At 65.4% G+C, this 57,671-nt stretch carries 39 protein-coding genes (2 of these 39 cut by a window edge); 19 read left to right on the top strand and 20 right to left on the bottom strand.

What is annotated here, in order from left to right; all coding sequences use genetic code 11:
• The 3 genes from ACCQ10_RS20190 to ACCQ10_RS20180 form a co-directional block, all read right to left on the bottom strand.
• Positions 1-1,639, bottom strand: partial view of a TonB-dependent receptor gene (locus ACCQ10_RS20190; RefSeq protein ID WP_372361721.1) — the 5' portion only. Its footprint begins 1,397 nt before the window's first position; only the first 1,639 of its 3,036 coding nucleotides appear in the window; its start codon is at positions 1,637-1,639; its stop codon lies beyond the left edge, outside the window.
• A 322-nt stretch (positions 1,640-1,961) separates the two neighbouring features.
• Positions 1,962-5,000 carry a TonB-dependent receptor gene (locus ACCQ10_RS20185; protein ID WP_372361720.1) on the bottom strand — a complete coding sequence of 1,013 codons (3,039 nt, stop codon included), beginning with the start codon at positions 4,998-5,000 and terminating at the stop codon, positions 1,962-1,964.
• 164 nt (positions 5,001-5,164) lie between these two features.
• Complete coding sequence (locus ACCQ10_RS20180; RefSeq protein WP_047694035.1) at positions 5,165-6,217, bottom strand: LacI family DNA-binding transcriptional regulator; 1,053 nt, start codon at positions 6,215-6,217, stop codon at positions 5,165-5,167.
• Positions 6,218-6,623: 406 nt separating this feature from the next.
• Here ACCQ10_RS20180 and ACCQ10_RS20175 point away from each other — a divergent pair, with 406 nt between their 5' ends.
• From ACCQ10_RS20175 to ACCQ10_RS20165, 3 genes are all read left to right on the top strand, one after another.
• Positions 6,624-7,616 carry a hypothetical protein gene (locus tag ACCQ10_RS20175; protein WP_372361719.1) on the top strand — a complete coding sequence of 331 codons (993 nt, stop codon included), beginning with the start codon at positions 6,624-6,626 and terminating at the stop codon, positions 7,614-7,616.
• On the top strand, positions 7,616-10,282 hold the full coding sequence (plsB, locus tag ACCQ10_RS20170; protein ID WP_372361718.1) for a glycerol-3-phosphate 1-O-acyltransferase PlsB: 2,667 nt from the start codon (positions 7,616-7,618) through the stop codon (positions 10,280-10,282). The genes ACCQ10_RS20175 and plsB overlap by 1 nt, the downstream gene beginning before the upstream one ends.
• Before the next feature lie 264 nt (positions 10,283-10,546).
• Entirely contained in the window at positions 10,547-11,527 is a 981-nt protein-coding gene (locus ACCQ10_RS20165) for a zinc-binding dehydrogenase (protein WP_372361717.1), read from the top strand.
• Positions 11,528-12,487: 960 nt separating this feature from the next.
• Here the strand turns inward: ACCQ10_RS20165 and ACCQ10_RS20160 are convergent.
• Positions 12,488-12,691 (bottom strand): YdcH family protein, encoded by a 204-nt coding sequence (locus ACCQ10_RS20160; protein ID WP_039408929.1) that lies wholly within the window; start codon positions 12,689-12,691, stop codon positions 12,488-12,490.
• 154 nt (positions 12,692-12,845) lie between these two features.
• Between ACCQ10_RS20160 and ACCQ10_RS20155 the strand changes: the two genes are divergently transcribed.
• The 3 genes from ACCQ10_RS20155 (at position 12,846) to ACCQ10_RS20145 (ending at position 15,935) form a co-directional block, all read left to right on the top strand.
• Complete coding sequence (locus tag ACCQ10_RS20155; RefSeq protein ID WP_372361716.1) at positions 12,846-13,418, top strand: hypothetical protein; 573 nt, start codon at positions 12,846-12,848, stop codon at positions 13,416-13,418.
• A 94-nt stretch (positions 13,419-13,512) separates the two neighbouring features.
• Complete coding sequence (locus ACCQ10_RS20150; protein WP_372361715.1) at positions 13,513-14,901, top strand: RNA/DNA-binding domain-containing protein; 1,389 nt, start codon at positions 13,513-13,515, stop codon at positions 14,899-14,901.
• A 680-nt stretch (positions 14,902-15,581) separates the two neighbouring features.
• Positions 15,582-15,935 carry a ribonuclease E inhibitor RraB gene (locus ACCQ10_RS20145; RefSeq protein ID WP_372361714.1) on the top strand — a complete coding sequence of 118 codons (354 nt, stop codon included), beginning with the start codon at positions 15,582-15,584 and terminating at the stop codon, positions 15,933-15,935.
• Between the two features lie 87 nt (positions 15,936-16,022).
• Here the strand turns inward: ACCQ10_RS20145 and ACCQ10_RS20140 are convergent, their stop codons facing one another.
• From ACCQ10_RS20140 to ACCQ10_RS20125, 4 genes are all read right to left on the bottom strand, one after another.
• Positions 16,023-16,556, bottom strand: coding sequence for a lipocalin family protein (locus ACCQ10_RS20140; protein ID WP_372361713.1), 534 nt, complete (start codon positions 16,554-16,556; stop codon positions 16,023-16,025).
• 342 nt (positions 16,557-16,898) lie between these two features.
• Positions 16,899-17,933, bottom strand: a complete 1,035-nt coding sequence (locus tag ACCQ10_RS20135) for a glycoside hydrolase family 43 protein (RefSeq protein ID WP_372361712.1) — start codon at positions 17,931-17,933, stop codon at positions 16,899-16,901.
• Positions 17,934-17,966: 33 nt separating this feature from the next.
• Positions 17,967-19,454 (bottom strand): MFS transporter, encoded by a 1,488-nt coding sequence (locus ACCQ10_RS20130; protein WP_372361711.1) that lies wholly within the window; start codon positions 19,452-19,454, stop codon positions 17,967-17,969.
• Positions 19,455-19,695: 241 nt separating this feature from the next.
• On the bottom strand, positions 19,696-22,626 hold the full coding sequence (locus ACCQ10_RS20125; RefSeq protein WP_372361710.1) for a TonB-dependent receptor: 2,931 nt from the start codon (positions 22,624-22,626) through the stop codon (positions 19,696-19,698).
• A gap of 462 nt (positions 22,627-23,088) precedes the next feature.
• Here ACCQ10_RS20125 and ACCQ10_RS20120 point away from each other — a divergent pair, with 462 nt between their 5' ends.
• From ACCQ10_RS20120 to ACCQ10_RS20095, 6 genes are all read left to right on the top strand, one after another.
• Positions 23,089-24,405, top strand: coding sequence for an MFS transporter (locus ACCQ10_RS20120; protein ID WP_372361709.1), 1,317 nt, complete (start codon positions 23,089-23,091; stop codon positions 24,403-24,405).
• Positions 24,406-24,414: 9 nt separating this feature from the next.
• A complete protein-coding gene (locus tag ACCQ10_RS20115) occupies positions 24,415-25,407 on the top strand; it encodes an endo-1,4-beta-xylanase (protein ID WP_372361708.1) in 993 nt (330 codons plus the stop codon).
• A gap of 53 nt (positions 25,408-25,460) precedes the next feature.
• Entirely contained in the window at positions 25,461-26,882 is a 1,422-nt protein-coding gene (uxaC, locus tag ACCQ10_RS20110; protein ID WP_372361707.1) for a glucuronate isomerase, read from the top strand.
• Positions 26,883-27,045: 163 nt separating this feature from the next.
• Positions 27,046-29,757 (top strand): beta-galactosidase GalB, encoded by a 2,712-nt coding sequence (galB, locus tag ACCQ10_RS20105; protein ID WP_372361706.1) that lies wholly within the window; start codon positions 27,046-27,048, stop codon positions 29,755-29,757.
• A 61-nt stretch (positions 29,758-29,818) separates the two neighbouring features.
• Positions 29,819-30,988 carry an endo-1,4-beta-xylanase gene (locus tag ACCQ10_RS20100; RefSeq protein ID WP_372361705.1) on the top strand — a complete coding sequence of 390 codons (1,170 nt, stop codon included), beginning with the start codon at positions 29,819-29,821 and terminating at the stop codon, positions 30,986-30,988.
• Between the two features lie 78 nt (positions 30,989-31,066).
• A complete protein-coding gene (locus ACCQ10_RS20095) occupies positions 31,067-32,113 on the top strand; it encodes an SMP-30/gluconolactonase/LRE family protein (protein ID WP_372361704.1) in 1,047 nt (348 codons plus the stop codon).
• A gap of 123 nt (positions 32,114-32,236) precedes the next feature.
• Here ACCQ10_RS20095 and ACCQ10_RS20090 read toward each other — a convergent pair whose 3' ends face one another.
• Complete coding sequence (locus ACCQ10_RS20090) at positions 32,237-32,587, bottom strand: hypothetical protein (RefSeq protein ID WP_372361703.1); 351 nt, start codon at positions 32,585-32,587, stop codon at positions 32,237-32,239.
• 94 nt (positions 32,588-32,681) lie between these two features.
• Positions 32,682-33,719, bottom strand: coding sequence for a Kelch repeat-containing protein (locus ACCQ10_RS20085; protein ID WP_372361702.1), 1,038 nt, complete (start codon positions 33,717-33,719; stop codon positions 32,682-32,684).
• Positions 33,720-34,047: 328 nt separating this feature from the next.
• Here ACCQ10_RS20085 and ACCQ10_RS20080 point away from each other — a divergent pair, with 328 nt between their 5' ends.
• Positions 34,048-35,016, top strand: coding sequence for a DNA-binding protein (locus ACCQ10_RS20080; RefSeq protein ID WP_372361701.1), 969 nt, complete (start codon positions 34,048-34,050; stop codon positions 35,014-35,016).
• A gap of 218 nt (positions 35,017-35,234) precedes the next feature.
• Here the strand turns inward: ACCQ10_RS20080 and ACCQ10_RS20075 are convergent, their stop codons facing one another.
• Positions 35,235-35,393 (bottom strand): DUF2256 domain-containing protein, encoded by a 159-nt coding sequence (locus tag ACCQ10_RS20075; protein ID WP_372361700.1) that lies wholly within the window; start codon positions 35,391-35,393, stop codon positions 35,235-35,237.
• Between the two features lie 230 nt (positions 35,394-35,623).
• Between ACCQ10_RS20075 and ACCQ10_RS20070 the strand changes: the two genes are divergently transcribed.
• Together ACCQ10_RS20070 and ACCQ10_RS20065 are read left to right on the top strand one after the other, a co-directional pair.
• On the top strand, positions 35,624-36,046 hold the full coding sequence (locus tag ACCQ10_RS20070) for a hypothetical protein (protein WP_372361699.1): 423 nt from the start codon (positions 35,624-35,626) through the stop codon (positions 36,044-36,046).
• Positions 36,047-36,166: 120 nt separating this feature from the next.
• Positions 36,167-36,556 (top strand): bleomycin resistance protein, encoded by a 390-nt coding sequence (locus tag ACCQ10_RS20065; RefSeq protein WP_372363183.1) that lies wholly within the window; start codon positions 36,167-36,169, stop codon positions 36,554-36,556.
• Positions 36,557-36,756: 200 nt separating this feature from the next.
• Here the strand turns inward: ACCQ10_RS20065 and ACCQ10_RS20060 are convergent, their stop codons facing one another.
• The 6 genes from ACCQ10_RS20060 to ACCQ10_RS20035 all read right to left on the bottom strand — a co-directional run bounded on the left by ACCQ10_RS20060 (position 36,757) and on the right by ACCQ10_RS20035 (position 48,146).
• Positions 36,757-38,229 carry a mannitol dehydrogenase family protein gene (locus ACCQ10_RS20060; protein WP_372361698.1) on the bottom strand — a complete coding sequence of 491 codons (1,473 nt, stop codon included), beginning with the start codon at positions 38,227-38,229 and terminating at the stop codon, positions 36,757-36,759.
• Positions 38,230-38,340: 111 nt separating this feature from the next.
• A complete protein-coding gene (locus ACCQ10_RS20055) occupies positions 38,341-41,016 on the bottom strand; it encodes a glycoside hydrolase family 3 protein (protein WP_372361697.1) in 2,676 nt (891 codons plus the stop codon).
• Positions 41,017-41,018: 2 nt separating this feature from the next.
• Positions 41,019-42,707 (bottom strand): glycoside hydrolase family 43 protein, encoded by a 1,689-nt coding sequence (locus tag ACCQ10_RS20050; protein WP_372363182.1) that lies wholly within the window; start codon positions 42,705-42,707, stop codon positions 41,019-41,021.
• 20 nt (positions 42,708-42,727) lie between these two features.
• Positions 42,728-43,987 (bottom strand): D-mannonate dehydratase ManD, encoded by a 1,260-nt coding sequence (manD, locus tag ACCQ10_RS20045; protein WP_047694189.1) that lies wholly within the window; start codon positions 43,985-43,987, stop codon positions 42,728-42,730.
• An 11-nt stretch (positions 43,988-43,998) separates the two neighbouring features.
• Positions 43,999-45,942 (bottom strand): sialate O-acetylesterase, encoded by a 1,944-nt coding sequence (locus ACCQ10_RS20040; protein ID WP_372363181.1) that lies wholly within the window; start codon positions 45,940-45,942, stop codon positions 43,999-44,001.
• A gap of 17 nt (positions 45,943-45,959) precedes the next feature.
• Positions 45,960-48,146, bottom strand: a complete 2,187-nt coding sequence (locus ACCQ10_RS20035; protein ID WP_372363180.1) for an alpha-glucuronidase family glycosyl hydrolase — start codon at positions 48,144-48,146, stop codon at positions 45,960-45,962.
• A 176-nt stretch (positions 48,147-48,322) separates the two neighbouring features.
• On the opposite strand from ACCQ10_RS20035, the gene ACCQ10_RS20030 reads away from it, so the two are divergent.
• Positions 48,323-49,390: a LacI family DNA-binding transcriptional regulator gene (locus tag ACCQ10_RS20030; RefSeq protein ID WP_372361696.1), complete on the top strand. Its 1,068-nt coding sequence runs from the start codon at positions 48,323-48,325 to the stop codon at positions 49,388-49,390.
• A 215-nt stretch (positions 49,391-49,605) separates the two neighbouring features.
• Here ACCQ10_RS20030 and xylA read toward each other — a convergent pair whose 3' ends face one another.
• Positions 49,606-50,943, bottom strand: a complete 1,338-nt coding sequence (gene xylA, locus ACCQ10_RS20025) for a xylose isomerase (RefSeq protein ID WP_372361695.1) — start codon at positions 50,941-50,943, stop codon at positions 49,606-49,608.
• Between the two features lie 817 nt (positions 50,944-51,760).
• On the opposite strand from xylA, the gene ttcA reads away from it, so the two are divergent.
• From ttcA to ACCQ10_RS20010, 3 genes are all read left to right on the top strand, one after another.
• On the top strand, positions 51,761-52,678 hold the full coding sequence (gene ttcA / locus ACCQ10_RS20020; RefSeq protein WP_372361694.1) for a tRNA 2-thiocytidine(32) synthetase TtcA: 918 nt from the start codon (positions 51,761-51,763) through the stop codon (positions 52,676-52,678).
• 60 nt (positions 52,679-52,738) lie between these two features.
• Entirely contained in the window at positions 52,739-53,644 is a 906-nt protein-coding gene (locus ACCQ10_RS20015; protein WP_039408990.1) for a recombination-associated protein RdgC, read from the top strand.
• A 1,383-nt stretch (positions 53,645-55,027) separates the two neighbouring features.
• Positions 55,028-55,813: a YgjP family zinc-dependent metalloprotease gene (locus tag ACCQ10_RS20010; protein ID WP_166744519.1), complete on the top strand. Its 786-nt coding sequence runs from the start codon at positions 55,028-55,030 to the stop codon at positions 55,811-55,813.
• 431 nt (positions 55,814-56,244) lie between these two features.
• On the opposite strand, the gene ACCQ10_RS20005 is transcribed toward ACCQ10_RS20010, so the two are convergent.
• A complete protein-coding gene (locus ACCQ10_RS20005) occupies positions 56,245-57,117 on the bottom strand; it encodes an alpha/beta fold hydrolase (RefSeq protein WP_372361693.1) in 873 nt (290 codons plus the stop codon).
• On the bottom strand, positions 57,114-57,671 hold the 3' portion of the coding sequence (hemH, locus tag ACCQ10_RS20000; RefSeq protein WP_372363179.1) for a ferrochelatase. It continues 408 nt past the right edge of the window; 558 of the gene's 966 nt are visible here — the last part of the coding sequence; its start codon lies off the right edge, out of view; its stop codon occupies positions 57,114-57,116. The genes ACCQ10_RS20005 and hemH overlap by 4 nt, the downstream gene beginning before the upstream one ends.

Genomic DNA, 57,671 nt, shown 5'->3' with positions numbered 1-57,671 from the left:
CCGTGGCGCGCTGGCCGGGCGTGTTGTACGGCGCAACGAAATCCACGCGGTACGGCGTCGCTTCCACGCTGCCACCGTTGACCCGATAGCTGAATTGCGGATTCACCGCCGCCGCATCCTGCGAGGTCAGCTCGACGTCCTTGTAGTTCACACCCATCTTGATGGTGTGTTCGCCATGCCACTGGAAGCTGGTGAAGGTCAGATCGTTCTGGATGAACCAGCCCTTCTGACTCTTGCGCTGCGCATTGAGACCGCCCGCCGAGCCGGTGGTCAGGAAGGTGCGCTCATCGATATCGGCCGAGCCGGCGCGTGGCTGGAAGTACGTGTAGACGATGCCGTTGCCCAGCGTGCGCGGGGTCGGGTTGTTCTCCGAGTTCTCGGTGCCGACGATGACCTCGTTGAACCAGTTGTCGGCGCTGTGCTGCCAACGCAGGTTGGTGCGCTTGTCCTTGTTGATCTTGTCGGTGGCCTGCGCCAGCGTGTTGGTGCCGCCGACATTCGCGGTCTGGGTTTCGTCGCGATAAATCGTGCTCAGCTCGATGCGATCGCGGTCGGTGGGCTCGAAATCGATCTTGCCGAAGAACAGGTCTTCTTCGAACGGCATGTTGGCCGGGCCGTACTGGCTGGCCAGGTTGGACGGCAGCTGGTTGACGAAGGCGGCTGCCTCGGCGCTCGGCTGCACGCTCTTGGGCGCCACGTTTTCCTTGCCTTCGTAGGCGACGAAGAAATGCATGCGGTCCTGGATGATCGGCCCGCCCAACGCGAAGCCGTATTCCTTGGTCTGCGAATCGATCTTGCCGTTTTCTTCCTCGTCGGGCCGCTTGTCGCGCAGGTCCTGATCGGTGTAGCGGTAGAACACCTCGCCGTGCAGCTCGTTGGTGCCGGACTTGGTGGCCGCGGTGATCGCCGCGCCACTGATCTGGCCGTACTCGGCCTTGTAATTGGAGGTGATCACCTTGTACTCGCCGATGGCGAGCTGCGGGAACGGGTTGCCCTGGGTGTCGCTCTGGCCGGCAACGCCGCCGCTGCGCACGTAGCTCTTCTGGCCGACGCCATCGATGTACAGATTGCCGGCGCTGGCGTTGGATGCACCGCCGCGCAGCTTGGTGTTGCCGTTGCCGTCGACCTGAAACACCATGCCCGGCACAGTGTCGGCAAACTCCAGGAAGTTGCGCGTGGCCTGCGGCAGCTGCTGGATCTGCCGCGCGGAAATGGTGTTACCTACCTCGGATGTTTTGACATCGCGAATCATCGGCGCGCTGACCGTGACCGTGTCCAGCGTGGTCGCATTGCCTGCCGGCGCGGCGGGCGCGTCATTGCCAAGATCCACCGTGGCACTGGAGGCCACCGACAAGGTCACCGTGCGGCTGATGCCGTTGGATTCGACTTTGTAGGTGCCCGGCTGCAGCCCGACGATGGTGTAGTTGCCGTTCGCATTGACCGGTGCGCGTCGCACCGAGCCGGTGGCGACATTGGTGACGACCACTTCGCTGCCGCTCTGCGCGGAGGCGACCTGGCCGCGCAAGGTGGCGTTGCTGGACTGGGCCATGGCCGGGGTGGTGGCGAACAACGAAGCGGCCAGGGCGCAGCACAACAGGCTGCGCGCCGGCAGGGTGGAGACGGTACGGTGGGTCTTCATGACTTTCCCCCTCCCAGGGGTAAAGTGCGACGCAGTGGAGTGACTGGCGCGTTGGGTTGGTGCTTTTGGGGTGAAACACGGAACGGCAGGCAACAACAGCCGCAAGGGCTGCAAGAACGACAAAAGTCTGCGGTGACGGGCGGCTGCTCCTTCAGGCACGGGTCGAGACGGGTAAAACAATGGCGGCGCGTGGCCGATGCAGCGCATCGGCGTTCAACGGGCAATGCACACGCTGGCGATGCGCCGGCGTGCGTCCATTCGGGTTGCCAGCACGGGCGCTCGCCGGTTGCTGGCGCGGCGGGCCGAGCTGGCGTTTATCGAATTACCAGATGATGCGCGCGCTCAGGAACAGCGTGCGCGGCGGCGTGGACAGCGCGCCGTACTGGTTGATGCTGGCGCGCGGATTGAACACCCCGCCGTTGCCCCAGTCGATGGCGTACTGATCGTAGTTGCGGAAGTTCAGCGCATTGATCAGATCGCCGCGCACCTGCACGGTGAGCGCATCGGTGACGTGCATGTCCTTGGACAGCGACAGATCCAGCTGCCGCGTGCCGAAGATGTCGCCACCGGCCAGGAACTTGCCGCCCGGCGCATCCACCGAGACGATGCGGATATTGTCCGACGGCGGGCCACCGTATTGATCGAAGGAGACCGCTTCGTTACGCGGCGGCACCGTGGCCAGGGTCAGCTTGGCCGAGGCGCTGATGCCCCAGAACAGGTCGTAGATGCCGGTGACCACCAGGCGATGGCGCGGCACCGAGTTCAGGTCCAGGAACGGATAGCTGGCGATGGTGGCCGCATCGAATCCGTACTGCTCGTCGTTGCCGCGATTGCCGCGTGCGCGCGAGAACGTGTACGCCGCAGTCAGGCCCCAGCCGCTTTCCTTGGTGTAGGCCTTGTCGGTGGACAACAGCAACTGCGCGGTCTTGGTCTCCACACCATTGTTGCCGATGATCAGGTTGCCGAACCCCGCCGGTGACTGGGTCCACGGCTGTCCGCCATTCTGGAAGAAATCGCCATTGGGATAGCGGTTGCCCAGGGTCAGGATCAAACCGTCCTTGCTGTGGATATACGACACCGTGCCCGAGTTGCTCCACTCGCCCACGCGCGTGCGCAGGCCGATGGAATACTGGTCCGAATACGGCGTCTTCAGATCGTTGTTGAGCAGGTCGATCTCGCCATTGCGCACGCGCGCATTGACCAGGCCGCCCAGGCTGTCCGGGTTGCTGACAAAGGCCGGATTGAAGTTGGTGCAGGTGCCCGGCGCCGGCGTGCAGCCGGAGGATTCGACAAAGCGGATGGTGTACTGCGACAGCGCCGACTTGACCTGTTCCAGGCCCATGATGTCGAACAGATTGCGGTCGTAGCTGCGCCCGGCACCGCCGAACAGCACCAGCGATTCGTCGCCGCGGAAGTCATAGGAGAACCCCAGCCGCGGTGCAAAGTTGTTGTTGTCCTGTTTGCGATTGCGGCCGTTGCTGATGTAGTCGTTGATATCGACGCCGCCCTTGGCCAGCTGCTCGGCATAGGTGGCGCTGACCGCCGGGTCGGTGCCGGGGCCGTTCAAGGCGGCGATCACTTCCGGCGGGGTCACGTTGTCCAGGTAAGACGGAATCTTTTCGCCATCCCAGCGCACGCCCAGATTCAACTGCAGCTTGTCGTTGACGTCCCAATCGTCCTGGATGTACAGGCCCAGCTGCTTGCTGGTGGTGGTCACCGACGGCGCGGCGCCGGCAAACGGCAGATTGAAGCGGACTTGGTACGGAATGGGCGCGGTCCCCGCGCCATCGTTCACCGCGTAGTAGAACGACGGATTGGCCGCAGAGTTCTCGCTCTGGGTCAGCTCCACTTCCTTGTACTTCACGCCCATCTTGATGACGTGGTTGCCATGCCACTCGATGTTGTTGAAGGTCAGGTCGTTCTGGAAGCTGGGGCCCTTCTGCCCCTTGCGCTGGATCGCCAGGCCACTGGTGGCGTCGTCGTTGAGCAGTACGTCGTCTTCGGCGATGCCGCGGGTGTACACGGTCTGGCTGCCGATGGTGTAGGCGGTGGGGTTGAACAGCACGTCTTCGTACGACAGCCGTGCCTCGTTGATGTAGCGCTCGCCGAAGTGCTGCCAACGCAGGTCGTAGCGCTCTTCGGAATTGAGGTTGATCTTGGCGGCGATGGCGGTGTTCTGGTCGCCCACGCTATCGCGGCTTTCTTCGTCGCGGACCTTGGCGGTGAGCTCCAGGCGGTCGTTGTCGCCGATGTCCCAATCGATCTTGCCGAAGTACAGGTCTTCCTTGAACGGACGGGTGACCGAGCCCAGGCGGCTCTGCACGCCGGCCGGCAGATCGTCGCTCAGTGCGCTGAAACGGTCCGGCACCGCGACCGGGTTGGCCGACACCTCAAAGCCCTTGCCTTCGTAGCTGACGAAGAAGTGCGCCTTGTCCTTGACGATCGGCCCGCTGAACGCCGCGCCGTATTCGTCCTGGTGCGTCTGGCGCTTGTTGCCGTCGGCATTGGGCGCGCCGGCGCGTTCGTCGGCCTGGCGCGCGCGGAAATCGGTATTGGTGGTGCGCCCGAAGATCTCGCCATGGAATTCGTTGCCACCGGACCTGGTGGACGCCACGATCGCCGCCGACCCCACCTGGTCGAACTCGGCCTTGTAGTTGGAGGTGATGACCTTGTACTCGCCGATCGCAAGCTGCGGGAACGGGTTGCCCGCGCTCTGCTGCTGGCCGGAGACGCCGCCGAACAGATAGCTCTTCTGGCCCACGCCGTCGATGTACACATTGACCGCCGAACTGGCCTGCGCGCCGCCGCGCACCCGGCTGTTGCCGTTGGAGTCGGTCTCGAACTGCATGCCCGGGACGGTGTCGGCAAACTCCAGGAAGTTGCGCGTCAGCTGCGGCACCGTGTTGATCTGCTTGAGCGAGATGGTGGTGCCGACTTCGGAGGTCTTGACCTCCTGCAGCGTGGTGGCGGTGACCTTGACCGTGTCCAGGGTGGTGGCCGTGCCATCGGCGGCCGGTGCGGCCGCCTCACCGCCGCTACCCAGGTTCAGGCTGACCGACGAGGCCACCGACAGGGTCACCGTCTGCTCGGTGCCGGGACCGGCATCGACCTTGTAGGTGCCCGGCGGCAGGCCGACCAACGCATAGCTGCCGTCCGCACCCGTGGTCACCCGTCGCACCGCGCCGCTGGTGACATTGGTGGCGGTCACGGTGGTGCCGGCCTGCGACGCGGCCACCTGCCCGCGCAACGTGGCATTGCTGGACTGGGCCATGGCCGGAGCGGCGGCCAGCAACGAAGCGGCCAGGGCGCAGCACAGCAGGCTGCGCGCCGGCAGGGTGGAAACGGTACGGTAGGTCTTCATGACGTCCCCCTCCCAGGGGTCAGGCGCGTACCGGCGGAGATGGTCGGCGTGGCGCGGATGATGCGTTGTTTCAACGACGGCAGAACAGCGGCAGGCAACGGGCAGGCGTTATAAAAAGCATAAGAAAGCGCAAAGATTTCGTGAAGGTGCGATGGAGTGCCGGATCAGCCGCCGGGCGAGCCGCGCGCGGCGCTGGACGCGCGCACGATCAGCTCCGGCACCATTTCCGAAAACGCCGGCGGTGCGGCGTCGGCAGGCGGCGCGGGCGCATCCACCAACTGCTGGCCCAGCAGCAGGCGCAAGGCACGCGCACCCAGGCCGGCGATGTCCACCCGCATGGTGGTCAGCGCCGGCAACACGTAGCGCGCCATCGGCACATCGTCGAACCCGGCCAGCGCGATGTCCTGCGGCACCTTCAGCCCGGCATGGCCCAGCGCGAACAGGCAGCCCAGCGCCATCATGTCGTTGGCGGCGAACACCGCATCCGGGCGCGCGTCCTGCGCCAGCGCCTGGCCGGCGCGGTAGCCGGACTCCTCATCGAAGTTGCCCGGCAACACCCACGGCTGCGCGTCCGCATCCAGCGCCAGCTCGTCGCGGTAGCCGCGCAGACGCTCGTGCGCATCGAAGTTGTCGGCCGGCCCGGCGATGAAGGCGATGCGGCGGTGGCCGCTGTCGCGCAGATGCCGCGTCATCACCCGCGCGCCGCCGTAGTTGTCCACATTGAGCACCGGCCGCTGGCTGGCGCTGCCGGCGCAGTTGAGCAGCACCGCCGGCAGCCCGCCGGGCAGCGCGTCCTCGTGCACGCCGGTGTCGCCCAGCGAGGGCGACATCACCACCACCCCGTCCACGCGCCCGGGCAGGCGCTCCAGCGCCCGCCGCTGCGCCTGCGGGTCGCCGTGCGAGCTGGACACCAACAGGTGATACCCCTGGTCGCGCGCCACCTGGTCGATGCCACGGATCAATTCGGAAAAGAATTCGCCGTGCAGGTCCGGCAGCACCACCCCGATGGTGTGGGTGCGCCGGCTGCTGAGGCTGCGCGCAGCGTGGTGCGGGATGTAATTGAGCGCACGCGCCACCTGCAGCACGCGCTCGCGCACCGACTCGGCCACGTGCTGGTGCCCATTCATGGTGCGCGACACCGTGGCCACCGACACCTGCGCCTGGCGCGCGACATCCTTGATGGTGACGCTGCCGCCTTCCGAACGTGGCCGACTCATGGCGCTTTCTCCAAAACAAGGCAGTGGCGACCACGCGCCCGGGCAGGGCGCACGGCCTGCGGGCGCAGAACGTTCGTGTCGCACAGGCACATGAAGGTCATCGGCCCCATCCGATGGCGACCTCGAAGCGAGATGGCGCGCACGCTAGCAGGATCTGCAAGCGCTTACATGATGCGATGCAGCATCGGGCCAAACATCGCTGGGACAAGGGCTGCGACCTGGTGAGTGGACAAATTTGTCCGGCGAGACAACGCGCGTCAACGGCAGACACCGACTGACAACGCCGGGGTAGCGACGAAAACGTAACATCTTTGGCCCATACCGTGGCGCACGGTGTGAAGCGCGCCTTGCCGCCGGTGCATTCAGACAGCAAGATGCGCCGATCGATCAGGGGAACAGCGTGCGCATGTCGCCATCTACCGTCCGCGCCGGCCGGTTCCAGTTCATCGCGTGGGGGCTGTTTGCGGCGCTGTGCGTGGCCGGCTGCCAGCGCACCGACACTGCCGCGCCGTTGCCCGGCGCCAAGGCCGAGCCGGCCGCTGCAATGCAGTCGATGACCGTGCCGCTGCGGCGTAACGACCTGGTTGCCTATGCGCGCATCCGGGTTACCCCCACGCAGTACACGCAACTCGAAGCGGCCTGGCGCAGCGGTGCCAGCCGGTGGCCGTTGACCGAGCTGCCGCTGCCCAACGAGGTGGGCGCCTTGCTGGGGTCGCTGTCGGCCCCGGATGCCGAGCGCCGCCTGCAGCAGGCCTTCGATGCGCAGCTGGCCGGGCAGTCGCGGGGCATTGCCCAGGCCGCGCAATCGCTGGGCCAGTTCGGCGTTCAGTACCTGCGCAGTCGCAACGACTACCAGCCCGAGCAGCGTGCCCACTATGTGCAGCTGGTCGATGCGCTCAGCGCCTGGGCCGCCACCGCGCCGCTGGCCGACCGCCCGCGTGCCAAGGCCAGCATCGCCGATCTGGTGACCGCCGCGCGTGCCACCGGCATTACCTCCGACGCCGACCTGCAGCAGCTGGGCATGGAAGAAAGCCTGCGCCGGCTCGGGCCGTTTTGGGAAACCTGCAAGAAGGTGCTGGAGCGTTACGGCCTGTCGATCGACAGCAGCCTGGACGCACTGCGCACCGGCTTGATCAAGCAGGACGCCGACACCGCCCAGGTCCGGCTGCGCTATCCGCTGGCCGCCCACGACATCGATCTGAGCGTTGCGCTGATCAAGCGCGATGGCCATTGGTACCAGCAGCAGACCCAGGACGAGGTGCAGGCCGTACTCAGTGCCGCGCCGGCACCGGCACCGGCACCGGCACCGGCCTTGCCGGGCGCCGCGCCGGCGTCCGATACTCCGGCGGTCCCGCCCGCCACGCCCGCCGACACCGGGCAACGCCCGGCTGGGCGATAATGCCCGTGATGCCAGAACAGAATCCCCTGCCGTTTCCTGACGGCCAGCCCGCTCCCTCCAACGCTGCCGCCGACCCCGCTGCCCAGGCGGCGGCGTTGCCGGTTGCCGCGCCGCTGCCTGCGGAGGTCGCGCCGGCGATCGCGCCCGGCGTTGCCGCTGCCCGTAGCGCCAAGCGCCCGTGGTGGGCGCGCCTGCTCGGCCGGCTGGCCGACCCCTGGCTGAGCCTGACCATCGAGCCGGATCAACCCGGCCGCTACGACGATGGCCGCCCGGTGGTGTACGTGCTGGAAGACTACGGCCTGTCCAACGCGCTGATCCTGGACAAGGCCTGCCGCGAAGTCGGCCTGCCGTCGCCACTGGTGCCGCTGCCGGGCGACCCGCTGGAGCGCAAGCGCGCGTATCTGGCCCTGTCGCGCCGCAGCAGCAGCAATTCGCTGATTCCCGAGCAGCGCGGCGGCAAGACCCATTCCGATTCGCTGGCCAAGTTGCTGCAGGCGCACCGCGTGCGCGCCGACCTGGACGTGCACCTGGTGCCGGTGTCGATCTTCGTCGGCCGCGCGCCGGACAAGCAGAGCGGCTGGTTCGCGGTGCTGTTTTCGGAAAACTGGGCGCTGGTCGGCCGCTTCCGCCGCCTGCTGTCGGTGCTGCTCAACGGCCGTACCACCATCGTGCGCTTCGCCCCGCCGATCTCGCTGCGCCAGACCATGGCCGAAGGGCTGCCGCCCGAGCGCACCTTGCGCAAGTTGCAGCGCGTATTGCGCACGCACTTCCGGCGCATCCGCGAGGCGGTGATCGGGCCGGACCTGTCCACCCGCCGCCTGCTGGTGGACCAGGTGCTGGCCGCCGATTCGGTGCGCGAGGCCATCGCCACCCAGGCCAAGCGCGACAACTCCAAGCCGGTCGATGCCTGGCGCAAGGCGCATGCCTATGCCTGGGAAATCGCCGCCGACTATTCCAGCCCGGTGGTGCGTTCGGCCAGCTTCCTGCTCACCCATGTGTGGAACCGCATCTACGCCGGCGTGCTGGTGCATCACCTGGACAAGCTCAAGCAGGCCGCGCCCGGGCATGAAGTGGTCTACGTGCCCAGCCACCGCAGCCACATGGATTACCTGCTGCTGAGCTACCTGCTGTACGAACGCGGCATCGTGCCGCCGCACATCGTGGCCGGCATCAACCTCAACCTGCCGGTGGTCGGCACGCTGCTGCGCAAGGGCGGCGCGTTCTTCATCCGCCGCTCGATCAAGGGCAACGCGCTGTATTCGGCAGTGCTCAGCGAATACGTCGCGCAGCTGGTGGCTGGCGGCTATTCGATCGAATACTTCGTCGAAGGCGGGCGCTCGCGCACCGGGCGGTTGCTGCAGCCCAAGGGCGGCATGATCGCCATGACCCTGCGCGCCTATCTGCGCCAGCCGCGCAAGCCGGTGCTGTTCCAGCCGGTGTATATCGGCTACGAGAAGCTGATGGAAGGCAACAGCTACCTCGACGAGCTCACCGGCCGGCCCAAGGAGAAGGAATCCATCTGGGGCCTGCTGTGGTCCATCCCCAAGGTGCTCAAGCAGAACTACGGCCAGGTGGTGGTGAACTTCGGCGAGCCGATCGCGCTCAATGACGTGCTGGCCAAGCACGCGCCCGATTGGGACGGCCAGCCGCTGCCGGAAGACGAAAAACCCACCTGGCTGGCACCGGCGGTGGACACGCTGTCCACCCAGATCCAGACCCGCATCAACTGCGCCGCCGACGTCAACCCGATCAACCTGCTGGCGCTGGCGCTGCTGTCCACGCCCAAGCATGCGATGGGCGAGGCCGACCTGATCGCGCAGATCGAGTTGTGCAAGAAGCTGCTGGCCGAAATGCCGTACTCGGACCGCGTCACCGTCACCCCGCATACGCCGGCGCGCATCATCACCCACGCCGAAGAGATCAACGTGCTCACGCGTGTGTCGCACCCACTGGGCGACGTGCTCAGCGTCAGCGGCGATACCGCGGTGTTGCTGAGCTACTTCCGCAACAACGTGCTGCACCTGTTCACCGCGTCCTCGTGGGTGGCATGCTGCTTCCAGAACAACCGCCGCATGAGCCGCGCCGGTCTGTTGCGCCTGGGCCGCACGGTGTACCCGTTCCTGCAGGCCGAGTTGTTCCTGCCGTGGAGCGAAGACCGCTTTGCCGAGCGCATCGAACAGACCATCGACATGTTCGTGCGCGAAGGCCTGCTGCTCAACGTCACCGACGACGACGGCGGCATCCTGGCGCGCAACACCGGGCAGACCGACGAAGTGTTCCGTCTGCGTGCGATCGGTCATTCGCTGCAACAGGCCTTCGAGCGCTATTACATCGCCATCTCGGTGCTGGTGAAGAACGGCCCCGGCGTGCTCGGTGCCGGTGAACTGGAAAGTCTGTGCCAACAGGCCGCGCAGCGCCTGAGCCTGTTGTACGCACCGGCCGCGCCGGAATTCTTCGACAAGACCCTGTTCCGCAGCTTCATCCAGAAACTGCGCGAGCTGCGCCTGGTGTGGCCGGACGAGAACAGCAAGCTGGTGTTCGACGAGCGCCTGGATGCCTGGGCCAAGGACGCCAAGTTCATCCTGGGCCGCGAGCTGCGCCACACCATCGAGCGGGTCAGCCCCGAAGCGGTCAAGCCGGATGTGGCGCTGCCACCGGCTGAGTAACGCGGCGCTGCCCGACGCCGACGACGCTCCCTTCTCCCTCCGGGAGAAGGTGCCCGAAGGGCGGATGAGGGCCGGTCAGCAAGCAAATGGCCCAGCTCCGCCCTCAACCAGATCCACCGCCGGCGCGCTGCGCAAGTCTCACCAACTTCACGCAACAGTTCTGCCCGCTTCATCCCCCTCTTGCAGCCGTGCCGCTAGCATCGCGCTACCTTTCATAGCGATCGGGCGCGTTGCACTGATGGGCGTGCCCGGCAGGAGACTTTCATGCGCGCAGCCATCCACACCCAGTTCGGCGACCCGGCCGAGGTGCTTGAACTCGCAGAACGCCCCACACCGCAGCCTGGCAAGGGCCAGGTCCGCATCGCCATGCGGCGTTCGCCGATCCACAATCACGACCTGTGGACGGTGCGCGGCAACTACGGCTACAAGCCCGAACTCCCGGCGATCGGCGGCAGCGAAGCGGCCGGCGTGATCGACGCACTCGGTGAAGGCGTCGACGGCCTGCAGGTTGGCCAGCGCGTGGTCGCGGCCGGCGTGCACGAAAGCTGGGCGGAGTTCTTTCTGGCCGATGCAAGCGGCGTTGTCCCGCTGCCCGACGCACTTGACGACGACCGTGGTAGCCAGCTGATCGCCATGCCGCTGAGCGCGTTGATGTTGATCGAGTTTTTGCAGGTCGAAAAAGGCGACTGGATCGTGCAGAACACCGCCAACGGCGCGGTCGGCAAGACGGTCGCCATGCTTGCTGCGGCGCGCGGCATCAACGTGATCAATCTGGTGCGTCGCGACGCCGGCGTGGACGAGCTGAAGGCGCTGGGCATCGGGAACGCGGTGTCGACTGCGCAGGACGGTTGGCAAGACACCGTTCGCGCGCTGGCCGGCGGCGCGCCCATCGTGCGCGCCATCGACTCGGTCGCCGGCAAGGCGGCAGGCGAGCTGATGGGCCTGCTGGCCGAAGGCGGCGAGCTGATTTCCTTCGGCTCGATGACCGGCGAACCGCTGCAGATTTCCAGCGGCGATGTCATCTTCAAGCAGGCCACGGTCCGCGGCTTCTGGGGCAGCAAGGTCATGCAGGCCACCAAACCCGAAGACAAGCGCCGCATGATCGGCGAACTGCTCAAGGCCGCTGTCGACGGTACGCTGGCACTGCCGGTGGAGGCCGTGTTCGACCTGGCCGATGCGGCCAAGGCAGCCGCCGCCAGCGCCGAGCCGGGACGCGGCGGCAAGATCCTGATGCGCGCCGGCTGAGCAGCCGCACACGGTAGTCCACTGGTTCTCCCTTCTCCCGCTTGCGGGGGAAGGTGCCCGAAGGGCGGATGGGGGAAAGCGGCGTCGCCCAAACAGACGCGCGCCGTGCATCGCCAGGCACCAACCAAGGCGCCGCAGCAAGATCCGGTTGCGCGCCGGCTGAGCAGCCGCACACGGTAGTCCAATAGTCCTCCCTTCTCCCGCCTGCGGGGGAAGGTGCCCGAAGGGCGGATGGGGGAACGCGGCGTTGCCCACACAGACGCAAGTCGTGCATCGCCAGGCGCCAACCAAGGCGCGGCGGCAAGATCCGGTTGCGCGCCGGCCGAGCATCCGCACACGGTAGTCCAGTGGTCCTCCCTTCTCCCGCCTGCGGGGGAAGGTGCCCGAAGGGCGGATGGGGGAACGCGGCGTCGCCCACACAGACGCACGCCGTGCATCGCCAGGCGCCAACCAAGGCGGCGGCGGCAAGATCCTGTTGCGCGCCGGCTGAGCTGCCGCACACGATAGTCCAATGGTCCTCCCTTCTCCCACCTGCCGGGGAAGGTGCCCGAAGGGCGGATGGGGGAAAGCGGCGTCGCCCAAACGCACGTCGTGCATCGCCAGGCGCCAACCAAGGCGGCGGCGGCAAGATTCGGTTGCGCGCCGGCTGAGCAGCCGCACACGGTAGTCCACTGGTTCTCCCTTCTCCCGCTTGCGGGGGAAGGTGCCCGAAGGGCGGATGGGGGAAAGCGGCGTCGCCCAAACAAACGCAGGTCGTGCATCGCCAGGCGCCAACCAACCTGCCAGGCGCCAATCAGCGCGCCACAGCCGCAAGGCAGCGCCCCCATTGGGTCCATGCCGTTACCCTGCCGACGACGCACGCCTGCATACCGCAGTTCAGTCGGGTGTCCCACACGGGGTCAGGCGGTCACCCCGCCAAGCGCACGCATGCAAGCAACCAGACCCAAGCGCAAGGCGGCCTTATGCCGGCTCGTCGGGCACCAGCTCCATTTCCAGCCGGATGATGCAGTCCTTGATCTGCAGCTTGCGCTTCTTCAACCGCTTCATCTGCAGCTCGTCTTCCAGATTTGCAGGCATGCGCTGGATCTCCTCGTCCAACGCGCGGTGGGCGCGTCGCAACTCGGCGATCTGCTCGACGATCTCGGCGGGTAAGAGGGTGTCCACGCCCCGAGCATACACAACCTGCGGCGACGCGCGTCACCCGCGCTTGCCAAGCGGCTGCAGGCTGCGACAATGCCCGCGCGCCCTCGGGGAAACGGCGGCGCACCTCATTCCATCATTGCCGCGCGGCTACGGCCGTCGAGAAAGGAGTCTTACGATGCGTCTGTATTCGTCCCTGCTGGCCCTGGGCCTGCTCACCGCCGCCAACCTGGCCAGCGCCGCCGATGTCGCCAAGTACGACGGCTTTTTGTGCTGCAACCTGCGCACCGACGGCAGCTGGATCAGCGACAGCAACTACGCCGAAGACGGCAAACGCATGCTCCCGGTCGGCACCCCGGTCAGCGTCACCGGCTTCGGCCGTAACCGCGTCAACCTCAAGATCGCCGGCGAAAAGCAGTCCATCGGCAACGATTACAGCCGCGACCTGGACAACACCACCTTCGCCGCCCGCTACGTCGTCACCGCCGACCCCAAGCTCAAGCTCGCCAGCTTCCCGCCCAAGATCCGCCAGGCCATCGTGGACGGCAAGCTCACCGGCGGCATGACCCGCGAGCAGGTGCTGATGGCGGTCGGCTACCCGATCAGTAGCGAAAACCCCAACCTGGAAGCCTCGCTGTGGCGCTACTGGCGCGACAGCTTCTCCGAGTACCAGGTGCAGTTCGGCCCCAGCGGCAAGCTGGTCAAGGTGACCGCAGATCCACAGTTGATGAACCTGATCTGGGTGCCATGAGTTACTAACATTGAATTAAACATTTAAATTTTCACACAACATTCCATGCGCGTGCAATGCAGGCTAAAGCCAAATATATCTGGGAGAATTTAAGATGCAGGTAATTACAGTCTCAGAATCAGATGTATTGCGCATCTCTTCAAAAGCAGAAGATCACTTCTATGACAGAAAGGCTGCGGCAATTAGCGGAGCAAAATTGCAAAAAATAGCTGTCGCATTTGCAAACACAGATGGAGGTGACATTCATGTTGGAATTGGCGATGATTCTGATCAGCCTGATGTTTCAAAAAGATGGCAGGGCGCTAAAAATTTAGAGGAATATAATCAATTAATACAGGCGCTTGTTGATATTCAACCCTCTTTGCCCATGGAAATTTCATTCTTAAAGTGGACGGAATCTAGAGGGTACGTTTTACAGATACAAGTTGAGAAGAGCCAAGCTGTTCATAGAGCGTCAGATAGTACTGTATATGAACGAAAAGGAGCCCAGTCGCTTCCAGTTAAAGATCCGTCACGTATCACAGCTCTTTCCTTTGCGAAAGGGGCCTCGTCATACGAAGATTACATTGTCGAAAGTGCAATAGCCGAGGATGTAGTTGACTCCCTAGCTATTTCCAGATTCTTGGAAGATTACTCTTTAGGAACAGACCCTTTAGACTTGGCTATCAATCGAAACTTGCTTGATAGAAAAAATTTCAAACCAAAGGTCGCGGGCTTATTGCTCTTTTCCTCCGAGCCTGCAGCGGTAATGCCGAAAAAATGCTCTGTTCGTATAATTCGATACGAAACAAAAGAGGATGACCCAGAAAGAGATAATTTGGGGCCGATTGAAAGTATAGAGGGCCCCCTTTATGATCTGATACATAAAGCTGTTGAAAGAACAACTGCAATTATGTCTTCGATCAATGTGTGGACGACTGATGGGCCAAAGTCAATGGCTTATCCGCCAGAAACCCTTTGGGAAATCGTTGTCAATGCAATAATCCATCGAGATTACTCGGTGTCTGATGATGTCCAGATTCTAATTTTTGACAACAGGATTGAAGTGCTCAGCCCCGGAAGACTTCCTGGTTTTGTAACTCGAGAAAATATTCTTGATGTGCGTTATGCGAGAAATCCACGCATAGTCGGAATATTATCTAAATACAAAAATCCACCAAACAAGGACATTGGCGAGGGATTAAATACCGCATTTCAACGCATGAAAGATTGGCGACTGAGAAGTCCTGAAATTGTGGATGAAGGAAATTATGTTCGAGTGATAATTCCTCATGCGCCATTAGCTACGCCTCAGGAAGCCATTATGGAGTTCCTTGGGAAGCATGATTTAATAACCAATAAGCAGGCTAGAGATATTACCGGTATAAAAAGCGAAAACGCAGTAAAATCAGAATTCTACAAGCTCAGAGATGCTGGCGTGATCGAAATGATTCCTGAGCTTAAAGGAAATAAAGCGGCGTGGCGAAAGAAAAGTCCAGCCTAGATTTTAAGGTGGGCTGCGCTCGCAATTCTATTCAATAAGTCATCGCTGGGATGGTGAATAAACAGAGGTGGGATAGTTGTTTCGCCCGTCTACTATTAAGTTGGGCGGTCATTAGCCACTCAGTTCACATGGGTGGCAATAATATCTTGCCTCATGTCCATGAAAATGAGATCGCCGATAGAAATATTTTGTAGCGTCGCTGAGATCATTCGGACTTTACGCTTTACCCGTCCTCAGACAATTTGCTGAGCTGAGGCTAAGTGTTTTTTTACGTTATGAGTTGCAGAAATTCCTGATGCAGTTGCTGCCTTCATCTCCACGTGGGAGCGGAGATAGCGATAAGTGCCAAAGTAAAGGGGGCAAATAGCCGCCGTTTGGTAATACTGCTTGTGGAGTTTAAACGCTAGTGGCGCGCCGGGCTACTGATGCCTTGAAAGGTCAATGTGCAGGCTTAAATTACTGGCAATTGGTGAGCAATAATTTGCCTCGCGAATATTTACCACCTCATTGGTCAGTAATTTACTTGGGAAGAATGACTTGGCTAGCGAGTGGTAGTTATAATCAGAAGACAAATTTATAAGTTGTTAGCTTTTTGATTTAGGCTTACAGTTATTGGCGCTTGACACATCAGCTGGTGCTAAGATTTTACTCGACCAACCACCCGCAAAGAACAAAGCCCCATGCAACGAAATCCAGAACTTTATCCCAAAGATGATAACGGCGAGACCCTTTGGCACATTGCCCAGCAGGGCGTGGATCTTTCCAAGCCACGCGAGATTGCGTTTTCCGTGGTGTTCCCGAGCAAGGAATCTGCGCTGGAATTTTCGGTGACGTTGCTGCGCTTCGAGCAGAAGGTGCGTTGTTGCCATTACCCGGAAAACACGGCGTTTCCGATGGATGTGACCGTGTATCCGACCATGGTGCCGACGTACAAGGCGATTTGTGCATTTGAGGAAGAGTTGGCAACGGAGGCCAAGCCGTTGGGTGGTTTGAATGACGGCTGGGAGATTTCCGTAAGTGACAAGGACGTTTGACGCAGTCAGTGTGCGAGAGCCGGCGATGCAGCCAGTGCATCGCTGAACTCGCGTCGCAGCCGTTTACCGTATTGGTGTCTTACCGGATCATCGCTGCGACTGCGGCACACGGCGCAGCTGCGAGACGTCGTAGCCCATTGCGGCAATACGTTGAACGGCCTGCTGATAGTGGGCCTCTGAAACCTGCGGGGTACGCGCCATGTACCAGACGTAGTCGCGCTTGCTGCGCGCCACGATGGTCTGCGTGTACTCGGCATCGCGCCAAGCGATCACGTACTCGGCCTTGAACGGCCAGAGGAACTGCATGCTCCACAGCGCGCCATTGCCGTCCTTTGCCACCTGGCCGACCGGATGCATGGACTTGAGCGGCGCCTGGAAGCTGCCCTTGCGGAAGGTAAAGGTGGTCTGGATGCGTCCATCCGGCCGCAGCGCATAGCGCTCCACCGCGTCATAGGCCTTGCGCTCCGGCCGGGTGGGGATGTGTGCGATCACATACCAGTCGCCCATGAAGCGTGGCACGTCGACGCTGTCCGCGCGGGGCAGGGCGGGACGCGGCTCGCGCCCGCTTGCACTCCCCCAGATCGCGAGCGTCAGCAACAACAGCATCGAACGACCTCGCATGGCAATCTCCAACTCAAGGGCAGATGCATGCACCTACGTAGTTGCGATGCGTCCGGATGCAGCCTCATGCGCTGCAGTACCGGCTTCGGCGCAATATGCAGTCGTTGGCAGCAACATGGCGGTCGCGCTCGCTACATCACGGCAGCGTTGAAGCGCCAGAGGCACGCGTTGCGCATGCCACGCAATGCTCGCTCAACGAGCCGTTTGCGCTAGGTCTAGTGAGTCGCAGTGAGATCACGAGGTGCCTTGAAACGGCAGCGGTGACAGGACGTGTCGTTCAATGCCAGCGGTCGAGCGATGACGGGCTTGATGCAACCCGGCAGGCGGTTGCCCAAGGGCGCCTCACCAAGGCGACACCGCATCGGCGCCATACGGATAAATCGTGGCGATCTTGCCATCGGCGTCGTGCTGCAGCGGGGTCATCTTGATGCTGCGCAGATGCGTCTGGCCCTGCGACAGGCTGGCGTCGTGATAGAACAGATACCACTGGCCGTCAAAGGCACAGATGGAGTGATGCGTGGTCCAGCCGACCACCGGTGCGAGCAGCACGCCTCGATAGATAAACGGGCCGTAGGGTGAGTCGCTGGTGGCGTAGCAAATCTGGTGGGTGTCGCCGGTGGAATACGACAGGTAGTACCGGCCGGCGTGTTGGTGGACCCAGGGGCCTTCGAAGAAACGGCGGGCGTGGTCGTCTGCGCGCAGTGGGGTGCCGTGTTCGTCGAGGATGACGACTTCGCGGCTGGGTTCGGCCAGTTCGGTCATGTGCTCGTGCAGGCGCGCCACGCGTGGGCCGAGTGCGGGCGCGTCGCCCACCGGTTCCTGATGCGTATCTGCGTAAGCGTTGTTGCGGTAGTGCTGCAGTTGGCCGCCCCAGATGCCGCCGAAGTAGAGGTAATGCGCGCCGTCGTCGGCGGCAAGCACGGCCGGGTCGATCGAGTACGTCCCGGCGATGGGCTGCGGCTCGGCGACGAACGGGCCTTCGGGGCGATCGCCCACCGCCACGCCGATCTGGAACATGCCATCGGCGCGTTTTGCGGGAAAGTACAGATAGGTCTTGCCGTTGCGTTGTGCCGCATCCGGTGCCCACATCTGCCGCTGCGCCCAGGGCACATCGCGCACGTGCAGCACTTGCCCGAGGTCTTCCACCGCTGCACCCGGGTGCGCCATGCGCAGCACGTGGTAGTCCGCCATGTCGAAATGCGAGCCGTCGTCGCTGAAGGCCACGCCGGCATCGATGTCGTGCGAGGGATAGATATACAACGCGCCGTCGAACACATGCGCGGACGGGTCGGCAGTGTAGAGGTGGGTGACCAGCGGTGCGGAAATGGCGGTGCGCGTCAGCGCCTGCAGTGCAGCGGCTTCCAGTTCATCGGACATGCGCGTACCTGTGCATGAGGTGGGAGAGAGAAATCATGGCGAAGCGGATGGAGCGGCCTGGCGGCGCACGCCCAGCTCGTGTTCGATGCGGGTTTCCAGCGGTTTGTCGATTTCGTACAGCGCCAGCAGCGCAGTGCCGAGCAGGAACGGGAGGGAGGCATACACGCTGATGGCCAGACGGATGCCGTCGGCGACCGCCGCGCTTTGCTGGGGCAGTGCTGCGTCATAGCCGTAAAACGCCAGGATGCCGGCGACCAATGCGCCGCCCACGCTCAGGCCGATCTTCAGGCCGCACAACATTGCCGAAAAGATGATCGCGGTGGCGCGGCGGTGGTTCTTCCACTCCGAGTAGTCGGCCACGTCGGCGATCATCGCCCACAGCAGCGGGATGGTGATGCCGTAGAAAAATCCGTGCAGCACGTAGGAGGCGAATACCCAGCCAATCGCATCCGGCGGATACACGTAGAACGCCAGCAAAAACAGCGTGGAAATCAGCAGCGCGCCGCCGAAGACGTTGCGCTTGCCGCAGCGATCCGCCAGGCGCTTGGAAAAGCCGATGCCCACGATCATCGCCAGGATGCCGCCCGCACTGAACACGCTGAAGGCCGAGGTCGGTGCGTCCTGCGGCCATTGCAATGCGCTCATGCCGGCACCGGTCAGCACACTGTTGATGGCAGCGATGAAGCGGTTGAAGCCGGCGGCGTCGAGAAAGTGGGTCAGCGCACCGGCGTCGAGGTAGTACTTGAAGTAGTAGATGTACATCCCGCCCTTCATGGCGAGATTGATGAACACCAGGATGGTGAGTGCCAGCATCACCAGCCAGGGTTTGTTGCGGACCAGGTCGGTCAGGTCCTGGCGCACGCTGCTGCGGTGTTCGGTGATCGGCAGCACGCGCTCGCGCGTGGTGAAAAAGGTGATCAGAAAGCACAGCGTGCCGACCGCGGCGAACAGCGCCATGGTGTTGCGAAAGCCTTGCGCCTTGTCGCCATTGCCCAGGATCAGCACCAGCGGCAGCAGCAGCACCTGGATGATGAACTGCGCAAAGGTCACCGCCAGAAAACGATACGCAGACAGGCTGTTGCGCTGCTCCATGCTGCCGGTGAGCACGCCGCTCAACGCCGAATAGGGCAGGTTGTTGGCCACGTAGACCAGCATCAGCAAGGTGTAGGTGGCGAAGGCGTAGGTGACTTTGCCGTGCTCGCCGAGGTCGGGCGTGTTGAACGCCGCCAGCGACAATGCGCCGAAGGGCAGTGCCGTCCACAGGATCCACGGGCGGAACTTACCCCAGCGGGTCCGGGTGCGATCGGCCAGGATGCCGATGATGGGCGTGAACACGAACGCGCCGAGCAGGCCGACCACGAAGATCAACGTGGCCGCCGCGCTTGCCGGGATGCGGAACACATCGGTGTAGAAGAACGCCAGGAAGGTGACCAGCGTCTGGAAGATTAGATTGGCCGCCAGGTCGCCCAGGCTGTAGCCGATCTTTTCGCGCACGGAGAGCTGCTGTGACCGATCGTTCATGAGGTGGGGCGGGCTCGAAGAGTGCTGCGGAAAACGCCGCGGCGCGCGCCATACCGCCGGCCGCAATCCAGCCGGATCGCGGCAGCAGGCATGGCGGCTGAAGTGTCCAGCAAAACCGTGCGCGCCGTCGCCAGGGAGGGGGCGACGGCGCGCACTGCGCAGAGCCTGCGGCAAGACCGCGCGCGTGCGGTGGAGCGGCCGCACCGGCCCGGCACCCGCGTCGTCATGGCGAGGCGCACGCTCAGAACGTACCGCGGATGCCGAGCATCACCGTGCGCCCGGGCTCGTACAGATCGTAGGTTGCGTTGGGCCAGGCGTAGGTGGTGCGCAGCGGCTCGTCGGTGATGTTGGTGACGTTGAGGGTGATCTGCGGCTTGGATGGCAGCCAGTCCAGCGCATAGCTGGCCGACAGATCCAGCTGGCCGCGTGCATCGGCGTTGAGGCGTGCGTAGGGGATGCCGTTCTGGTTGGCGCCGGAGATCACCATGTCGTCGTTCCAGGTGTAGGACAGGCGTACCGAGGCCGCGTTCTTTTCCCAGTACACGGTGCCGTTCCACAGGTTCGGCGCCACGCCGACGGCAACGGCGGGGATGCCTTCGCCTTCGGAGGATTGGGTGACATGGGTGTAGTTGACGCTGAAGCCCATGCCATCGACCAGCTTGTCCAGCGGCTGCACCCAGATCGCCTCGGTGCCGCGGATATTGAGCACGCCCTCGGCATTGACCTGGGTCTGCACGTCCACCGTGGCGGCGTTCGGGCCACCGCGCTGGTCCAGGCCGGCCTGCTGGATCGGCAGCAGGCTCTCGTACGGCACGCCCAGGTCGTTGAACGGAATGCGCCGCACGCCATTGACGGTGAAGCCGCTGATGCGCTTGTTGAACAGCGTGAGGCCCACATAGCCCTCGCCGCCGGTGTACCACTCGCCGCCGAAATCCACGTTGGTGGACAGGTACGGCGCCAGGTTTGGATTGCCCTGCGTTGCGGTCTGTGCGGAGGGGTCGCTGAAGTTGGTGTTGGGCAACATCGCGCTCGGGTCCGGGCGGGTGAGCGTGCGCGAGCTGGACAGGCGCAGCACCACGTTGTCGGCCACATCCCAGGCCGCGTTGAACGAAGGCAGGGTTTCCTTGTAGTCCGAATCCAGCACCTGGATGCGGCGGATGCCGTTGATGGTGACCGGGCCGGTGATGGTCTGGTCGGTGGTGACATAACGCACGCCGGCGTTGATGCGCAGGGTGCGGTTCCACACCTCGGTCTCGGCGTTGGTCTCGATGTAGAACCCCAGGTTCTTCTCGCGGATGCCGCCGGCCGAGGCACCGGTGTTGGCGGAGTTGGTTTCCGGTGCGGAATCGCGCAGCGGGTAGTAGTTGGTGTCGCGCAGGAAACGGTCGAAGTCGGCGGTGATGAAACCGTCCGGGCCGGGCGTCAGGTACGTGGCCAGCACCGAACTCGGCACCGCCGAGCCAGGCCCGCCATTGCAGACGTTGCCACCGCCGCCGCGGCACACCACCTGTTCCCAGGCCACGCTGTTGTCGAAGCCGCGAATGGTGCGCTCGGCCTGGTCGTAGGCGGCGCCGATCTTGATGTTGCGCTTGTCTTCGCCGAACTGCAGGTCGGCGCGTGCGCCACGCGTTTCGGTCACGCGTTTTTCGTTCTGGATATTGACCCGGCCACCGCTCCAGCCCCAGCCCAGGTTGGGGTCGTTGAGATCCAGCGGGCTGCTGATCGAGGGGCGGTCGCCGCCCTGGTTGCGATAGTCCACGGTGGTGAACGGCGAAGTCACCAGAATGCTGGGCGATTCGCGGTCCAGCCAGCTGCGCGTGGCGTTGGCCTGCACGTTGAGCTTGATGTCCTGCCCGGCACCGAACAGCAGCTCTGCGCCGGGATTGACGCTCCAGAACTTGACGTTCTCGCGATACGGGCGTGCTTCCAGAAAGTACTGCGCATTGGCAAACGTGGCGCTGGTGACCACGTTGTTCTGGTCCAGCTGCATGCCCAGCGGGATCATGTTGCCGTTGCGGCCGATCAGATTCATGCTGATCCGCTCGGTGGTGCGCTTGGCTTCGGAATACAGCGTGTCCAGATAGAAATGCAGGCTGTCGGAAGGGCGCCATTCCAGCGACATCACCGAGGCATCGCGGTCGCGATCGCCATCCATGTAGACCTGGCGGCCCAACCGCGGAATCAAGGCATCGCTGATCTGGTCGATGCTCAGGCCCGGGTTGCGTGCCAGCAGCCACGCCGCATCGATGGTTTCGCCGGTGGTGAGGCCGCTGCCGGCAGTGGCCGGCACGCGGTCTGGAATGCGCCAGTTGCCGCCGCCGTTGACGTTGCAGGCGGCCGGTTGATTGGTGGCCGGCGTGCCCGCCGGCGGGGTGAGGCCGCACTGGGTGTAGGTCAGGCCGGGGTTGGTCCAGCCCACGCTCTCGAAGCCGCGCACGCCGAGCTTGCTGCGCACCGAGGCCACCCCGAACAATGCGCCGAGCGTGCCTGCCTCGTTGGTCCAGCTGCCCATGAAGGCACCACGCGGGGTGGTCTTCTCGCTGGTGCTGTTCCAGTCGGCCTGCGCCTGATAGGTGAAGTGCACACCGGGGCGATCGAACGGGCGCGCGCTGCGCATGTCCACCACACCGGAGACGCCGCCTTCGAGCATGCTCGCGGTGGGCGTCTTGCTCACCGTGAGCTGGGTGAAGAATTCGGTGGGAAACAGGTTCAGATCGACTTCGCGATTCTGGTTCTGCGCGTTCAGGCCGATCGAGGCGGTGGCGATGCTGGAGCCGTTGAGCGTGGTCTTGGTGAAGCTGGTGCCCAGGCCGCGGATGGCGATGTTGAGGCCTTCGCCGTTGACGTCACGCGCCAGCTGCACACCAGGAATACGGTTGAGCGACTCGGCGATGTTCATGTCCGGAAACTTGCCGATGTCTTCGGCAAATACGGTATCGGCGAAGCCGACCGAGTCGCGCTTGGCGTCGGTGGAAAACTGGATGCTGCGTCGGTAGCCGGAGACGGTGACGGTATCGAGCTGGGTCACCGCGTCGTTGCTGCCTGCCGGGTCCGGCGGCGGTGACGCGGCGGTCGCATCGGTGGATTGTGCCCAGGCGGCAGCGCTGGTCATGCCCAGCAGGATGGACCCCAACGCGCAGGACAACGCGGTATGTGCGTAGCTGTTCTTCACCGTAATCCCTTCCCTAACAGGTGAGCAGATGTCCCACGCATCGCCCCGGCGCAGGGAGTGCCGCTGCCTGGAATCGGCGCGGCGATGGTGCGGTGGGGAGACGGGCGATCAGTGACGCTGGATGTTAGCGCTACCAAATTCAGAACATCACGCTGCAGGGCAGCATAGTTGCGGGGGCATGGCCGCAAGCAGCCCGCGCGAGCACGAAGGCCAGCGCCCAGGCGCATGCATACGGTGGCGCAGTGCTGCACTGCGCGATGGATTTATCGCAATGCCGTGGTAATGGTAGCGCTATCACCCGTGGCGCAAGGCCACCTTCGTGCAGGTGCAGTGGCCGATGAATCGAACCGAAGAACGCGGCAGCGATGCGCCCGGCTGGCAGCTGGCTGGCTTACGCATGCACAACGCCCTGCACCCTGTGCAGGCCGCAGGCGATCGGCTGCGGTGGTGCAGGCCACACGCATGAGCGAGCTGCCCACCGTTGCGCCTGTCACTGCGTCGGCACGGCTGGGCCGGGTGCGCTGGCGCGTGTGCGCCTTGCTGCTGGCGGCCACCACCATCAACTATGTGGATCGCCAGGTGCTGGGCGTGCTGGCGCCATTCTTGCAGACCCAGATCGGCTGGAACGAAATCCAGTACGGCTACATCGTCACCGCGTTCCAGGCTGCCTATGCGTTGGGGCTGTTGTGCAGCGGCGCGGTGATCGACCGTTTCGGCACGCGGCTCGGGTATGCATTGGCGATCGGGGTGTGGAGCCTGGCGGCAATGGGCCATGCATTGGCGACCAGCGTGGTGGGCTTTGCGATTGCGCGGTTTTTCCTGGGGTTGGGGGAGTCGGGCAATTTTCCTGCTGCGCTCAAGACGGTGGCCGAATGGTTCCCCCGGCGCGAACGCGCGCTGGCCACCGGCATCTTCAATTCCGGCTCCAACATCGGTGCCATCGTTGCGCCATTGCTGGTGCCGGTGGTCGCCACCGCGTGGGGCTGGCAGGCGGCGTTCCTGTTCACCGGCGTGTTGAGCGCCACCTGGCTGGTGGTGTGGTGGCTCACCTATCACCCGCCCGAACAGCAGCCCGGCCTGTCGCCAGCGGAGTTGGCGCATATCCGCAGCGATATCTACGAGCCGGTGCAGGCACGGCTGTCGTGGTTGCAGGTGCTGCGGCATCGCCAGGCCTGGGCGTTCGTGCTGGGCAAGTTCATCACCGACCCGATCTGGTGGTTCTTCCTGTTCTGGTTGCCCAAGTTCCTGCATGCCGAATATGGTTTGAGCCTGCTGCAACTGGGCGCGCCATTGATCGTGATCTTCGTGCTGGCCGATATCGGCAGCATCGCCGGCGGCTGGGTGGCCGGGCGCTTCATCGCGCGCGGCTGGAGCGTCAATCGCGCGCGCAAGACCGCCATGCTGATCTGCGCGGTGTCAGTGGTGCCGATCGTGTTTGCCGCACGTGCCGACAACCTGTGGCTGGCGGTGGCGCTGATCGGCCTGGCAACCGCTGCGCACCAGGGCTGGTCGGCCAATCTGTTCACGCTGCCCTCGGACATGTTTCCGCGGCATGCGGTGGCCACCGTGGTGGGCATCGGCGGGTTTGCCGGCGCGGTGGGCGGCATGCTCATTGCCACCTTCATCGGCTTTTTGCTACAGGCGACCGGAAGTTATGTGCCGGTGTTCCTGATGGCAGGGTCGGCCTATCTGCTGGCGCTGGCAGTGGTGCACTCTCTGGTACCGCGACTGGACCCGGCGCAGCTGCCGGCGACCACTGCAACGCCTTCTTCGTCCTGAGGAATCATCATGCATCTGCGCCCGTTCACCCTGGCCCTGTTGTTGGCGGCAAGCCTCGCACCGAGCGCGCAGGCCGCGCCGTTGGCGGCCGGTGCATCCAAGTTTCTGGGCAGCGCCTATGGCCCGCAACAGGCTGCGGGGTTTGCACAGTACTGGAACAAGCTCACTCCGGAGAACGGCGGTAAATGGGGCACAGTGGAAGCGGTGCGCGACCAGATGGACTGGAGTGCACTGGACACCGCGTACCGGTTCGCAAAGGCCAACGGCCTGCCGTTCCAGATGCATGTGATGGTGTGGGGCAACCAGCAGCCGGAATGGATCAAGACCCTGCGCCCGGCCGAACAGCGGCGCGAGATCGAGCAGTGGTTTGCCGCCGTGGCGCAGCGCTACCCGGAGATCGATCTGCTGGAAGTGGTCAATGAGCCGCTCAACGACCCGCCAAGCAAGGCCGATACCGGCGGCGGCAACTACCTGCAGGCACTGGGCGGGGATGGTGCCAGCGGCTGGGAATGGGTGCTGCAGTCGTTCCGGCTTGCGCGCCAGCACTTTCCGCAGACCAAGCTGATGATCAATGACTACAGCATCACCAACAGCGCGCAGGCCACGCAGAAGTACCTGCACATCGTGCAGCTGCTGCAGCGCGAGCGCCTGGTGGATGCGATCGGCATCCAGGAGCACGCGTTCGAGACCACGCCCAACGTGGCGATGTCGGTGCACCGCGCCAATCTCGATGCGCTGGCCGCCACCGGCCTACCGATCTATATCACCGAGTTCGATCTGGACGGTCCCACCGATGCGCAGCAGCTGGCCGATTACCAGCGCGTGTTCCCGACATTTTGGGAGCACCCGGCGGTGCGCGGCATCACGCTGTGGGGGTTTCGGCCCGGGCTGTGGCGGGACAAGGAGGCCGCGTATCTGGTGCGCGGCGACGGCAGCGAGCGGCCGGCCATGACCTGGCTGCGTGATTACGTGGCCGCCCATCCCGGTACGCCGGCGCCATGATGCGCTGCGCCGGTTGCCTTGCATGTTTTCCATTCTGTCTGGTGTCCTGATCCATGTCTGCTTCCTTGCCCCTCGCATTGCATGACGACCGCCTGTTGCCGGCGGACCCCGGCACGCGGGCGATCGCGCGCAGGCTGTACGCGCAGATCGCCAACCTGCCGATCATCAGCCCGCACGGCCACACCGACCCGGCGTGGTTCGCCGGCAATGCGCCGTTCGCCAACGCCACCGAGTTGCTGTTGGTGCCGGACCACTACGTGTTCCGCATGCTGTACAGCCAGGGCATCCGCCTGGATACGCTGGGCATTCCGCGTGCCGACGGCACACGCGCGCCGGTGGATCCGCGCGCGGCGTGGCGCGTGTTTGCCGAGCACTACGCGCTGCTGCGCGGCACTCCATCGGCGTTGTGGCTCAATCATGTGTTCCATGAGGTCTTCGACCTGCGCATCCGGCTGGATGCCGGCACCGCCGATCATTACTACGACCACATCACCGCTGCGCTGCAGACGCCGGGCTTTCTTCCACGCGCGCTGTTTACGCGCTTCAACATCGAGGTGATCGCCACCACCGAATCGCCGCTGGATTCACTGCAGCACCATGCGGCCATTGCCGCCAGCGGCTGGCAGGGACGGGTGGTGACTGCGTATCGCCCCGACCCGGTGGTGGACCCGGAACACGAACAATTTGCCGGTGCATTGCAGCTGTTCGGCGCGCTCACCGGCGAGGACGTGCTGAGCTGGCCCGGCTATCTGCGTGCGCACCGGCAACGGCGTGCGTTCTTCGCCGCACACGGTGCCACCTCGACCGACCACGGGCACCCCAGCGCCGCCACCGCAGATCTGTCGCCTGCCGAGGCGCAGCGGCTATTCGACACGGTGGTGCGCGGTGCAGCCACGCCGGTGGAGGCCGAGTTGTTCCGCGCTCAGGTGCTGACCGAGATGGCGGCGATGAGCCTGGACGATGGCTTGGTGATGCAGCTGCACCCGGGCTGTTTTCGCAATCACAACCGGCAGTTGTTCGACACTTACGGGCGCGACAAGGGTGCCGACATCCCGATGCGCACCGACTACGTGCATGCGCTCAAGCCGCTGCTGGATCGCTACGGCAACGACCCGCGTCTGCGCCTGATCGTGTTCACGCTGGACGAAACCAGCTACAGCCGGGAGCTGGCGCCGCTGGCCGGCCATTACCCATCGCTGCTGCTCGGCCCGGCATGGTGGTTCCATGACGCGCCGGAGGGCATGTGGCGCTTTCGCGAGCAGACCCTGCCCAGTGCCGGGTTCTACAATACCGTGGGCTTCAACGACGACACCCGCGCCTTTTTGTCGATACCCGCGCGCCACGATGTGGCACGGCGCGTGGACAGTGCGTTTCTGGCCAAGCTGGTGGCCGAGCATCGGCTGGAGGAAGACGAGGCGATGGAGGTGGCGATGGATCTTGCGTATCGGCTGCCCAAGCAGGCGTACAAGCTGTGAGGCAGCCGCTGCGTGGCCGGTGCGCGTGCGGCTGCAAGCGCATTGCAGCGGCACCGGCGCGCGCTGCGGCACGCAGTGGCGCGCAACGGCAGCCGCCGGCGTCATGACAGTGGCACACCCTGCACCTGCAGCAGCGCGGCGCATCGCGGCCAGGTGGGCGTGCATGACAGGACGCGTGCTCGCCTGTGTCTGCCTGGCACTGCCCGCGCTCGACGCACTCGCGCAGACCGGCGCCCCGCGCGAGCGGGTGTCGCTCAATGCGCAATGGCGATTTCAGCGTGGCGACCCGCCAGGCAACCCGGTGGTGCTCGATTATGCGGCCCGCCCCCAGGTCACCGGCAGCGACGACGGCAAGGTGGCCGATGCGCGCCCGGATCAGGCGCAGCCGCTGCAATCCACCGCCAAGGATGTGCTCAGGCCATGGATCCTGCCGACCGCCAATGCGCTGATCGCCGACCCGGCACAACGCCACCAACGCCCGCCCGGCCATCCGGGCAGCAACGTGGCCTATGTGCAAGCGCAGTTCGACGACAGTGCATGGCAGCTGGTGGACCTGCCGCACGATTGGGCGATTGCCGGGCCGTTTCTGGTCGATGGTCCGTACGGCGGCATGGGGCGGTTGCCGAGCTGGGGCATCGGCTGGTATCGCAAGACGCTGGATATTCCGGCCAGCGACCGCGGCCGCTCGCTGCTTCTCGACCTCGATGGCGCGATGGCGTACGCCACGGTCTGGTGCAATGGCCAGCTGGTGGGCGGCTGGCCGTATGGCTACAGCTCCTGGCGGGTGGATCTGACGCCTTGCCTGGTCGCTGGCGGCCGCAACCAGCTGGCGATCCGGCTGGACAACCCGCCCGAATCGGCGCGCTGGTATCCCGGTGGCGGGCTGTATCGCAATGTGTGGCTGACCAGGACCGCGCCGCTGCATATCGCGCACTGGGGCACGCAGCTGACCACGCCGCAGGTGTCGGCCGCTGCAGCACAGGTGCAACTGGCGGTGACGCTGGACAACGCCGCACCCACCACCGCGCAGGCGCAGGTCAGCACCGCGATCTACGTGCTCGACGCAGCCAGCGGCTCACGCACCGGCGAGGCGGTGGCGCACATCGCGGCGCTGCCGGTGGCGGTGCCTGCCGGCGGTCACGCACGGGTGCAGGGCACCACGCACATCGATGCGCCACGCCTATGGGGCCCACCGCCCACCCAGCAGCCGCATCGCTATGTGGCAGTGACCGAGGTGCGCCAGAACGGGCAGCTGGTGGATCGCTACGAGACACCTTTCGGCATCCGCGCCATCGTCTTCGATGCCGACAAGGGACTCCTGGTCAATGGCGAACAGGTGCCCATCCGCGGCGTGAACAATCACCATGATCTCGGCGCACTCGGTGCGGCATTCAACGTGCGCGCCGCCGAGCGCCAACTGCAGTTGCTGCAGCAGATGGGCGCTAATGCCATCCGCATGAGCCACAACCCGCCCGCGCCGGAGCTGCTGGAGCTCACCGACCGCATGGGCCTGCTGGTGGTGGATGAAGTGTTCGACAGCTGGGAAATGAAGAAGACCCCGCTGGATTTCCATCTGGTCTTTCCGCAATGGCACGAGCCGGATCTGCGCGCGATGCTGCGGCGCGACCGCAACCATCCGTCGGTGATGCTGTGGAGCGTGGGCAACGAGGTCGGCGAGCAATACACCGGCCAGCAGGGCGCAGCGATTGCGCGCACGCTGCACGCCATCGTGCATGAGGAAGACCCCACGCGCCCGGCCACGGTGGCGATGAACTACGCCTCGCCCGAAATGCCGCTACCGGCGGCGCTGGATGTCATCAGCCTCAACTACCAGGGCGAAGGCATTCGTGATGCGCCCGAGTTCGAAGGCACCGAGCGCATTCGCAAGCCGCCGCAGTATCCGGCGTTTCATGCGCGGTTTCCGCACAAGGCCATCCTCAGCAGCGAGACCGCCTCGGCGCTGAGCAGCCGCGGCGTGTACCTGTTCCCGGTCACGCCGGACAGCAGCGCACCGGTGCGCGATGGGCGCGGTGGCGATTCGGCCGTGCATCAGGTCAGCGCGTACGAGCTGCATGCGGTGGACTTCGGTTCCAGCGCCGACAAGGTGTTTGCCGCGCTGGACACGCACCCTTATGTCGCCGGCGAATTCGTCTGGACCGGCTTCGACTACCTGGGCGAGCCCACGCCGTACTACAGCTCGCGCAGCGCGTACTCCGGCATTTTCGATCTGGCCGGCTTTCCGAAGGACCGCTACTGGCTATACCAGGCGCGCTGGCGCCCGGAGGTGCCGATGGCGCATCTGCTGCCGCACTGGACCTGGCCCGGGCGCGAAGGCCACGTCACACCGGTGCATGTGTTCACCTCCGGCGACGAGGCCGAGCTGTTCGTCAACGGCATCTCGCAGGGGCGCAAGCGCAAGGGCGCACTGCAGTACCGGTTGCGTTGGGACGAGGTGGTGTACCAGCCTGGCGAATTGCGCGTGCAGGCCTACAAGCACGGCAAGCCTTGGGCCGACGATCGCGTGCTGACGGCCGGGCCGGCGGCGCGCATGCAGGTGAGCCCGGACCGCAACCGCATCGACGGTGATGGCCGGGACCTGAGCTTTGTCACCGTGCGCTTGCTGGACCGCGACGGGCGGCCGGCGCCCACCGCCGGCGACCGCCTGCGGTTTCGCATCGAGGGCCCGGGCGAACTGGTGGCCACCGACAATGGCGATGCAACCAATCTGGAGTCGTTTGCCTCAGCGCAACGCAACGCTTTCAACGGGCTATGCCTGGCGATCGTGCGCGCCACGCCGGGCGGGCGCGGCACGATCACGCTGCACGTGGAATCGGAGCGTCTGGATGCCGCGCAAGCGCAGATCGTCGTGCAGTGAGGCCGAGCCTGTGAGGCAACCGCTGCAGCACCTCAATGGAACTCCAACCAGGCACAATGCCATGCCATACCTGATCACCCTGTTGCGTCGCGCACTCGCCACCGCTGCCATTCTCGTCGCCGCACCGGCATTGGCGCGCTGCGACACGCCCGGCACCTCGCTCAAGCTGGCGTATGCCGACGGCTTTCTGCTTGGCACGGCCGTCAATGCCGACATCGTGTCCGGCAAGGACGCCGCCTCCGCGGCGTTGGTGACATGCCATTTCAACGCGGTGACGCCGGAAAACGTGATGAAGGCCGAGGTCGTTGCGCCGCGTCGCGGCGAACTCGACTTCACCGCCGCCGATGCGTTTGTGGACTATGCGCAACGCAACGGGTTGTTCGTGGTCGGCCACACGCTGGTCTGGCACAACCAGACCCCGGCCTGGTTTTTTGTGGGAACCCGCGGCGCGGCAAACACCCCGGCCGCGCAGATCGAGCGCATGCGCGCACATATCGAGCAGGTGGCAGGCCGTTATGTCGGCAAGGTGCAGGCCTGGGATGTGGTCAACGAAATCATCGACGAAGACGGCAGCTACCGTTCGACCAACTGGGTGCAGCGCGTTGGCGACGGCGACACGGCGGTGCGCAATGCCTTCGCCTTCGCGCAGCGTTACGCACCGGATGCGGAGCTCTACTACAACGACTTCAATGCCTGGCGGCCGGCCAAGCGCGAGGGCATCGTGCGCATGGTCAAGATGCTGCAGCAGGCCGGCATCCGTATCGATGGCGTCGGCATGCAGGGGCATTGGGGGCTCAATTACCCCAGCCTGCGTGATATCGAGGACGCCATCGACGCCTACGCCGCGCTCGGCATCAAGGTCATGATCACCGAGCTCGACGTGGACGTGCTGCCGCTCACCCGCGAAGGCCAGGTCATCGGCACCGGGCTTGCGCACGCGCAGTTCCAGTTGCCAGAGTTCAAGCGCTTCCTTGACCCCTACCGCGATGGCCTGCCGCCGCAGGTGCAGGCGCAGTTGCGCGATCGTTACGCCGAACTGTTCGCGCTGTTCTGGCGCAAGCGCGACAAGCTCGCCCGCGTCAGCGTCTGGGGCGTGAGCGACGGCATGTCGTGGAAGAACGATTACCCCGTGCCTGGCCGCACCAATTACCCATTGCTGTTCGACCGCAACCACCAGCCCAAACCGGCACTGGAGGCGGTGCTGGCAGTGCCGGCCTCCGCCGCTCCCTAGTCGCGTCTGCCAGCGCGCGCAGGGACCTTGCACGCGCTTGATGGCATGATGGACCCACCTGATTGTCCGGACCCTCCGATGCGCTTGCCGCCCTATCTGTTGTTGGCTGTTCCGTTGCTGGCGATCGTCGCCGCCTGCGCCAGGAAGGATCCGCCGCCGCCGCGCTTCCCGGCCATCGGGCATGTGGACACCTTCGACCGCAGCTTCGCCGATGTGGTTGCCAGCGATGCGCGTATCGAAAAGCTCACCGAGGGGTTCACCTGGTCCGAAGGCCCGGCATGGGTGCGCGACGGAGGCTACCTGCTGTTTACCGACGTGCCGGAAAACAAGCTGTATCGCTGGTCCGAACAGGCCGGCCTGTCGGTGTTGCTGTCGCCGTCCGGCTATACCGGCCCGGAGCAGGCCACACTGCGCGAGGCCGGTGCCAACGGGCTCTACGCCGAGCCGAGCGGCACCGTGTTGCTGGCCGATTCCGGCACCCGCATCGTGGCCCGGCTCGACCCGGTCACGCGCAAGAAGACGCCGCTGGCCACCGGCTTCGAGGGCAAGCGCTTCAACAGTCCCAACGATGTGGTGCGTCGCAGCGACGGGGTGGTGTTCTTCACCGATCCGCCGTATGGCCTGAAGGATCTGAACAACTCGTCGGTCAAGCAGCTGCGCTTCAACGGCGTCTACCGGCTGGACACCGACGGCAGCGTGCATCTGCTCGACGACAGCCTGAGCTTTCCCAACGGCATCGCGCTTTCGCCCGATGAGCGCACCTTGTACGTATCCAACTCCGACCCGGAGCGACCGATCTGGATGGCGTATGCACTCGACACCCAGGGCGCCGTCACCGGCAAGCGCGTGTTCGCCGATGCCTCGGATCTGGTGGCCAAGGACGCGCCTGGCCTGCCCGACGGCATGGCGGTCTCTGCCGACGGCCACCTGTTCGCCACCGGCCCGGGCGGAGTCATCGTATTCAACCCGGCCGGCCAGCGCCTGGGGCGCATCGAGACCGGCGAAGCCATCTCCAACTGCGCCTTCGGCAACGACGGCCACACGCTCTACATGACCTCGCATGCGATGTTGGCGCGCGTGCGCGTCAAGGCGTTGGGGCTGCAGTTCGTGCGTCAAAGCAACTGACAGGCACCGCTGCGGCGGCCAGGTACGCGATGCCTGTCCGCATCGAGGGGGGCCACGCAAAAGCGCTCATGACCCCGGCTGCGCTGGCAATGAGCGTCGCTCCAACGCGGCACGACTGACACGTCAGCGTTTGCGCTGATGCAGGCGAATGACTGGTGTTGACGACAGCGCAAACGCGCATGCCAGCGCAAGCAGCACAACCCGCAACCAATAGCCCACTGGTTCGGTCAGCAACGCATAGTGAAGTTCACCGCAGCGCCGGCCAAGGCACTGAACCTCGCCGGTGGCCAGCGCCTGAATCAGCAGTACTCCTGGAAAGCATGCAAAGAGCACCGCCATGAACGCGGCAAACACCGCTGCCGATACACTCACTGGACGAGCATGGCGCCGCCAGAAATAGCGCCAACAGAGCCAGCCAACAAACGTCGCGATCAGCCCAAGCAAGAGCACCGCAGACATGGGCGGCGGTGTCATGGGTTCAACGCATCCAGCATCTGCTCCTCCTGCGCACGACCGAGGCGCGCGCATTTGCTTGGTGCTCTCGCCTTGCCGCCCATGCATGCCATGGTTAGTCTGCCTCGGTTTTCGCGTCCAGCATCAGCAGATCCTCCAGCTCCGGGCCACCGCCGCGGTTGGCGCTGCCGGCAGCCAGATACAGGCTGCCATCGACGGCTGCGGCCTGCGTGCCATGGCGTCCCTGCGGTAGCGCTGGCAGCGTTGTCCAGGCGGCGCGCTGCGGGTCGTAGGCTTCCACCTCGTCATGCGCCTTGACCTGCCGCAGGCTCTCGCCGCCGATGATCAGCAGCCTGCCGTTGCGTGCAATGGCACTGGTGCCGGCCCGCTGCGTTGGCAACGCGGCCGGCGCAACGGACCAGGTGCCGCGTTGAATGTCGTAGATGTCCACTTCCGCAATCGTCTGCGCCAGGGTGTTGCCACTCTCGTGGGCCGACCTGCGTCCACCGGCGGCATATAGCTTTCCGTCGATCACGGCCGCATGGAAATGGTCGCGCGCGCGCGGCGCGTCGGCCAGCTGTGTCCACTGCTGGGTCCTGGTATCGAAGGCATCCAGCCACGGCACGTAGCCGCTCATGTGCCCGCGCGTATTGCCGCCGACCAGGTACAGCACGCCGGCATGCGCGACCGCGCCTGCGGCGCCGCGACGCCGATGCTGCGGGATTTCCGGACCTGTCTGCCACGTGTCGGTTTGCGGATCGTAGATCAGCAGGTGGGTCAGCGACGCTTCTTCCGGGTAGTCGCCGGTGAAGCCGCCGACGAAATACAACTTGCCTGCAGATACCACCGCCTGCGCGTGACTGACCATCAGCGGCGGTGCGCTGCCTTGCGACCAGCGACGTGTGCGGGTATCGAAGATCTCCAGCGGGCGCTGGTCGCGTCCACCGATCAGATACAGCCGCTCACCAATGGCGACCAGGCTGTTCTCGTGGCGCGCATGCGGTTTGCCATGTGTGGCGACCGGGTGCCACTGCGGCGTTGGCGCGGCGGTCTTGGCAGGCGTAGCGTGTTCGGCCGCGATGCCGAGCACAGGCATGCAGCCAATGGTCGCGGCGAGCAGCCCCGCGCGGAGCGTGATGTTCAACAGTCGCATGAAGTGCTCTGCCAGTGACCATGGCAGACCAGTGTAGCGACAGCGGCCGCACGATCCAGCTGCACAAGCAGCCTGATCCGGTAGCAGTGTGTGCGTGGCGAGTTGCACGCATCGCGGCATGTGCGACCAGCCTCCACGATGCAGGAGCCCAGCTGTTCCACTTCGTCCAGCAACATGGCTTGGTCCAGCGTTCCACCTGGAAGACCGGCGATGCGCTGCGCCGCAAGCCGTTCGCCCGCATGCCACATGCGGACCGGTGCCTGCGAGCTCTTCACGTACAGCAGAACCGCGCTTGCGAACACTACGGTAAATCGACCCGGAGATGTGTGTGGCCATCACTCAAGCAAAGCAGGTTCTGCAAACCGCTCCACCCAAGGCAGTGGCTGCTGCCGCTGCGCGCGGCCTGCGCCTGCGCGAGCAGCATGGGCGCGGCGGCACCGCAATTGGCGTGGCGCGTGCGCGGGATCTCTCCGCGCAGAAGTCGCTGTCTGCACAGACCGTTCGCCGCATGCATTCCTACTTCGCCAGACACAGCGTCGACAAGAACGGCAAAGGCTGGGCAGATGCCAAGGCGCCCTCGGCCGGCTACATCGCCTGGCTGCTGTGGGGCGGCGATGCAGGCCAGCGCTGGGCCGCACGTCTGCTCCAGGGTCTGGACGCAGGGGCGAGCAAGAAGGCCGGCGCCTCCACACGTGCAGGTGGCGCCTCGAAAACGGCTGCCAAGAAGACGTCGAAGACACGTGGCGCAAGGTCGTCGGTGACGAAAAAGACGCCAGCGCGCAAAGCTGCCACAAAGAAACCAGCAACGAAGAAGGCAGCAACCAAGAAGGCAGCGACGAAGAAGGCAGCAACGAACAAGCCGGCCAGGAAGTCGGGCGCCAAGAAGGTGTCGGCAAGAAAGACAGCCGTAAAAAAGGTGGCCTCGCGGGGCGCGCCCGGCACCAAGCGTGCTTCCACGACCACGGCAAGGACAACGGCCAGGAAGACGTCGGCCGGAACACATGCGGCCAAGAAGACGTCGGCGCAACGCAGCACTGCCAGGAAGAGTGCTACGTCCGCGAAGGCCGTCAAAAAAGCCGCCGCCAAGAAGTCTGCACCCTGGAAAACGCCCAACCCCAAGAGCGCATCGCGGTCCACATCGCTGTCTCCCGCACAGAAGTCCCAGGCCAGGAAGCGTGCCAAGGCGGCGGGCCGGCCCTATCCCAACCTGGTGGACAACATGGCGGTTGCCAGCAAGCGAACCACCAAGCGTGCGGGCACATCGGGCGCCGCGAAGAAGGCGGCGACGAAGAAATAACCGCAGGCGGCACACTCCGCCATCTGGTCATGCCGCGTCGGCGCTGGGAGTGCTGACGCGGCGTACCTGCATCGTGCACGGCGAAAGCATTTTGCAGACGGAGCAAGTCTTGGTCCGGCATGCGGCGAGGGCTTCGGCGCAGTGCTACAGAGATTTGGTGCGCGCCATCGCTGCGTCGACCGTCCCGTACAGGCCAGGCACGCATGCTGGCAGGCGAGCTAAGGCGACGTGCGTTGCCGCTTGCGATCGCCGCGGCATCGATCCGAACAATATTTCACCTCGTCCCAGACCTTCTCCCACTTCTTGCGCCAATAGAACGGCCGTCCGCATTGCACGCAGACCTTTTCCGGCAGGTTCTGCTTCTTGGGAGTTGCCATGTCGAGGCCAGATTCTGGGGAATGGATGGTTGGGGCTCAAGCATGTCATGGCGACGCGCCCGGTCGAAGCCCCTGCCATCCCAATCTGCCGCTGATGCCGTCAGGAGCAGCGGCGCACCGCGCAAAAGTCTGCAGCGAGTGTCTATAGTGGACACCCGTGGCTGTTGCGGACGCCGTCTGAAGTGACAGACGCGCGAGCGCACACAGGCCAGACTCAAACAAGGATGCTTGTGAAGCGTTTTCTGCTCGCGTTGTCGGCCCTGCTATACGTTGTTGCGCTTTGCCTTCCTGCATTGCATGGCGGCGATGAACACCTGGGGGGCTTTGTCATCCTGCTGCTCGGCTGGATGCAGGTGGTCGACGGCCAGTGCATCGCCTGGATGAGTAACCCGCTGTATTGGCTGGCGTGGCTCTGCTATGGCCTCAAGGTGGACAAGATGGCGGCGGCCCTGTTGGTGGCGGCCTGCATGATCGGACTGGATACCTTTCGCGCAACCCGGTTCGACAAGAACGAGGCGGGCCATCAGGTCATGATCGACCACGTGGGCGCCGCGTTCTACGTCTGGGAGTTCAGCTTTGTGGTTCTGCTCGTCGTGGTGTTGATCCGTCTGTTCAACAAGCCCGCCGCGCTGCATGGCGGCCGCGCAGCGTGATCGGGCGCAAGCCGTTGCCCGGGCTGCTGAGGTCTGCGATGTACACGGATCCAAGCGGCTCGTGTGTCCAAGGAGTACCGTAGCGGCGTGTGCCCCGATCCCGCTACCGACGAGTCGATGATGAATGCCCAGGCCAACGCCGCCGACCAGACCATTCCGATCCTGCCCAGCCGCGCGATTGCGCAGACCCTGACCTTCTATCGCCGACTGGGCTTCGAAGGCGATGCGCATCCGCATGATGCGGGCTATGCAATCTTGCGACGTGGCGCGGTGGAGCTGCATTTCTTTGCGCATCCGGATCTCGACCCGGCCACGTGCTATGCGGGCTGTTACCTGCGGGTGGGCAACGTGGATGAGGTCTACGCCGCACTGCAGGCGGCAGGGCTCCCGGCGCAAGGCATCCCGCGCATCGACCCGCTTGCCGACAAGCCCTGGGGCATGCGCGAATTTGCGATCGTGGACGAGAGCGGCAACCTGCTGCGGATCGGGCAGGTCATTGCCGGTCGCTGACACGCGCCGCAATCGTCGGGCTGTGTCAGCCAGGTCTGCGGCAGCACGCACGTCGAGCGCGCAGCGGCACGCAGGAACCATCGGGCGTCTCTACGCGTGGTGGAGAGGCGCACCGATGGCAGGTGGGCCGCTCCTGCGCGGCGCGGCATGTGTCGTGCGCAGCACACACATCAGCCACCGTTGCCAGGATGCAACGTCGCTCAACCGGCCTCCAGCGAGGCAAGCACGGTCGCCACTTGGCCCGGTGTGGCATCACCCAAGGCGAGATAGGCTTTCGCCAGCGCATCGGCGAAGCGCGAATCTGCAGCCAGCGTGCCAAACACCGCATCCAGCGTGAGAAAACGCGCGACATCAGCGGCGGCATCGCCAGTGGCTGCGCGTCCAAGCGCGCCCAGGGCATCGTTCAAGGGGTCCACCAGCGCCACGCCAATGCATGCCTGCCTGCGCACGAAATGCAACCAGGCGGCGACCGGCAGGCATACGCGGTCGATCGGGCGCCCGGCGGCCAGCGCATCGCCGATCGTGCCCAGCAGCCGCACCTGAATCTTCTGCGAGCCGTCCCAGGCGATCTGGGCGAGCAGGTGGCGGATGGCGGGGTTGCGGAAGCGGGCCAGGATGGCGTCGATGTAGTGCTGTGGGTCGAAGCCCGGCATGGGCTGCAGGGTGGGGGCGATGTCGTGGCGCATCAGCGTCTCGACGAAGGCCGCAAGTTCAGGGTGACGCATGGCGTCGGCGACCGTCTCCAGGTGTAGCAGGCTGCCGAGATACGCCAGCGCGGAATGCGGTGCGTTGAGCAGGCGCAGCTTGGCGCGCGCGTAGCCGGCGATGTCCTCGCTCAGGGTGACGCCTGCGCGTTCGAATGCAGGGCGGCCGCTGCAGAAACGATCTTCGATCACCCATTGGCTATAACGCTCGCGCTGGATCGGCCAGGCGTCGTGCACACCCAGCTGGTCTTGCACGTGCGCGCGCAGCGCGTCATCGGTAGCGGGCGTGATGCTGTCCACCATCGAGCGCGGGAAGGCAACGTGTTGCGCGATCCACGCCGCAAGCGCGCGGTCATGCTGTTCCGCGAGCCGCACCACGCCGCGCTGCAGCAGCACGCCGTTGTCGGCCAGGTTGTCGCAGCTGAGCGTAGTGAATGGCGCGGTGCCGTTGCGCATACGCTGCTGCAGCCCCGCGACGAGATAGCCGATGGCGCTGCGGGGCGCTGCGGGGTGGGCGATGTCGTGGACGATGTCGGGATGGGTCAGGTCGAGCGTGTCGCCGGCCAGGCAATAGCCTTTTTCGGTGACGGTGAGCGTGACCAGGCGGACGGCAGGGTCGGCCAGGCGTGCGAGCACGGCAGGTTGTTCGTCGGCGGCGCAGAGGACTTCGCGGATGGCGCCGATGACACGTCGTTGCGGGTGTTCGTCGAGCAAGGCCAGGGTGTAAAGCCCATCTTGGGGACGCAGCGCATCGCGCACGTGCGGGCTATGCAAGGAGACGGCGCAGATGGCCCAGGTGGGGTCTTCGGCGAGTAGGTCGTCGATATAGACGGCCTGGTGCGCGCGATGGAAGGCGCCTGCGCCCAGATGCACGATACCGATGGTCGCGTGTTTTAGGTCGTAGCTTGGGGTGAGAACGGGGGTGGGTAGGTGAGCGAGCGCTGCGATGGAGAGCGTGGGGATTGGCATGGGGTTTCTTTTAATCGTGGGGTGCTGCAAGTTTGCTTGGTGGCCTTACCCTCACCCCAACCCCTCTCCCGGAGGGAGAGGGGCTTTGCTCGGCGGCTTCTGGGGGCGCGATTACTTGTCGGTGACGGTGAAGCGTTGCTTGCTGCGGATGTCGCTGCTGGAGGCGCCGATCTGCACCTCATAGACGCCCGGATCTACGGCGTACGCCTTGCGCTGGTCGTCATAGATGCGCAGCGCGTCCTGCGCCTTGATGGTGAAGCGCACCTCGCGTTGTTCGCCCGGCTGCAGGGTGATGCGTTGGAAGCCGCGTAGTTCCTTGATGGCGCGTTCGCGTTGTGGCTTCAGCGGCTGCAGATACAGCTGCACCACTTCGTCGCCTGCGCGTTGGCCGGTGTTCTTCAACGTGACCGTTGCAGTGAGTGTGCCGTCGGCGGCCACGGTTTTACGATCAACCTGCACGGTGGAATAAGCGAACTGCGTATACGACAAGCCATACCCAAACGGGTACAGCGGTGCGCCGGCGAAGTAGCGATAGGTGCGCCCGCGCATGGCGTAGTCGTCGAAGGCCGGCAGGCGCTCGTCTTCCTTGTAGAAGGTGATCGGCAGACGGCCACCGGGACTGGCCTGGCCGAACAGCACATCGCCCACCGCACTGCCGCCGCGCTGGCCCGGGTACCAGGCCAGCAGGATGGCGGGCACGTGTTGCTGTGCCCAGTCGATGGCCAGCGCCGAGCCGGTGGTCAGCACCGCCACCACCGGCGTGCCGGTGGCCTGCAGTGCTTGCAGCAGCTCGCGCTGCGGTTTGGGCAAGCGCGTGTCGGTGCGGTCGCCACCGGCAAAGCCGGGATAATTGACGTCCATTTCTTCGCCCTCGACATCGCCGGTGAGGCCGCCGACAAACACCACTACTTCGGCATTGCGGGCGGCGTCCACCGCTTCCTGCAGCGGCGGTTTGGCGCCGGGCATGCGCCAGGCCAGGCGCACCCCGGCATCGCGGGTGGCTTCGTAATACTCCACACGCAGGTCGTAGGCTTTGCCGCCTTCCAGCGCCACGCTGGCAGTGCCGCCACGCATGCGCGGTGCATCGCTCCATTGATCAATGAGCAACTTATCGTCCAGGTACAGGCGCACGCCATCGTCGGCGGCCATCTGCAATTCGTACGTGCCCGAGACCGGCGGCAGCAACTGGCCATGCCAACGCACGCTGAAATCGTCCTTGCCGAGCGCGCGGTCGGGCTGCAGTTCGCCACGGCCAACTGCATCGTCGGTGGGCGCGTTGCGGTCCCAGCGGAAGGCGATGCGCGGGTCGATGCGGGTCAGCACCGGCTGGCCGGCAAGCGTGCGGCCATTGAAATAGTCGCCGGTCAGGCCGTTCTGCGTGGCGCCGGCCGCCGGGCGCAAATAGCGCGATTCGATCGGTGCGGCAGCGTTGGGGTCTTCGCGCCCTTCCACCAGGTCGCTGCCGCGCGCATAGGCCACATCGGCTTGCGGTGCGGCATCGCGGATGCCTTGCAGGATGGTGGCCGGCGCGGCGGGCGTGCCGTAGTAGTTACCCAGCAGCGACATCGGATCGTCGGCGGTGGGGCCGACCACGGCAATGCGCTTGAGCGTGGGCTTGAGCGGCAACACGCCGTCGTTTTTCAGCAACACCAGTGATTCGCGTGCGGTGCGGCGCGCCAGGTTATCGTGCTGCGGCGATTGATTCACCGATGCGGGAATCTGCGCCCACGGCACGCTGGCCGGCGGGTCGAACATGCCCAAGCGCATGCGCGCGGTCATCAGGCGCTTGAGCGAGGTATCGATGCGGGCCTCGTCGATCAAGCCGGCACGCACCGCCGCAGGCAACGCGGCGTAGGTGTCGCCGCAATCCAGGTCGGTGCCGTGTTTGACGCCGAGTGCGGCCGCTGCTTCGGGCGTGGGCACGATCTTGTGGTTCTGCCAGATGTCGCGGATAGCGGCGCAGTCGCTGACGATGTACCCGTCGAAACCCCAATCGCGGCGCAAGATGCCTTCCAGCCGGGTGCTGGCCGAGGCCGATTCGCCGTTGACGCGGTTATAGGCGCCCATCACTGCGGCCACGTGGCCTTCCTGCACCAAGGCCTGAAACGCCGGCAGATAGGTCTCGTAGAGATCGCGCTCGCTGGGGTGTACATCGAAATGATGGCGGTCGGCCTCCGGGCCGCTGTGTACGGCGAAGTGCTTGGCGGTGGCATCGAGCTTGCGGTACGACCCCTGCTGCGCTTGCAGGCCCTGCACGAAGGTCACGCCCATGCGTGCGGTGAGAAACGGGTCTTCGCCGTAGGTTTCCTGCCCGCGGCCCCAGCGCGGGTCGCGGAAGATGTTGATGTTCGGCGACCAGAACGTGAGCCCCTGATAGCGCTTGTGCTCGCCGCGCGCCAGGAACGCGTGGTGCTTGGCGCGCGCTTCGTCGCCGATGGCCGTGGCCACCTCGGCCATCAACGGTGTGTCGAAGGTGGCCGCCAGCCCGATCGCCTGCGGAAACACCGTGGCACCGCCGGCGCGCGCCACGCCATGCAGCGCCTCGTTCCACCAATCGTAGGCCGGCACCTGCAGACGCGGGATGGCGGGCGCAGCGTTCTGCATCTGCGCGGCTTTTTCTTCCAGCGTCATGCGCGCCACCAGATCGGCGGCGCGCGCGTCGAAGCTGCGTTGCGTGTCCAGATACGGCGGCGGTGTGGCTGCATGGGCAGCGCCTGCGGCGCACGCCAGTACGAGCAGGACGCCGTGTGCGAGCGAGCGGAAACGGGCGGGCGGGTAGGAGGGCATGGTCAGTCCTGTTGGCGGTCGGGGTGCGATTGGGCGAACGGCCCGATCATGCTGCCGACGAAGCCGCCGGCCTGTTCGGTACTGAGAAAGCCGGCATCGTCGTTGCGGCGGAGCGATTGCCAGCCGCGGCCATCGGCGTCGAAGGCGAAGCTGTACGCGCCGCCATCGCCGCTGATCTGCAGGCGCAGCTGTGCGGTTGCCGGAATGCGGGTCTGTGCAAGCGTGGTGGTGGTGGCGCCATCGCGCTCGTCCAGGAACACCTGCAGCGCATCGCCATCGCGACGGACGCCGAGTGCATACCACGCATTGGAATTCTGAAACGCGGCCAGCCCCGCACTGACGCCCGCCTGCGCGGGCACATCCAGCGCCGTGCTTGCCATAAAGCGCGTGTGTTGCTGGCGGCGTGCGAGGAAGGCCGGCGTGCCGGCGCTGTCCAGCCCCTGCGTGCCGGCATGCAGCGTCAGCCAGCCTGCACGCGTGCGCAGGTCAGCCACCTCGCTCTTGGGCACGCGGACGCTCAGCCACTCGCGCTGCAGCGTGGCGTGGTCGAAGCCGTCATGCCAGGTGAAGTTGCCCGCCAACGGCGCCTGCGTGACACGTGCCGACCTTGCGCCGCTGGGCGCCTTGGCGATGTAGGGAATCGGCTGGCCCGCCGGCAGGATGGAGGGCCAGCCATCGCGCCACTGCACCGGCAGCAAGAACGTTTCGCGCCCGGTGTTGTAGCGGTCGCCGCTATACGGACGGCTTGCGAGAAACACCGCCCACCACTGCCCATCGGGCGTGTCCACCAGGTCCACGTGGCCGGCATTGCTGATCGGGTGCGCGCGCGCGGCCGGCAGATCGCGTTGGGTCAGGATGGGGTTGTTCGGTGCGGGCGCATACGGCCCCCACACGTCGCGGCTACGCAAGACCACCTGCGAATGCTGCGGCCCGGTGCCGCCTTCGGCGCAGGAGAGGTAGTACCACCCGTCGCGTTGATACAGGTGCGGGCCCTCGATCCAGATCGGCTTGCTGGCCAGGTCCACGCCGCCATTGAGCAACACCTTGCGCGGGCCAACCGGTTGCCTGGTGGCGAGGTCGAAACGCTGCATCCAGATCGCGCGATGGCCTTCGTACAACGGCGTGCCCTGCGGTGGGCCATTGTTGAGCAGGTAGGCGCTGCCATCGGTGTCGAAAAACAATGAGGGGTCGATGCCGTCGATACCCGGCAGCCAGGTCAGCGCCGACCACGGGCCCGCCGGGTCGCTGGCACTGGCGATGAAATTGCCCCCGCTATCGACCGATGTGCCCACCACGTAAAAGCGCCCGGCGTGATAGCGGATGCTGGCGGCGAACATGCCGCGCGACACGCCCAGCCCGTCGTAATCGAGTTGCTCGCGGCGCTCGACCACATTGCCGATCTGCGTCCAGTGCACAAGATCGGTGCTCTCGAACACCGGAATCGCCGGGAAGTACGCAAACGTGGAATTGACCAGGTAATAGCGCTCGCCCACGCGGGTGATGCTGGGGTCCGGGTAGAAGCCGGCCAGGATCGGGTTGCGGTAGTGGCCGGCCGGCAGCGGAGTTGCGAACACCGCATCGTCGCCGCGGTAGTCGAACCAATCGAAGGCGACATCCACGCCGGTGGGCGCCGCTGTCATTGCCGGTGCCTGCACCGCAGCAGACGCAGGCGCGGCCATCAGCAGGGCCAGCGCTGCCGGCAGCAGGCGCATCACCAGTCCCACATCGCGCCGTCTTCCAGGCGTGCGATAGGCAACTGCTTGGGCACGTACGGATACTTCGCGGCCAGGTCTTCATCGATGTCCACGCCATGCCCAGGAGTTTCGCCGCAATGCAGGCGCCCGTCGCGGAATTCATAGTCATGCGGGAACACCGCGTTGGCTTCGTCGGAATGGAACATGTATTCCTGGATGCCGAAGTTGGGCACCCAGGTGTCGAAGTGCAACGCTGCGCCCATGCACACCGGCGACAGATCGGTGGCGCCGTGAAAGCCGGTGCGCACCTGGTGCAGCGCGGCGAAATCGGCCAGCCGGCGTACGTGGGTGATGCCGCCGGCATGCACAATGGTGGTACGGATGTAGTCGATCAGCTGCTGCTCGATCAGGTGCTTGCAGTCCCAGATCGAGTTGAACACCTCGCCTACTGCCAGCGGTGTCACTGTGTGCTGGCGAATGATCTCGAACGCCCGCTGGTTTTCCGCCGGGGTGGCGTCTTCCAGCCAGAACAACCGGTATGGCTCCAGGTCGCGGCCCAGGCGCGCGGCTTCGATCGGGGTGAGCCGGTGGTGCGCATCGTGCAGCAGCTCGATCTCGTCGCCGTGGTCGCTGCGCAATTGTTCGAACAACTTGGGCACCACGCCCAGATAGCGCGGCGTGGACCACACGGTTTCGGTGGGCAGTTCGCTTTCGGCCGGCTCGTAGGGCTTGCCGCCGACTGAAATACCGTAGGTCTTCTTGATGCCCGGCACGCCGCATTGCGCGCGGATGGCGATGAAGCCCATCTCGCGGAAGCGGCCCACTTCATCGCTGGTTTCGGCGATATCGCGGCCGTTGGCGTGGCCGTACACCAGCGCGCCTTCGCGCGAGCGCCCGCCGAGCAGTTGATACAGCGGCATGCCGGCCATCTTGCCCAGGATGTCCCACAACGCGACATCGACTGCGGCAATCGCGCTCATCGTCACAGGCCCGCGCCGCCAGTACGCACCGCGGTAGAAGAACTGCCAGATGTCCTCGATGCGCCCGGCATCGCGGCCGATCAGGTTGGGCACCAGGTGTTCCTGCAGGTACGCCGCCACTGCCAATTCGCGCCCGTTGAGCGTGGCATCGCCCAGCCCGGTGATGCCGGAGCGCGTGCGGATCTTCAAGGTGACGAAATTGCGGCCCGGGCAGGTGACGATGACGCGCGCCTCGACGATCTCGCGGTCGCGGGCAGAACCTTGCAGCGGTGCAGGGGAGTCGGGAGTCTGTGACATCGTGATCTCGCTCAGGGGGAAGGGGTGGCGGTAATGGGACGTTCGAACGGGCCGGCCGGCAGGCCGCTGCGGTCGTACAGCGTGCACACCGGGCTGTCGGCCCAGCAGTAGCGCACGCGCGTTGCGCTCATGCCGGAAGGGATGCGCACGCTGACATCGTGGCCCTGCAGTGTGGCGCTGGCATAGCGGCAAGTGCCGGACGCCTCGCCGCACAGCTCGAAGCCGATCGGTGCGTCGTTGCCATAGCTCAGCAAGGTGGTGTCCACGTCATCGAAGCGGATGCGCACGCTGTCGCGCTCGCGCTGCAGGCTGCGCGGCACCGGGCCGGACGGCGCAATCGCCTCGCCATACACCACATGCCGCGCTGCACGCGCCAGGCGCCGGCCCAGCTCCTGCTTGTTGGCCGGATGGATGTCGTAGCGGTCGCCGATATCGATCGCCACTGCCAACCCGGCGTGTGCATCGTCGGCAACGAAGCGCCGCTGCGCCTCGCGCAATTGCGCCCAACCGCTTTCGGCCGGTTGGGTGGGCGGGGTGCCGTAATTGGCCAGCTGCACCACCAGCAGCGGCAACTGCGCACCGAAACGCTGTCGCCAATCGCGCTGCCATGCGTTGAGCAAGGCCGGGTAATGCGCCGCATCGCCGGCATTGGATTCGCCCTGGTACCACAGCACCCCGCGCAGGCCCAGCTGCCCCAGTGGCGCGATCATGCCGTTGTACAAGGTGGTGAGCCCGGCCGCCGACGACCACGGCGCCCGCGGTGGCGAGCCCACTGCCTGCGGCACGATGCGGTATTGCCAGGGCGCGTCCAGCGCCACTGTGCTGCCATCGGCAAACTGCAGTGCGCGCGATTGCGCATCGCCCAACAAGCCGCCGCGTCGATAGGTGTTGAGCACATTGAGCACGATGCTGTTGCGCCCGGCATGCAGCCGTCCGCGCGGCAGCGGGTAGCGACGCGGCTGGTCCGCACCGTAGCTGCTGCCCACGCCGCGCCCGTTGACCCAAGTCTGGTCCAGTTCGTCCACCGGCCCCAGCAACAACGTCGCGTCCTGCGCGGCCTGTGCCGGTGTCAGTTCGATGCTGGTGCGGTACCACACCATGCCGTTGAAGCCGACCAGCTGCGGCACACCCCAGTCGTCCCATGCGCCCAGTGCCGGCGGTGCGCCCTGCCAGTCGCCGGGCGCATCCGGCTGCCACGGTTCGCCTTCGCCATGCGCATGCCACCAGGCTTCCCACAGGGCGGCCCATTGCGGTGCGGCCGCCACCGGGTCGGTTGCGTAATGCGCCAGCACGTCCAGCGCAGGGCCATCGTCGCCGGCCGCACGCAGCGGCGCGTCGCCGATCCAGGCCTGCAGTTGCGAGCCGCCCCATGAGGCATTGATCAAGCCCATCGGCACGTCCACGGTCTTCTGCAACTCACGCGCGAAGTAGTAGCACGCGGCAGAAAACTCCTTCACCGTCTCCGGCGTGGTGCGCTGCCACGTTGCAACGCCACCGAAGCCGCGTTGCGGGGTTGGGCTGGATTGCGCGGGCACCTTGAACATGCGGATGCTGGGGTGGTCGGCGTCGGCAATCTCGCTGCGTGCATCCAGCGTGCGGTGCACCTGCAGCTCCATGTTCGACTGCCCCGAACACAGCCACACATCGCCGATCAGTACATCATCGATCTGCTGCATCGCACCGTCGGCAGTGCTGGCCGTCAGGCGATACGGGCCGCCGGCCGCATGCGCGGGCAGGCGTGCCTGCCAATGCCCTTGCCGGTCCGCGCGTGCCTGCACCTGTTGCGCCTCCAGTTGCACGGTGACACGTGCGCCCGGCGCCGCATCGCCCCACACGCGGATCGGCGCATCGCGCTGCAGCACCGCATGGTCCTGGAACACGGGATGCAGCAGCGATGCATCTGCAGCGCTTGCCAGCTGCGGCAGCAGCAACGCCGATAACGCGGCGACCAACATGTTCAGCCGACATGCGCTCACTTCGGATTCCCCGGTGCGTACGGAAATGTCAGTGCCTGGTAATACGGCAACGGGTGCGCTGGCGGCGCCACGCCGGCAGGCAGCGGGCGCCCGGACACACTCTGGAAATAGGCGATGCTCGCATCGCGCCACCACTGCGCCTCACGCTGCTGGATCGCCAAGAAAGCGTCCACTTGCTGGTGGCGCGGCGCATCGATCTTGCCGGCGAGGCCTTGCCAGGTCGTGCGCATCGCAGCCACCTCACTCACACCGTGGTCGTAACGCCAGACCAGCTCGTCCCACAGCGGTCTGCCGGAGGCCATGCGGTGATCCCACGGCACATGATGGAACCACAGCAGCAAGGCCTCGGGCACGCGCTGCACATCGCCGAACACGCGTGCGACTGGCGGCGCATATTGCGCAACGGCATTGCTGCCGCTGGCGCTGCGATCGAAGCCAATCCCGTTGCGGTCGGCGCGGTGGTAATACACCGGGTCCCAATCCGGACGCTCGCTGCCGGCATCCCACGGTGCCGGGCCGTAATGGTGGCCGCGCCCCATCAGGTGATGCAGCCCGAGCGGGGTCATGTAGTCCACCACCGCCTCGCGCGAACGCAGCATCATGCCGACCACCGGTTCGACCACGGCCGGATCGTTGGAAAACGTCATGCGCGCCCATTCCTGCGCAATGGCCTGCGGCGACAGCTGCGGGTCCCACGCCAACCGCCCGTATGCGTACCAGTTGGCCTGATCGAAGATCGAGCCGCTCCAGTTGCGGTCGGCACCGATATTGGCCACGCCGGCGATGCCGGTCAGCCGTGTGCGTTTGCTATCGGCGAACAAGCTGCCATCCACGGTCTTTGCAACGGTCGAGCCCTTGCCGCGCGCATAGGTGTCGGCCTGCAAGGTCTCGGAAAATAGCGGGCCCAGATAGGCCAGATGCGTGGAAAAGCCCAGGTATTCCTTGGTGATCTGAAACTCCGGCATCAATGGCGTCTTGCGCATCGCACCGAACAACGGGTGAAACGGCTCGCGTGGCTGGAAATCGATGGCGCCGTTTTTCACCTGCACGATCACGTTGTCGCGGAAGGCGCCATCCAGCGGCACGAATTCGCTGTACGCCTGTTTGGCGCGGTCGTCCGGCTGCTCATGCGAATAGACGAAGGCCCGCCACATCACCACCCCGCCATGCGGTGCCAGCGCGTCGGCCAGCAGGTTTGCGCCATCGGCATGGCTACGTCCGTAATCCTGCGGGCCGGGCTGGCCTTCGGAATTGGCCTTGACCAGAAACCCGCCAAAATCCGGGATGCGCGCATAGATCTCGTCGGCCTTGTTGCGCCACCAGCGCTGCACTTGCGGGTCCAGTGGGTCGGCAGTTTTCAGACCACCGATCTCGATCGGCGCACTGAAGCGCGCACTGAGAAACACCCGAATGCCATAGGGACGAAACACCTGCGCCAGTGCCGCGGCCTTGTCCAGGTACTGCGGCGTGAGACTCCACGCCTTTGCGTTGACATTGTTGAGCACGGTTCCATTGATACCCAACGAGGCATTGGCGCGCGCATAGTCGGTGTAACGCGGGTCCAGATAGCCGGGCAAGGTTTGCCAGTTCCACAACGAGGCGCCGGCATAGCCACGCTCCACCACGCCATCGAGATTGTCCCAATGATTGAGCATGCGCAGCTGCAGGCGCGGCGCCTCGCGCACATCCAGCGCAGTGAGCGGTTGGCCGGTCTGCAGCAGGCGCAGGAAGTGAAACGCGCCATATAACGCGCCGACATCGCTGCCGCCCACGATGGCCGTGGTGCGACGCCCATCGACGCTGACCGTGCGGATCAGATAGCCCTCGCGGCCCAGGCCATTGGTTTTCAGCTTCAATGCCGCCAGCTGCGGGGCGGTCGCGGCGCCCAGCAGGATGCTGCCATCGGCGGTGACGGTCGCGGTGGTGGGCAGCGCGGTGCCCAGTAGCCCCTGTACACCGCGTTGCAGCTCTTCCCGCGCGGCCCGCAGCGTAGGCGAATCACCGGCCACCACCAGGGCGCTTGCGTGCTGGCGCAGCTGCGCGGCATTGCCCAGGGTGTGGTAGCGCAACCATAACTCGTAGCCATCTTCGGCATGCACGGGGGCGACCGGTACCAATACGGCACCCAGCAGTACCAGCCAAAGCAGCGCCAGCGCACGCCCGCTCGCGCGCGTGCGGCCCATCCGGCATGCGCTCATGCGGCGCGCTCCTGCGGGCTGCAGGCACGTGGGTGCATCTCGCCGCTCTGTCTGCTTCCCGGTACCATGGCTTGCATCGCGCCACGTCGGGCTGCCGCGCGTGTACCGGCAGCAGCACGCGAGCATCCGCCCGCTGTCGCAGTCACCTGAAGAGGCCACGCTTGGAGAAGATCAGGAAGTCGGTCCGCCGCACCAGTCGCGCGACCACCATCGACGAGGTGGCGGCGCTGGCGAAGGTGTCGCCGATGACGGTCTCGCGTGTGGTCAACAACAACGGCAGTGTCCGCGATGCCACCCGCGAGCGGGTGATGCGCGCGGTCGACAAGCTCGGTTACACGCCCAATCTCGCTGCCAGTGCGCTGGCCGCTGCCCAGAGCACCCGCATCGCGTTGATCTACAGCGATCCCAGCGGCGCGTATTTGCGCGAGCTGTTGCTGGGTGTGTTGCGCGTGGCCTCGCGGACCTCGATCCAGCTGGTGATCGACTGCTGGGACGACCTGGATGCCGATGCCGAGCGCCGTGCCGCACGCAAGCTTGCCAAGGGCGTGGCCGGCGTGATCCTGCCGCCGCCGTTGTGCGAGTCCAGGGCCGCGGTGCTGGAGCTGGTGCGCGCCAAGGTGCCGGTGGTGGCGATCGCCTCCAATCACTTCAGCCCCGATGTGGCCTGCGTGCGGATCGACGAATTTGCCGCCGCCAAGGAGATCACCGAGCATCTCATCGCACAGGGGCACACGCGCATCGGCTATATCGCCGGGCACCCGAACCTGTCGGCCAGTACGCGACGCTTCGAAGGGTTTCAGGCCGCGTTGTCCGATGCCGGTTTGCGCCTGGATCGGCATCTGGTGCAGCCGGGCGACTACACCTACAAATCCGGCCTGGTCGCCGCCGAAAAACTGCTGGCGCGCAAACGCCGCCCCAGTGCCATCTTCGCCAGCAACGACGACATGGCAGCCGCGGCCATTTCGGTCGCGCACCGCCGTGGGCTGGATGTGCCGCGCGACCTGTCGGTAGTGGGCTTCGACGACACCTCTGCCGCCACGGCGGTATGGCCCGAACTCACCACCGTGCAGCAACCCATCGCCGCCATGGCCGATGCCGCGCTGGACATCCTGTTGAAGACGATACGTGCCAAGGAGCGCACGGCGAAGATGGTCGATCATGTGGTCGCGCACCTGCTGGTCAAGCGGGATTCGGTGGCCGCACCGACACCCTGCGATCCGGCCGAGTAAGAGGAGCGACGGCGCGGCCGCAGTACGGGCGCAGTCGCCGACGGGTTGTGCATGTCCTGTGCGTCCCTGCGGTGGCCGGCGTGATGTCCCCTGCGTAGTACGCGCCACGCTGGCGTCGATCTGGATGCGTGGCTGCATCGCCTGCATTGCCGCTAGGGCAATGCAGGCGGGGTGTCCCATCCACGCCGCGTCCCACGCCGCGCGCGTGGCAACGTTCACCGGATCAGATACTGATTGATCAGGTTCTCGTACGCTTCCTGACGACCGCTGACCTGCTTGGGCTCGTTACCGGCGGCGTACTTGGCCAGATCTGCCAGCGTGCTGGTGCCCTTGGCAAAGTCGGCACCGGCGCCGCTGTCGAAGCTGGCGTAACGCTCGGCGCGCCAGGTCTCCAGCGGCGAAGACGTCAGCAGCGCATTGGCCACTTCCAGCCCGCGTGCAAACGCGTCCATGCCACCGATATGCGCCAGGAACAGGTCCTGCGGATCGGACGACTCGCGGCGCACCTTGGCATCGAAATTCAGGCCGCCCGGTGCCAGCCCGCCCTGGCGCAGCACCACCAGCATCGCGCCGACGGTGTCGTACAGGTCGGTCGGGAACTGGTCGGTGTCCCAGCCGTTCTGCGGGTTGCCGCGGTTGGCATCGATGCTGCCGAGCAGGCCGGCATCGGAAGCCACCTGCAGGTCGTGCTCGAAGCTATGGCCCGAGAGCGTGGCGTGGTTGGCCTCGATATTGAGCTTGAAATCCTGGTCCAGGCCATGCTGACGCAGGAAGCCGATCACCGTGGCGCTGTCGAAGTCGTACTGGTGCTTCATCGGCTCCATGGGCTTGGGCTCGATCAGGAAGTTGCCTTTGAAGCCGATCGCGCGGCCGTAGTCGCGTGCCAGGGTGAGGAAGCGCGCCATGTTGTCCTGCTCGCGCTTCATCTGGGTGTTGTGCAGGCAGGCATAGCCTTCGCGGCCGCCCCAGAACACGTAGTTTTCGCCGCCGAGTTCAACAGTGGCATCGATCGCGGCCTTGACCTGCACCGCCGCACGCGCCACCACGTTGAAGTCGGGGTTGGTGGATGCACCATTCATGTAGCGCGGGTGCGAGAACAGGTTGGCGGTGCCCCACAGCAGCTTGATGCCGGTGTCGGCCTGGCGCTGCTTGGCGATGCCCACCATGTGCTTGAGGTTGCTTTCGTACTCGCCGATATCGTCGGCATCCGGCGACAGGTCGACATCGTGGAAGCAGTAATACGGCACGCCGAGCTTGGTGAAGAATTCGAACGCGGCATCGGCCTTGGCTTCGGCACGATCGAGCGCGCTGTTGCCGATGTCCCAGGGATACGCACGCGTGCCCGGGCCGAACGGATCGGCGCCGTTGCCGCAGAAGCTGTGCCAGTAGGCCACGGCAAAGCGCAGATGCTCGGCCATGGTCTTGTCGCCGATCTTCTTGTTGGCGTCATAGACCTTGAACGCGAGCGGGTTGTCGGAGTCGCGGCCTTCGAAGCCGATCTTGCCGATGCCGGGGAAATACTCTTTGGCGCCGATGTAGACGGTGTTGCTCATGGGGTGGAACTCCTGCAAGGAGGCGAGGGAAGGCAAGGGTGTTGCAAACGAGTGGCCAGTCGCGCAGCGCGGCAGTCGCCCATGTGCACTGCCGCTGCGCCAGCAGCGCGCGCGGTCGGCACCAACGGGGACTGCGCGCGCAAGATCCGACCCACACCACGCAAAATGTTAGCGCTACCACAATTGCGACCGAAAAAAGCCGCGCGATGGAGCGAAGCTGGAGATTCCATGCCGATTCCGAGTGAAGCGGTCTGCCCGACTTTACCCAGCCCGGCGCCGAAAGGCTTGCTGCGCTGCGAGATACGCAGTGTGCTGTGGCGGCCAGGTGTGGTGCTGGCCGGTTGTGGGCTGGTCGGGGCGTACGGCCCTCACCCGCCCTTCGGGCACCCTCTCCCGCATGCGGGAGAGGGAACTGCCGGGCGAGGGAGCTGCTGGGGGGGAGAGGAAGCTGCCACGAAAGGGAATCGCCAGGAGAAGGAACCGCCGGGCGGGGATCACCAGGAGAGGGAGCTGCCGGGGGGCGAGGGAGTTGCCAGGAGAGGGAGCTGCCACGAGAGGGAATGGCCACGAGAGGGAGGCGCCGGGGTGAGGGAGGCACCGGGGTGAGGGAGGCACCGGGGTGAGGGAGCCGCCGGGGTGTAGGGAGCTGCTGGGAGATAGCCGCCAGGAGAGCGCTGGGTGGGAGGCGCTCGCCACAAACAAGGGCTTGCTCCCTTCCCCCGTTTACGGGGGAAGGTGCCCGAAGGGCGGATGGGGGCAGCCACCCCTGGCCTCACGACCCAATCCCCATCCCCCCGGCAGCTACAATGGGCGGCTCATGACCGCTGTCCTGCCGCTGCCGCAACCCCTGGCCGACCCCGCGCCGCGCAACCCGCGCCAGCGGCCGATGCCCGAACAGCTGCGCCTGGGCAAACGCCTGCAACGCCAGGTGGGCCAGGCGATTGCCGACTTCGGCATGATCGAAGCCGGCGACAGGGTCATGGTCTGCCTGTCCGGCGGCAAGGACAGCTACACCCTGCTGGACATGCTGTTGCACCTGCAGCGCAAGGCGCCGGTGCCGTTCACGCTGGTGGCAGTCAACCTGGACCAGAAGCAGCCGGATTTCCCCGCCCACGTGCTGCCCACCTATCTGCGCGCGCTGGGGGTGCCGTTCGATATCGTCGAGCAGGACACCTATTCGGTGGTCAGCCGGGTGATTCCGGCCGGCAAGACCATGTGTTCGCTGTGCTCGCGGTTGCGCCGTGGCGCGCTGTATGCCTACGCGCAGGCGCATGGCGTGACCAAGATCGCGCTCGGCCATCACCGCGACGATATCGTCGCCACGTTTTTCATGAATCTGTTCCACCACGCACGCCTGGCGGCGATGGCGCCCAAGTTGCGCAGCGACGACGGCGCGCATGTGGTGATCCGCCCGTTGGCCTACGTGCGCGAGGCCGACATCGCCGACTACGCGCAGGCGCGGCAGTTTCCGATCATTCCCTGCAACCTGTGTGGCAGCCAGGAAAACCTGCAGCGCCAGCAGGTCGGCCGCATGTTGCAGCAATGGGATCGCGAGCAACCCGGGCGGGTCGATCAGATTGCGCGCGCGCTGGGCGATGTGCGCCCCGAGCAACTGGCCGACCGCCGCCTGTTCGATTTCCTGAGCCTGGGCCGCGCGCCCGGGGCCGCTGCGGCCGTGCCCGACGCCAGTGGCGATTGGCTGGCCGCCAGCGACACCCCACACAACAGCGGCTGACGCGCCCGCCCGGTCGCCGTCGGTCTTCCACCTCCACGTTTGTCTTCTTCGGTCTTACGCATGTTCTTTCGCAATCTCACGTTGTTCCGTTTCCCGACCACGCTGGATTTTTCCGAAATCGAAACGCTGCTGCCGCCAGTGCAGCTCAAGCCGGTCGGCCCGCTGGAAATGAACTCGCGCGGTTTCATTTCGCCGTTCGGCCGCGATGAGCAGGAAGTGCTTTCGCACCGCCTGGAAGACTTCCTGTGGCTCACCGTCGGTGGCGAGGACAAGATCCTGCCCGGCGCGGTGGTCAACGATCTGCTCGAGCGCAAGGTCGCCGAGATCGAGGAAAAGGAAGGCCGTCGCCCCGGCGGCAAGGCCCGCAAACGCCTCAAGGACGACCTGATCCATGAGCTGCTGCCGCGTGCCTTCGTCAAGAGCTCCCGCACCGACGCCATCCTGGATCTGCAGCATGGCTACATCGCGGTCAACACCTCCAGCCGCAAGAGCGGCGAGAACGTGATGAGCGAGATCCGCGGCGCGCTCGGCAGCTTCCCGGCGCTGCCGCTCAATGCCGAAGTCGCCCCGCGCGCCATCCTCACCGGCTGGATCGCCGGCGAGCCCTTGCCCGAAGGCCTGAGCCTGGGCGAAGAATGCGAAATGAAGGACCCGATCGAAGGCGGCGCGGTGGTCAAGTGCCAGCACCAGGAACTACGCGGCGACGAGATCGACAAGCATCTAGAGGCTGGCAAGCAGGTCACCAAGCTGGCGCTGGTGCTGGATGACAACCTCTCCTTCGTGCTGGGCGACGACCTGGTGATCCGCAAGCTCAAGTTTCTCGACGGCGCGCTGGATCAGCTCGAACACAGCGAAGACGACGGCGCGCGCGCCGAACTCGACGCACGCTTTGCGCTGATGAGCGCCGAAATCCGCCGGCTGTTCCTGTTGCTGGAAACCGCGCTGAAGCTCAGCAAGGCCGAGTAACCAGGTTTCGAACTTGTGGCGGCATTGGCAGGCGCGAGTCGATGCGTGCGTCAAAAGCGCGGTGAGTCGAGTGCGCGGTGCCCTCATCGCTCGCAGGACATGCCGTTAACCCATCCATGGGGTCTCGGTGGCGACATCCATGCCGCCAACGGTCCCGCAATCGGCGAGGACACCACGCCAGACAGTTGGCTGGTGGTTTTGTCGAAGAGCAAAGGTCACCGCGTCGCCAGTTTGCTGGCCGCTGATTAAGATCCTTGCGCACCGACCGCCTCGGATGGTCCTTGCCCGCCCACCGTCGCGGGACCTTGAGCGGCATGGATGCCGCGCCAGAACCTCCATGGACGGATTCACGGCGTGTCCCGCGATGGTGGGCGGGCAAGGGCCCTGCAGCAAACGCGCAGCCTCGGTCGAGTGCGCGGTGCCCTCACCGCTCGCGGGACACGCCGTTGACCCGTCCATGGGGGCTCGGTGGCGGCATCCATGCCGCCAACGGTCCCGCAAGCGGCGAGGACACCGCACCAGACAGTTGGCTAGTGGTTTGTTGAAGAGCAAAGACACCGCGTCGCCAGTTAGCAAATCGCTTTTTGAAGACTCTGCGCACCGACCAACTCGACTGGTCCTTGCCCGCCCACCGTCGCGGGACCTTGAGCGGCATGGATGCCGCGCCAGAGCCTCCAGGGACGGATTCACGGCGTGTCCTGCGATGGTGGGCGGGCAAGGGCCTTGCAGCAAACGCAAAGACGTCGAGGGCGCGGCTCCTTACCGCTCACGGGAAACGCCGTAAAACCCGTCCATGACGGCTCGTTGATCGCATCCACGCCGCCAACGGTCCCGCAAGCGGCGAGGACACCGCACCAGACAGTTGGCTGGTGGTTTGTTGAAGAGCAAGACACCACGTCGCCAGTTAGCTAATCGCTTTTTGAAGACTCTGCGCACCGACCAACTCGACTGGTCCTTGCGCGCTCACCGTCGCGGGACCTTAGCCTCCAGGGACGGATTCACGGCGTGTCCCGCGATGGTGGGCGGGCAAGGGCCCTGCAGCAAACGCGCAGCCTCGGTCGAGTGCGCGGTGCCCTCACCACTCGCGGGACACGCCGTCAACCCGTCCATGGGGGCTCGATGGCGGCATCCATGCCGCCAACGGTCCCGCAATCGGCGAGGACACCGCACCGGAGCGTTGCTCGGCTGCTTTCTCTTCTTGAAAGTATGTCCTGCGGCGTGGAGGGCAGGACCATGCAGCCAGGCGGCAGATCCACCCCGTTCGGCTGCGCCCATCTGTCGTTGGGCATGGTCGTCTGGTGGGTCGCTCTAAGTCGCGCCAACATCGAATGCATCACGTGCGCCGTCTCACCACCTGACACATCGCAGCGCTATCCTGTGCCCATGTTCAAACCCGTCCGCCGCCTGATTGCGCCGCCGTCGCAGGTTGTCGAACGCGACTGCGTGCGCGTGCAACTGGACGGCCGCGACATCGACGTGCTGCGCGTCCGCGATCCGCGCGCGCGCCGCATCAAACTCAGCGTCGACGAGCGCGGCGCGCGGTTGACCTTGCCGCTGCGTGCAAGCCTGGTGTCCGGCGAGCGCTTCCTGCATGCCCACCTGGATTGGCTGAGTACGCAGCTGTCGCGCTACCAGCAGGTCGATGCCTTTCCTGCGCTGGAGCGCGGGGTGCCGGGGCTGCTGCCCTTGCGCGGGGCGCTGCTGCCGTTGAGCTGGCACGACGGCCGCTACGCACGCATCGACATCACCGATGCAGGTGCGCAGTTCTATGTGCCCACCCGCCTGGGCGATGCCGGTCTACGCCGCACACTGAAGGAATTCTACGAAGCGCAGGCCCGCGCCGATGTCGGCCGCTGGTTGCCCACCTATCTGCCCGGCCTGCCGCGCGCACCGGCACGGTTGCGTTTGAAGGTGATGTCCTCGCAGTGGGGCTCGCTCGCTCCGGATGGCTCGATGGCACTGGACCTGGCACTGGTGCTCGGCCGCCCGTCCGCGTTCGAATACGTGCTGGTGCACGAGCTCTGCCATCTGCTGCAGGCCAATCATTCGCCGGCCTTCTGGGCCGAAGTGGAACGGCGCTTCCCCACCTGGCGCGACGAACGCAGCTACTTTCACGAACATGGCCGCCAGCTCAAGGCGCAGCTGCGGCGGTTGTTGCAGGTCGCCTGATGCGAGGCCGCAGCGATGCCGGTCTGCCAGGTGCGCAGCGCTCGCGCTGATCCGGTCGCGCTATCTCCAATCAACAGCGATGCAAAGCCACTGCGCGGTCTGCCTTGGCGCGCGGCAAGCCCGCTAGCGCCATTCGTACGCTGCAGCCTGGGCGAGGTGCCGTCGGGCCAGCGGCGATAGCCAGGCAAACTGCTGCGCCAGGGCGCGTTCGGCCTGGCGACGCCTGTGCCCAAGGAGCGGGCCGTTGTCCAATGACGTGCGTCGCACGCTGTCGACCAGACCTGTTCGAACAACGCACGATCGTCCGCCCCAAGCATTGGATCGGCACGAACCGCACCGCAAAACGTCCAGGGCGCATCCCACCGGTCGAAGCACTCAATTGCAATCACCACGCGCCGCATGACGCATCACGCTCCTTGCAGCTGCCTGCATCACCTCTGCGGTTGCGGCAGATCCGCAAGAAACCCATTGATCACCGCCGCCACCGGTGCCGGGGTTTCCATGTGCAGATGGTGCGTGCCCGGCAACAGCGTCAGACGCGCGTCGGGCACCATCGCCACGCGGTGATCGCGCAGCGCATCGGAAAAATACGGCTGCGCCGGCGTGGCGAAGATGGCCTGGGTGGGGCACGCGATGGAGGCCAGCACCGCGTCGATCTGCGCCTCGGTCATACGGATGGCGGTGGGCAGGGTCAGGCGTGGGTCGGTGCACCAGCTGTAGCCGCCTTCCACCACGCGCAGGCCGCGCTCCACCAGCAACCGTGCAGCCGGTTCGGTGAGCTGGTTGGCCATCATGCGTGCGCGCACCGGTGCCTCCATCGAGGCGAACACCCGCAGCGACCGCTGCGCCAGCGTGCGCGTCGAACGCACCGAGTCGCGCAGTCGTTCGGCCGTGCTCTCCACCGGCTCGGCCAGGGCACCGAGCGCCTCGATGACCAGCAGCGCCTCGATGCGCTCCGGCGCGGCAGCGGCCATCAGGCTGGCGACGCCGCCACCGAGCGAATGGCCCAACAATGTGAAGCGGTCCCAGCCCAGCGCATCGGCCACCTGCAACAGGTTATGGATCGCGCTGCTGAGCGTGTACTCCGCGCCCACCGGCAGCCACGCGCTATGGCCATGGCCGGGCAGATCCAGCACCACCAGATCCAGCGCCTGCGCGTGCAGATGCGCGCTCAGCGGTACGAAGCTGGCCGCGTTATCGAGCCAGCCATGCAGGGCCAGCACTCGGCGCGGCCCGCGCTCGGTGCTGCGCAACCCGGTGATACGACCGATGGCCAGCTCGCACGCAAACGGCTCCAACCTCACGCGCGACGCGCCAGTGCAGCCAGTGCCTGCGCGTGCGCATCGCTGGCATTGAGGCAAGGGATATAGCTGAGCGTGGCGCCGCGTTCGGCCAGCGTTTCGGCAAAGCCCAATGCCACTTCCTCCAGCGTTTCCAGGCAGTCGGTGGCAAAGCCCGGGCACACCAGATCGAAGCTGCGCACGCCGCTCTCGGCCAATGCCCACAAGGTCGGTTCGGCATACGGCTGCAACCAGCGTTCGGCGCCGAAGCGCGACTGGTAGCCCATCTGCCATTCGTCCGCGCCCAGGCCCAGCGCCGCCACGATCGCCTGCGCACTGCGCTCGCATTGCTGCGGGTACGGGTCGCCGGCATTGGCCACCCGTTGCGGCAGGCCGTGGAAGGAGAACATCAGCTTCTCGCTGCGCCCGTGGACCTGCCAGTGCGCGCGGATGGAGTCGGCGATCGCCGCCACCCAGCCGGCGTCCTCGCAGTAGTCCTGGATCACCTCGACCGCGATCTCCGGCGCGCTCGGGCGCCAGGCATCCACCACGTCCTGGATCGAGGCGGTGGTGGTGGT

The sequence above is a fragment of the Xanthomonas sp. NCPPB 1325 genome (genome assembly GCF_041477645.2).
In the GTDB taxonomy this organism is placed as follows: domain Bacteria; phylum Pseudomonadota; class Gammaproteobacteria; order Xanthomonadales; family Xanthomonadaceae; genus Xanthomonas; species Xanthomonas cannabis.
This window is presented reverse-complemented; position numbering and strand designations above follow the sequence as displayed.

Excerpts from the sequence above, each read along its gene's own strand:
- xylA (WP_372361695.1), bottom strand. The coding sequence starts at position 50,943 with ATGAGCAACACCGTCTACATCGGCGCCAAAGAGTATTTCCCCGGCATC.
- ACCQ10_RS20060 (WP_372361698.1), bottom strand. The coding sequence starts at position 38,229 with ATGCCAATCCCCACGCTCTCCATCGCAGCGCTCGCTCACCTACCCACC.
- plsB (WP_372361718.1), top strand. The coding sequence starts at position 7,616 with ATGCCCGTGATGCCAGAACAGAATCCCCTGCCGTTTCCTGACGGCCAG.
- ACCQ10_RS20135 (WP_372361712.1), bottom strand. The coding sequence starts at position 17,933 with ATGTCCGATGAACTGGAAGCCGCTGCACTGCAGGCGCTGACGCGCACC.
- ACCQ10_RS20175 (WP_372361719.1), top strand. The coding sequence starts at position 6,624 with ATGTCGCCATCTACCGTCCGCGCCGGCCGGTTCCAGTTCATCGCGTGG.
- ACCQ10_RS20095 (WP_372361704.1), top strand. The coding sequence starts at position 31,067 with ATGCGCTTGCCGCCCTATCTGTTGTTGGCTGTTCCGTTGCTGGCGATC.
- ACCQ10_RS20035 (WP_372363180.1), bottom strand. The coding sequence starts at position 48,146 with ATGGGCCGCACGCGCGCGAGCGGGCGTGCGCTGGCGCTGCTTTGGCTG.
- galB (WP_372361706.1), top strand. The coding sequence starts at position 27,046 with ATGACAGGACGCGTGCTCGCCTGTGTCTGCCTGGCACTGCCCGCGCTC.
- ACCQ10_RS20010 (WP_166744519.1), top strand. The coding sequence starts at position 55,028 with ATGTTCAAACCCGTCCGCCGCCTGATTGCGCCGCCGTCGCAGGTTGTC.
- ACCQ10_RS20040 (WP_372363181.1), bottom strand. The coding sequence starts at position 45,942 with ATGTTGGTCGCCGCGTTATCGGCGTTGCTGCTGCCGCAGCTGGCAAGC.
- manD (WP_047694189.1), bottom strand. The coding sequence starts at position 43,987 with ATGTCACAGACTCCCGACTCCCCTGCACCGCTGCAAGGTTCTGCCCGC.
- ACCQ10_RS20185 (WP_372361720.1), bottom strand. The coding sequence starts at position 5,000 with ATGAAGACCTACCGTACCGTTTCCACCCTGCCGGCGCGCAGCCTGCTG.
- ACCQ10_RS20140 (WP_372361713.1), bottom strand. The coding sequence starts at position 16,556 with ATGCGAGGTCGTTCGATGCTGTTGTTGCTGACGCTCGCGATCTGGGGG.
- ACCQ10_RS20130 (WP_372361711.1), bottom strand. The coding sequence starts at position 19,454 with ATGAACGATCGGTCACAGCAGCTCTCCGTGCGCGAAAAGATCGGCTAC.
- ACCQ10_RS20150 (WP_372361715.1), top strand. The coding sequence starts at position 13,513 with ATGCAGGTAATTACAGTCTCAGAATCAGATGTATTGCGCATCTCTTCA.
- ACCQ10_RS20120 (WP_372361709.1), top strand. The coding sequence starts at position 23,089 with ATGAGCGAGCTGCCCACCGTTGCGCCTGTCACTGCGTCGGCACGGCTG.
- ACCQ10_RS20155 (WP_372361716.1), top strand. The coding sequence starts at position 12,846 with ATGCGTCTGTATTCGTCCCTGCTGGCCCTGGGCCTGCTCACCGCCGCC.
- ACCQ10_RS20100 (WP_372361705.1), top strand. The coding sequence starts at position 29,819 with ATGCCATACCTGATCACCCTGTTGCGTCGCGCACTCGCCACCGCTGCC.
- ACCQ10_RS20180 (WP_047694035.1), bottom strand. The coding sequence starts at position 6,217 with ATGAGTCGGCCACGTTCGGAAGGCGGCAGCGTCACCATCAAGGATGTC.
- ACCQ10_RS20055 (WP_372361697.1), bottom strand. The coding sequence starts at position 41,016 with ATGCCCTCCTACCCGCCCGCCCGTTTCCGCTCGCTCGCACACGGCGTC.
- ACCQ10_RS20145 (WP_372361714.1), top strand. The coding sequence starts at position 15,582 with ATGCAACGAAATCCAGAACTTTATCCCAAAGATGATAACGGCGAGACC.
- ACCQ10_RS20115 (WP_372361708.1), top strand. The coding sequence starts at position 24,415 with ATGCATCTGCGCCCGTTCACCCTGGCCCTGTTGTTGGCGGCAAGCCTC.
- ttcA (WP_372361694.1), top strand. The coding sequence starts at position 51,761 with ATGACCGCTGTCCTGCCGCTGCCGCAACCCCTGGCCGACCCCGCGCCG.
- ACCQ10_RS20165 (WP_372361717.1), top strand. The coding sequence starts at position 10,547 with ATGCGCGCAGCCATCCACACCCAGTTCGGCGACCCGGCCGAGGTGCTT.
- ACCQ10_RS20015 (WP_039408990.1), top strand. The coding sequence starts at position 52,739 with ATGTTCTTTCGCAATCTCACGTTGTTCCGTTTCCCGACCACGCTGGAT.
- ACCQ10_RS20085 (WP_372361702.1), bottom strand. The coding sequence starts at position 33,719 with ATGCGACTGTTGAACATCACGCTCCGCGCGGGGCTGCTCGCCGCGACC.
- uxaC (WP_372361707.1), top strand. The coding sequence starts at position 25,461 with ATGTCTGCTTCCTTGCCCCTCGCATTGCATGACGACCGCCTGTTGCCG.
- ACCQ10_RS20065 (WP_372363183.1), top strand. The coding sequence starts at position 36,167 with ATGAATGCCCAGGCCAACGCCGCCGACCAGACCATTCCGATCCTGCCC.
- ACCQ10_RS20090 (WP_372361703.1), bottom strand. The coding sequence starts at position 32,587 with ATGACACCGCCGCCCATGTCTGCGGTGCTCTTGCTTGGGCTGATCGCG.
- ACCQ10_RS20075 (WP_372361700.1), bottom strand. The coding sequence starts at position 35,393 with ATGGCAACTCCCAAGAAGCAGAACCTGCCGGAAAAGGTCTGCGTGCAA.